This is a genomic window from Nakamurella aerolata, assembly GCF_013002705.1.
Taxonomy (GTDB): domain Bacteria; phylum Actinomycetota; class Actinomycetes; order Mycobacteriales; family Nakamurellaceae; genus Nakamurella; species Nakamurella aerolata.
The window spans coordinates 57,672-115,342 of sequence record NZ_JABEND010000012.1 but is presented as its reverse complement, the minus strand read 5'-3'; the positions used below and the strand labels follow the sequence as shown (position 1 = coordinate 115,342).

46 protein-coding genes, 1 pseudogene and 1 riboswitch (2 of these 48 cut by a window edge) are annotated in these 57,671 nt (G+C 68.7%); of the genes and pseudogenes, 33 read left to right on the top strand and 14 right to left on the bottom strand.

The window, feature by feature from the left end:
* The 6 genes from HKD39_RS17065 to HKD39_RS17040 form a co-directional block, all read left to right on the top strand.
* Nucleotides 1-79 carry the end of a hypothetical protein gene (locus HKD39_RS17065; protein WP_171201076.1) on the top strand. It extends 635 nt beyond the left edge of the window, so only the last 79 of its 714 coding nucleotides appear in the window; its start codon lies off the left edge, out of view; its stop codon occupies nucleotides 77-79.
* Nucleotides 80-90: 11 nt separating this feature from the next.
* The gene (gene ychF, locus HKD39_RS17060) at nucleotides 91-1,170 is read left to right on the top strand and encodes a redox-regulated ATPase YchF (protein ID WP_171201075.1); all 1,080 of its coding nucleotides are present in this window, start codon (nucleotides 91-93) and stop codon (nucleotides 1,168-1,170) included.
* 33 nt (nucleotides 1,171-1,203) lie between these two features.
* Nucleotides 1,204-1,485 (top strand): type II toxin-antitoxin system RelE/ParE family toxin, encoded by a 282-nt coding sequence (locus HKD39_RS17055; RefSeq protein ID WP_171201074.1) that lies wholly within the window; start codon nucleotides 1,204-1,206, stop codon nucleotides 1,483-1,485.
* Nucleotides 1,472-1,774: a HigA family addiction module antitoxin gene (locus tag HKD39_RS17050; protein WP_171201073.1), complete on the top strand. Its 303-nt coding sequence runs from the start codon at nucleotides 1,472-1,474 to the stop codon at nucleotides 1,772-1,774. The genes HKD39_RS17055 and HKD39_RS17050 overlap by 14 nt, the downstream gene beginning before the upstream one ends.
* Nucleotides 1,771-2,343 (top strand): P-loop NTPase family protein, encoded by a 573-nt coding sequence (locus tag HKD39_RS17045; protein WP_171201072.1) that lies wholly within the window; start codon nucleotides 1,771-1,773, stop codon nucleotides 2,341-2,343. The genes HKD39_RS17050 and HKD39_RS17045 overlap by 4 nt, the downstream gene beginning before the upstream one ends.
* Nucleotides 2,344-2,498: 155 nt before the next feature.
* On the top strand, nucleotides 2,499-2,894 hold the full coding sequence (locus tag HKD39_RS17040) for a Rid family hydrolase (protein WP_171201071.1): 396 nt from the start codon (nucleotides 2,499-2,501) through the stop codon (nucleotides 2,892-2,894).
* Between the two features lie 17 nt (nucleotides 2,895-2,911).
* Here HKD39_RS17040 and HKD39_RS17035 read toward each other — a convergent pair whose 3' ends face one another.
* The 7 genes and pseudogenes from HKD39_RS17035 to HKD39_RS17010 form a co-directional block, all read right to left on the bottom strand.
* On the bottom strand, nucleotides 2,912-3,331 hold the full coding sequence (locus tag HKD39_RS17035; protein WP_171201070.1) for a PIN domain-containing protein: 420 nt from the start codon (nucleotides 3,329-3,331) through the stop codon (nucleotides 2,912-2,914).
* Complete coding sequence (locus HKD39_RS17030; RefSeq protein ID WP_171201069.1) at nucleotides 3,328-3,561, bottom strand: FitA-like ribbon-helix-helix domain-containing protein; 234 nt, start codon at nucleotides 3,559-3,561, stop codon at nucleotides 3,328-3,330. Before HKD39_RS17030 ends, HKD39_RS17035 begins: the two co-directional genes overlap by 4 nt.
* Nucleotides 3,562-3,622: 61 nt before the next feature.
* Nucleotides 3,623-3,805: pseudogene (locus HKD39_RS20685) on the bottom strand (hypothetical protein); the annotation flags it as partial.
* A 58-nt stretch (nucleotides 3,806-3,863) separates the two neighbouring features.
* Nucleotides 3,864-4,628, bottom strand: coding sequence for an HTH domain-containing protein (locus HKD39_RS17025; protein ID WP_425488469.1), 765 nt, complete (start codon nucleotides 4,626-4,628; stop codon nucleotides 3,864-3,866).
* A gap of 150 nt (nucleotides 4,629-4,778) precedes the next feature.
* Nucleotides 4,779-5,672, bottom strand: coding sequence for a hypothetical protein (locus HKD39_RS17020; protein ID WP_171201068.1), 894 nt, complete (start codon nucleotides 5,670-5,672; stop codon nucleotides 4,779-4,781).
* 81 nt (nucleotides 5,673-5,753) lie between these two features.
* On the bottom strand, nucleotides 5,754-6,875 hold the full coding sequence (locus HKD39_RS17015) for a helix-turn-helix domain-containing protein (RefSeq protein WP_171201067.1): 1,122 nt from the start codon (nucleotides 6,873-6,875) through the stop codon (nucleotides 5,754-5,756).
* Nucleotides 6,865-7,566, bottom strand: a complete 702-nt coding sequence (locus tag HKD39_RS17010) for a hypothetical protein (protein WP_171201066.1) — start codon at nucleotides 7,564-7,566, stop codon at nucleotides 6,865-6,867. The genes HKD39_RS17015 and HKD39_RS17010 overlap by 11 nt, the downstream gene beginning before the upstream one ends.
* Nucleotides 7,567-7,895: 329 nt before the next feature.
* Between HKD39_RS17010 and HKD39_RS20835 the strand changes: the two genes are divergently transcribed.
* Both HKD39_RS20835 and HKD39_RS17000 read left to right on the top strand, forming a co-directional pair.
* Entirely contained in the window at nucleotides 7,896-8,150 is a 255-nt protein-coding gene (locus HKD39_RS20835) for a type II toxin-antitoxin system Phd/YefM family antitoxin (protein WP_171201065.1), read from the top strand.
* Nucleotides 8,147-8,536, top strand: a complete 390-nt coding sequence (locus HKD39_RS17000) for a type II toxin-antitoxin system VapC family toxin (protein WP_171201064.1) — start codon at nucleotides 8,147-8,149, stop codon at nucleotides 8,534-8,536. The genes HKD39_RS20835 and HKD39_RS17000 overlap by 4 nt, the downstream gene beginning before the upstream one ends.
* A 44-nt stretch (nucleotides 8,537-8,580) precedes the next feature.
* On the opposite strand, the gene HKD39_RS16995 is transcribed toward HKD39_RS17000, so the two are convergent.
* Entirely contained in the window at nucleotides 8,581-8,961 is a 381-nt protein-coding gene (locus HKD39_RS16995) for a MerR family transcriptional regulator (RefSeq protein WP_343074760.1), read from the bottom strand.
* A gap of 26 nt (nucleotides 8,962-8,987) precedes the next feature.
* Between HKD39_RS16995 and HKD39_RS16990 the strand changes: the two genes are divergently transcribed.
* A complete protein-coding gene (locus HKD39_RS16990; protein ID WP_171201062.1) occupies nucleotides 8,988-9,818 on the top strand; it encodes an aminotransferase class IV family protein in 831 nt (276 codons plus the stop codon).
* Between the two features lie 15 nt (nucleotides 9,819-9,833).
* Nucleotides 9,834-10,097, top strand: coding sequence for a hypothetical protein (locus HKD39_RS16985; RefSeq protein ID WP_171201061.1), 264 nt, complete (start codon nucleotides 9,834-9,836; stop codon nucleotides 10,095-10,097).
* Between the two features lie 6 nt (nucleotides 10,098-10,103).
* On the opposite strand, the gene HKD39_RS16980 is transcribed toward HKD39_RS16985, so the two are convergent.
* Entirely contained in the window at nucleotides 10,104-10,505 is a 402-nt protein-coding gene (locus HKD39_RS16980) for a VOC family protein (RefSeq protein WP_171201060.1), read from the bottom strand.
* A 153-nt stretch (nucleotides 10,506-10,658) separates the two neighbouring features.
* On the opposite strand from HKD39_RS16980, the gene HKD39_RS16975 reads away from it, so the two are divergent.
* The 4 genes from HKD39_RS16975 to HKD39_RS16960 all read left to right on the top strand — a co-directional run bounded on the left by HKD39_RS16975 (nucleotide 10,659) and on the right by HKD39_RS16960 (nucleotide 14,753).
* Nucleotides 10,659-11,207 (top strand): GNAT family N-acetyltransferase, encoded by a 549-nt coding sequence (locus tag HKD39_RS16975; RefSeq protein ID WP_171201059.1) that lies wholly within the window; start codon nucleotides 10,659-10,661, stop codon nucleotides 11,205-11,207.
* Between the two features lie 537 nt (nucleotides 11,208-11,744).
* Nucleotides 11,745-12,617 carry a WD40 repeat domain-containing protein gene (locus HKD39_RS16970; RefSeq protein WP_212754690.1) on the top strand — a complete coding sequence of 291 codons (873 nt, stop codon included), beginning with the start codon at nucleotides 11,745-11,747 and terminating at the stop codon, nucleotides 12,615-12,617.
* Between the two features lie 238 nt (nucleotides 12,618-12,855).
* Nucleotides 12,856-13,950 carry an LLM class flavin-dependent oxidoreductase gene (locus HKD39_RS16965; protein ID WP_171201057.1) on the top strand — a complete coding sequence of 365 codons (1,095 nt, stop codon included), beginning with the start codon at nucleotides 12,856-12,858 and terminating at the stop codon, nucleotides 13,948-13,950.
* The gene (locus tag HKD39_RS16960) at nucleotides 13,947-14,753 is read left to right on the top strand and encodes an SDR family oxidoreductase (RefSeq protein ID WP_171201056.1); all 807 of its coding nucleotides are present in this window, start codon (nucleotides 13,947-13,949) and stop codon (nucleotides 14,751-14,753) included. Before HKD39_RS16965 ends, HKD39_RS16960 begins: the two co-directional genes overlap by 4 nt.
* Before the next feature lie 13 nt (nucleotides 14,754-14,766).
* Here the strand turns inward: HKD39_RS16960 and HKD39_RS16955 are convergent, their stop codons facing one another.
* Together HKD39_RS16955 and HKD39_RS16950 are read right to left on the bottom strand one after the other, a co-directional pair.
* The gene (locus HKD39_RS16955; protein WP_212754689.1) at nucleotides 14,767-15,639 is read right to left on the bottom strand and encodes an NAD-dependent epimerase/dehydratase family protein; all 873 of its coding nucleotides are present in this window, start codon (nucleotides 15,637-15,639) and stop codon (nucleotides 14,767-14,769) included.
* Nucleotides 15,640-15,760: 121 nt separating this feature from the next.
* Complete coding sequence (locus HKD39_RS16950; RefSeq protein ID WP_171201055.1) at nucleotides 15,761-16,726, bottom strand: DUF389 domain-containing protein; 966 nt, start codon at nucleotides 16,724-16,726, stop codon at nucleotides 15,761-15,763.
* 85 nt (nucleotides 16,727-16,811) lie between these two features.
* Between HKD39_RS16950 and HKD39_RS16945 the strand changes: the two genes are divergently transcribed.
* Together HKD39_RS16945 and HKD39_RS16940 are read left to right on the top strand one after the other, a co-directional pair.
* Entirely contained in the window at nucleotides 16,812-18,167 is a 1,356-nt protein-coding gene (locus HKD39_RS16945; protein ID WP_171201054.1) for a glycosyltransferase 87 family protein, read from the top strand.
* Nucleotides 18,164-19,441 (top strand): glycosyltransferase 87 family protein, encoded by a 1,278-nt coding sequence (locus HKD39_RS16940; RefSeq protein ID WP_171201053.1) that lies wholly within the window; start codon nucleotides 18,164-18,166, stop codon nucleotides 19,439-19,441. Before HKD39_RS16945 ends, HKD39_RS16940 begins: the two co-directional genes overlap by 4 nt.
* Nucleotides 19,442-19,464: 23 nt before the next feature.
* A riboswitch (TPP riboswitch) is annotated at nucleotides 19,465-19,573 on the top strand.
* Nucleotides 19,574-19,827: 254 nt separating this feature from the next.
* On the opposite strand, the gene HKD39_RS19010 is transcribed toward HKD39_RS16940, so the two are convergent.
* Entirely contained in the window at nucleotides 19,828-20,049 is a 222-nt protein-coding gene (locus HKD39_RS19010; protein WP_212754688.1) for a hypothetical protein, read from the bottom strand.
* On the opposite strand from HKD39_RS19010, the gene HKD39_RS16935 reads away from it, so the two are divergent.
* From HKD39_RS16935 to HKD39_RS16890, 10 genes are all read left to right on the top strand, one after another.
* Nucleotides 20,027-20,959, top strand: coding sequence for a thiamine ABC transporter substrate-binding protein (locus HKD39_RS16935; RefSeq protein WP_212754687.1), 933 nt, complete (start codon nucleotides 20,027-20,029; stop codon nucleotides 20,957-20,959). The genes HKD39_RS19010 and HKD39_RS16935 overlap by 23 nt on opposite strands.
* Nucleotides 20,960-20,969: 10 nt before the next feature.
* Nucleotides 20,970-22,682 carry an ABC transporter permease gene (locus tag HKD39_RS16930; RefSeq protein ID WP_171201052.1) on the top strand — a complete coding sequence of 571 codons (1,713 nt, stop codon included), beginning with the start codon at nucleotides 20,970-20,972 and terminating at the stop codon, nucleotides 22,680-22,682.
* Between the two features lie 77 nt (nucleotides 22,683-22,759).
* Nucleotides 22,760-23,800, top strand: coding sequence for an ABC transporter ATP-binding protein (locus tag HKD39_RS16925; protein WP_212754686.1), 1,041 nt, complete (start codon nucleotides 22,760-22,762; stop codon nucleotides 23,798-23,800).
* 253 nt (nucleotides 23,801-24,053) lie between these two features.
* Nucleotides 24,054-24,971, top strand: a complete 918-nt coding sequence (locus tag HKD39_RS19805; protein ID WP_343074759.1) for a (deoxy)nucleoside triphosphate pyrophosphohydrolase — start codon at nucleotides 24,054-24,056, stop codon at nucleotides 24,969-24,971.
* 248 nt (nucleotides 24,972-25,219) lie between these two features.
* Entirely contained in the window at nucleotides 25,220-26,278 is a 1,059-nt protein-coding gene (locus tag HKD39_RS16915) for a transporter substrate-binding domain-containing protein (protein WP_171201050.1), read from the top strand.
* 194 nt (nucleotides 26,279-26,472) lie between these two features.
* Nucleotides 26,473-27,261, top strand: coding sequence for an ABC transporter permease subunit (locus HKD39_RS16910; RefSeq protein WP_171201085.1), 789 nt, complete (start codon nucleotides 26,473-26,475; stop codon nucleotides 27,259-27,261).
* Complete coding sequence (locus HKD39_RS16905) at nucleotides 27,261-28,154, top strand: ATP-binding cassette domain-containing protein (protein ID WP_171201049.1); 894 nt, start codon at nucleotides 27,261-27,263, stop codon at nucleotides 28,152-28,154. The genes HKD39_RS16910 and HKD39_RS16905 overlap by 1 nt, the downstream gene beginning before the upstream one ends.
* A gap of 189 nt (nucleotides 28,155-28,343) precedes the next feature.
* Nucleotides 28,344-30,272, top strand: coding sequence for a translational GTPase TypA (gene typA / locus HKD39_RS16900; protein ID WP_171201048.1), 1,929 nt, complete (start codon nucleotides 28,344-28,346; stop codon nucleotides 30,270-30,272).
* 102 nt (nucleotides 30,273-30,374) lie between these two features.
* Nucleotides 30,375-32,639, top strand: a complete 2,265-nt coding sequence (locus HKD39_RS16895) for an ABC transporter substrate-binding protein (protein WP_171201047.1) — start codon at nucleotides 30,375-30,377, stop codon at nucleotides 32,637-32,639.
* Nucleotides 32,621-34,471 carry an ABC transporter substrate-binding protein gene (locus HKD39_RS16890; RefSeq protein WP_171201046.1) on the top strand — a complete coding sequence of 617 codons (1,851 nt, stop codon included), beginning with the start codon at nucleotides 32,621-32,623 and terminating at the stop codon, nucleotides 34,469-34,471. Before HKD39_RS16895 ends, HKD39_RS16890 begins: the two co-directional genes overlap by 19 nt.
* Before the next feature lie 87 nt (nucleotides 34,472-34,558).
* Here HKD39_RS16890 and HKD39_RS16885 read toward each other — a convergent pair whose 3' ends face one another.
* Both HKD39_RS16885 and HKD39_RS16880 read right to left on the bottom strand, forming a co-directional pair.
* Entirely contained in the window at nucleotides 34,559-35,782 is a 1,224-nt protein-coding gene (locus HKD39_RS16885; RefSeq protein ID WP_171201045.1) for a M28 family peptidase, read from the bottom strand.
* A gap of 38 nt (nucleotides 35,783-35,820) precedes the next feature.
* Nucleotides 35,821-37,074 (bottom strand): ATP-grasp domain-containing protein, encoded by a 1,254-nt coding sequence (locus HKD39_RS16880; protein ID WP_171201044.1) that lies wholly within the window; start codon nucleotides 37,072-37,074, stop codon nucleotides 35,821-35,823.
* 317 nt (nucleotides 37,075-37,391) lie between these two features.
* On the opposite strand from HKD39_RS16880, the gene HKD39_RS16875 reads away from it, so the two are divergent.
* The 7 genes in view from HKD39_RS16875 to HKD39_RS16845 are tightly spaced (each overlapping or abutting the next) and all read left to right on the top strand, a layout consistent with a single transcriptional unit that may run on beyond the window.
* Nucleotides 37,392-41,141, top strand: a complete 3,750-nt coding sequence (locus HKD39_RS16875) for an AMP-binding protein (RefSeq protein WP_171201043.1) — start codon at nucleotides 37,392-37,394, stop codon at nucleotides 41,139-41,141.
* Nucleotides 41,138-42,721, top strand: coding sequence for a thioesterase domain-containing protein (locus HKD39_RS16870; protein WP_171201042.1), 1,584 nt, complete (start codon nucleotides 41,138-41,140; stop codon nucleotides 42,719-42,721). Before HKD39_RS16875 ends, HKD39_RS16870 begins: the two co-directional genes overlap by 4 nt.
* Nucleotides 42,714-45,074 (top strand): lantibiotic dehydratase, encoded by a 2,361-nt coding sequence (locus HKD39_RS16865; RefSeq protein WP_171201041.1) that lies wholly within the window; start codon nucleotides 42,714-42,716, stop codon nucleotides 45,072-45,074. The genes HKD39_RS16870 and HKD39_RS16865 overlap by 8 nt, the downstream gene beginning before the upstream one ends.
* Nucleotides 45,071-49,024 carry a non-ribosomal peptide synthetase gene (locus HKD39_RS16860; protein ID WP_171201040.1) on the top strand — a complete coding sequence of 1,318 codons (3,954 nt, stop codon included), beginning with the start codon at nucleotides 45,071-45,073 and terminating at the stop codon, nucleotides 49,022-49,024. The genes HKD39_RS16865 and HKD39_RS16860 overlap by 4 nt, the downstream gene beginning before the upstream one ends.
* The gene (locus HKD39_RS16855) at nucleotides 49,021-55,416 is read left to right on the top strand and encodes a type I polyketide synthase (protein WP_171201039.1); all 6,396 of its coding nucleotides are present in this window, start codon (nucleotides 49,021-49,023) and stop codon (nucleotides 55,414-55,416) included. The genes HKD39_RS16860 and HKD39_RS16855 overlap by 4 nt, the downstream gene beginning before the upstream one ends.
* Nucleotides 55,413-57,152, top strand: a complete 1,740-nt coding sequence (locus HKD39_RS16850; protein WP_171201038.1) for a condensation domain-containing protein — start codon at nucleotides 55,413-55,415, stop codon at nucleotides 57,150-57,152. The genes HKD39_RS16855 and HKD39_RS16850 overlap by 4 nt, the downstream gene beginning before the upstream one ends.
* On the top strand, nucleotides 57,149-57,671 hold the beginning of the coding sequence (locus HKD39_RS16845; RefSeq protein ID WP_171201037.1) for a non-ribosomal peptide synthetase/MFS transporter. It continues 5,423 nt past the right edge of the window; the window shows 523 of its 5,946 coding nt (coding positions 1-523); its start codon is at nucleotides 57,149-57,151; its stop codon lies off the right edge, out of view. Before HKD39_RS16850 ends, HKD39_RS16845 begins: the two co-directional genes overlap by 4 nt.

Below are 57,671 nucleotides of genomic sequence, written 5' to 3'. Positions count from 1 at the left end.
CGGCGGTGCCAATGCCGGCGACACCAGCGCCGGCGGCGGCGAGCCGAGCGCGAACGGCGAGCGTCCGCCGGGCACCTAGACTTTGCCCTCGTGAGTCTCACCCTGGGAATCGTCGGCCTGCCCAACGTCGGCAAGTCCACCTTGTTCAATGCGCTGACCCGTGCCGAGGTGCTGGCGGCCAACTATCCGTTCGCCACCATCGAGCCGAACGTCGGTGTGGTGCCCCTGCCCGACCCGCGGCTGGACACGTTGGCCGAGATGTTCCATTCGGCCAAGGTGGTGCCGGCCACGGTGTCGTTCGTCGACATCGCGGGCATCGTCAAGGGCGCCAGCGAGGGCCAGGGCCTCGGCAACAAATTCCTGGCGAACATCCGCGAGGCGGACGCGATCTGCCAGGTGGTGCGGGTGTTCTCCGACGACGACGTGGTGCACGTCGACGGGCGGGTCGATCCGATGGCCGACATCGAGACCATCAACACCGAACTGATCCTGGCCGACCTGCAGACCCTGGAGAAGGCCGTCCCGCGGCTGGAGAAAGAGGCCCGCAACAACAAGGAAAGGGCCGCGGTACTGGAGGCGGCCAAGGCCGCCGATGCCGCCCTGAGCGACGGCAAAACCCTGTACTCCCAGCGGGATTCCATCGAGTTGCCGCTGCTGCGCGAGCTCACCCTGATGACGACAAAGCCGTTCCTCTACGTGTTCAACGCCGACGAGGGTGTGCTCACCGACGACGCCCGCCGCGCCGAGCTGGCCGCCGCGGTGACGCCGGCCGACGCCGTCTTCCTCGACGCCAAGGTGGAATCGGAACTGCTGGAGCTGGACGAGGAGTCGGCGCTGGAGCTGCTGGAGTCGGTCGGCCAACCCGAGCCCGGCCTGCATGCGTTGGCACGCGCGGGTTTTCACACTCTCGGCCTGCAGACCTACCTGACCGCAGGGGAGAAGGAAGCCCGCGCCTGGACCATCAGGCAGGGCGCCACCGCACCGCAGGCTGCCGGGGTGATCCACACCGACTTCGAGCGCGGCTTCATCAAGGCCGAGATCGTCAGCTACGACGACCTGACGGCCGCCGGCTCGATGGCCGCAGCCAAGGCCGCGGGCAAGGTCCGCATGGAGGGCAAGGACTACGTCATGCGCGACGGCGACGTGGTGGAGTTCCGGTTTAACGTCTAGCGTTATTGACGGATGTCGTTATAGACTGACTCCATGATCAGATCGTTCGGCGACAAGGCGACCGAACGGCTGTGGCGTCGCGAGCGCGTGCGGTCGTTAGATCCGAGAGTCCATCGGGTAGCGCTGCGCAAACTGCGTCAGGTGGGATCAGCGGAGTCCATCGATGACCTCCGCATCCCACCCGGCAACCGGCTCGAAGCACTGAAAGGCGACCGTGCCGGTCAGCACAGCATCAGGATCAACGACCAGTGGCGGATCTGTTTCAGATGGACGGACGCCGGACCGGAGGAGGTGGAGATCGTTGACTACCACTGAGAAGATCGAGCCGATCCACCCGGGTGAGGTCCTCATGGAGGACTTCATCGAGGGCTTCGGCATCACGCAGAACAAGCTCGCCGTGTCGATCGGGGTGCCGCCGCGTCGCATCAACGAGATCGTGCACGGCAAGCGAGGCATCACAGCGGACACGGCGCTGCGTCTGGCGAAGTACTTCGGGACCTCGGCGGAGTTCTGGATCAACCTGCAGAGCCACTACGAGCTTGACCGCGCGGAGGACGTCGCGGGCGAGCAGATCACAGCGATCAGGCCTTTTCAATCGGCATGAGTGGCGCGGACTCGACGCTCGTCGGTTCCGAGGGCTCACGGCTGATCATCATCCGTGGCAACTCCGGTAGCGGGAAGTCGAGCCTGGCCAAAGCCATCAGGGCCGCTCGGCCACGGGGCATCGCGATCGTCGGACACGACGTGCTGCGTCGCGAGATCCTCCACGTCCGCGATCATCCAGAAGCCCTGAGCGTCCCCTACATGGATCTGTCCGCGCGATTCGCGCTGGAGCACGGTCTTCACGTGGTCATCGAGGGCATCCTGCACGCAGAGATCTACGGTGAGGTGCTCGCGCGTCTGCAGTCCGATCATCGCGGTGTGACTCGCTCCTACTGCTACGAACTCGCATTGGATGAGACGTTGAGGCGGCATCGCACCAAGCCTCTGGCCGAGGAGGTATCGGTCGACACAGTGGCCTCTTGGTATCGCCATGCTGACCGCGTGCGTGGACTCGACGAGGTCGTCTTTGACGAGGCAGTCAGTGCCCGTGGCGCGCTGGAGCGGGTTTTCGCGGACGTCGGGTGGAGTGCGCCCGATGTCTCGGACGCTGCATCGTCCGGTGCCTTGTGATCGTCATCGGTGCCGGATCTCCGTGGAGTTCAGATTCAACGTCTAACTGTCGCTACATCCTCGTCCGTACCAGCTGGATGAACCTCAGTAGAGCTACGAGGTGCGGCGCGAGCGGCGCACGACGTCGACGTTAGAGTTCATCTCATGGCGAGTCCGTGCAGTTGATTCGTAGCGAGAGGCTCTCCGACGTTGCTGAGTATGCGTATGCCGCAACTGCACCGAAAGACGCCCGGTTGATCTTTCTGGCTGGCGCATGTCCACTGACGGAGCGCGGGGAAACCGTCGCCGTCGGTGACTATGCAGGTCAGGCTGCTGCCTGCGTGAAGACCATGACGGAAGCACTGGCCGCAGCGGGCGCCTCGATTGCGGATGTGATCAGCACTCGGGTGCTCGTCGCATCCACTTCCCAGGCGGATCTGGTGACCGCATGGCAGGTCGTGCGCGACGCGTTCGGAACCCACGACGTACCGAGCACGCTCATGGGCGTGACGGTTCTTGGGTACGACAACCAGCTGGTAGAGATCGAGGCCGTCGCCGCGATCGTGGACTGACGACAACGTCGCGAACTTCACCCCGTCCACGGGTCGATCAGCGCGATGCCCGTGTGCACGAAGTCCTTCGTGTTGCGCGTCGCGCAGGTCGCGTCGTGGGCTCGGCAGATCGCCGCGATCTGTGCGTCGCCCGTCGCGATCGGAAGGCCCTCGCTCTCCCGCGCCGCAAGGATGTCGGCATACCGAGACGCAGCCGCTGCATCGAAGGCGATGATCGCCCGGGTGTCACGGTAGGGCCCGATCACGGTCTCCACGGCGGCCGTCAGGCCGACCTTGCGCTTGCCCTCGGGCAACCTTCGGAGCCCCGCCAGCAGTTCGGCGAGGGTGACCGAAGTGATGGCGACGTCATCGGTCAGTGATTCCATCCAGGCGACGACCCGTGCGTCGGGTTGCGGTTCTAGCACCTCGGACACGACGTTGGTGTCGAGGATGATCACGAGAAGTCAGCCGCCCGAGCGGTGTCGGCACGGTCCGGCACCGGCAGTTCCTCGACACCACCCGCCGCCTGCCCCGCCTCAAGGAGTGCGAGGCCGATGTTTGGGCGCGTCGCGGCCTTGGTCAGAATGTCCCGGACTTCGGCTTCCATGGACCGACCATGCTGCGTCGCCTGCGCGGCAAGCCTTGCCTTGACGGACTCGTCGAGCCCGCGAACGACGATTGACGACATGCCGACCACCTCCCGAATGATTGCATCAATGCTAGCAGGCGGGAACTTCAAGGCCTGGGACGAGCGGCTGGCCTGACAGAGTCGTCAGCAGGCCGGCTGGCTTCGCGTTCACGTGGGCCAGGATGGGGAGCGCCCCGGCAGCGGTCATCTGCTCCATGATCTGCGCGTAGGGCTCGCCGGGCGCGCCGTTGTCGCAGCCCGGGTTGGGTCCGCGCCGCCCGATGGCCGCGTTGATCGTCCCGACCCGACAACAGGAACCCCGAAATGTGACATACCCGGTCAAGGCACACCGCCACTGACCGTCACCGCTCCCCGCTCGCGAGACGCTGCAGGAACTGCTGCGCGCGCCGACGCTCGACATTAGGGTCTGTCGTCTGAATAAACTCTGTCGCGTTGAAACCATCGCCCCGTCGTCGGTTCTGCGGGGGTTCGAGGCCCTCTATCAGAAGGGCTTCCATGGTTGCAACAAGCATGTCAACAGCAAAGTTTCCTGTCGGAACGCGGCCCAAACTTCCGTTGTCGGCGACCTCCCGAACTCCGAACCAGGAGAATCGATCCCAGCGACCCGTCAAGCGGTCGCGGGTATGATCCCATAAGCGGGGCCCGAGCCGAGGCTCAGTGATGCGGCCCACGTAAAGCACCCTGTCCCCTGAATACAGGATGTAGACACCCACCTGGTCGGCGAAATCGATCGGCTGTGCCGCCTTCAGCTGTGCACCAAGAAGCACCTGGCCCCGCTGCTCCCAGTCGACCTCTTCTCGTCGCCAGAACATGCCAAAAGCGTTGAGAAAACCCGTGTCTTCAGTGACCCCTTCGGTAGGAGCAGAAGACTCTTCCTCGGCAGAAGAAGGCTCATCCACACTTGCGGGACTCGCTGGCTTCGCGGACGACGAAGCCAGTGCGTAGACACCTCTGTCCACACGAACGAGATCTGTCTGCATAGACATCGAGATGGTGGCGGCGACCGTGGCAGCAGGGGTCGCCCCTCCATGCTGCCGCAGGCCGTCTTCGAGGATGCGCTGCGCGATGTCGGAGTAGTGCAGTGGCTCTTCTGCGTCTGACAACACCTTCAGGATGGCACGTCGCCAGGGCATGTCCTTCATGTGCACGACCCTAAGGCACTACGTCCGGAGCGACCGGAGAACAACGTCGAAGCGGTTCGCTGGTCGGTTCTACCTCGAGATCTAAATTCCACCACGTCGCCAGGGTTGCGAACGTCAGGTTCGGACCGTCGCCCTCGTCTCCCGGCCGTTTCCCGAGGCGTCGGTCCACGTGACCACGCAATCGACCGCGTCCGGCGAGCCCGCAGCGAGCAACAGAGGAAACCGCGCTTCCTGGCCGGGCGGGATGGTTCCGAGCGGACCTGCCTCTCGACGCACGCGGAACACTGCGTTCTCTGGCAGGTCCACGAACTCGAAGTCGACGTCGGCGGCTGGCCCGCGGGAGGTGTTGTGGAGCACGAGTGACCAGTTCCGCCTGGTGTTGACGCGGCCCTTGCTGTCGGTCTTCACGCTCTCGCGCACCTCGGCGCGCGGCCAGACGCCTTCGGAAGGGTCCGGCGCGTCCGGCGGCGCGTCCTTCGAGGACTCGACCGATTGCTGGAACTGTGCCGTCGCTCGGCTGAGGAAATTGTTGAGTTGACCGATGCGTGCCCCGTCGTTGCCGTACTCAAGGACGAGAGCGGACTTGCGCAGTTCGCCGAGGTAGGCGTTGAGCCGCTGGCGTGCGTCGAGTGCTTCTCCGCTCAGGGGCGGGCGCGGAGCCGAGTTCACGAGGACCGCCACCGACTTCCCCGCCGCGACGAGGACCTTGATCTCCTCTGCCGTGCCCGACTCGGCCTCGCCAGTCGGCGTCCCGAGGCGATCCTGGAAGAGTGCCACCGCGAGGTCAGCCTCCTCGACGATCTGATGGTTGAGGATCTCCTGTGGCCGCTCCCCGAACTCGGCGACGGCATGCTCGGTCCAGGACACGGGCAGAACCGTAAGGCCGACATGGCGGCCAAGGTTGAGGTTCCACTGGCTGATCGTCTTGCGGATGACGGCCATGTCATCGAGCGGCACGTCACCCGGAGCCGATATGAGCAGGTGGACAGCGAGCGTGGGATAGGCCATCGCTGAGAATCCCTTCTTCGTCGGTGTGGAGCGGCGCGGTCTGCGACGTCGGTTGGTCGCGCGCCGGCGGGAATGAGGTCGTCAGCCGCCGGCGACGAGGCGCAGCACCGGGCGCTCGTCGGTCTCCCCCAGCAGGTCACGGACCTGGGCCGGGCTGATCTTCAGCGATTGGGCGAGCACGGGCACGGGCGCGCCGTGATCATTTGCGAGGTCAGCGGCCTTCCGCAGCAGCGTCGGCACCTCGCCCGGATAGGCGCTCGTTGGGTCAGCCTTGGAGTCGTAGACGGCCGACAGGCGCTGATAGGCCCGACGCGCCGAGGACTCGGTGGTGCGCCCACGCTCGACCATCCGTCTGACCAACGAGGTCGGCGAGACGCCCCACGTTCTCCCGAGGCGGTCAAGGGCCGCGAGGTCAAGCCGCTGCGGCAGGGCCGCGTCCATGGACGCCGCCGGGGTCAGGAACGCCGCGGCGAACTCGTCGGCCTCCTTCTCGATGATGGCGCTGTGCTCACCGGAGTCGGAGTGGAGCAGCAGGTGCCCGATCTCGTGCGCGATCGAGAACCGGTGCCTGAACACGTTCTCCGTCCGGCGCGGCGTCGTGATGATGATCGGTCGGTCGACGATGACGACGGAGAAGGCGTCGACGGAGTCGATCTCGGCGAGTGGGCGCACGGCGACCACGGTGCCGCGGGACTCGGCCGTGGCAACCAGGTGCTTGATCGGCCCGTCGGGCAGGTCCCAATGGCGTCGCAGGAGCGCCGCCGCCTCAGCGGGCGAGCTTCCTAAACGGACCTCCGGGAGGTCGGCCTCGGGGAGCCTGACGTGCCGCTCGAGCGCGAACGTCAGTTCCCACACTAGCGTCGCCGTTGCCAGCGCCTTCTGGCGATCGCTCACGCGGGCCGACCGCAGGCTGCGGAAGTGGGCGTTGACGGTGTCGATCCGCGCCAGGGGCCGGCCGACGCCGAAGAAGCCGGGTCGGACGTCCAGGGCCTTCGCCAAGCGATCGAGGACTTCGGCGCGGGGCGAGTTGACTCCCGCCTCGTACTGCCCGATCGCCGCTGCGGACACGCCGACCTCTGCGGCCAGGTCGGTCTTGGTCACCGAGCGACGGGCGCGGGCCTGGGTGAGCCTGGCCGGCTCGAAGCGGCCCTGCGCCGGCCCGGAACCCGAGAGGTCGAGCAGGCTCGGGGTGTCATCGCGCATCCGGATCCGTGCCCTCCTGCTCGCGTGGCTCGATGACAGGCTCGACGGGCGTGCCGCGGTCGAAGGACTCGACGTCCGAGGCGACCGCGTCGACATTCGCTTCCGGCTCCCAGATTGGCTCGTGCCCGTGCAGCTTGACCTTGCCGGTTTCGTCGAGCTCAGCGACGGCCCACTCGATCGACTGCAACTGGCGCGGCGAAGAATGGACCATGGCGAGCACGACGGGCATCGATCCGCCCACGGCGCGCACCAGGCGGTCGATCTTGGCCTCCTCCGTGTCCTCGGCCGCTTCATCGTGATCGGGCCCGTCCCCGAATCCAGGCTCGAACAGCATCGGGTCAGGCGGCTGGGCAGAGAAACCGTTCTTCCTCGTCGGGCTCGACGCGAAGTCGGTGATCGCGTCGGGAGTGCCCGGAACCCTCCACACGTAGAGAAGGCAGTCATTGACGACGGGGAGCTCGTAGCCGGCAGGTGAGAGCTTGTGCGACTGATAGCCGCGATCGGCCAGCGCCTCCATTACGTCGTCGAGCAGATCGCGCCACTGGCTTCCGAAGCCCATGGAGTACCGCGACCCCGATGCCAGATGAGCTTCCGCCGCGCGGTCGTGGCGGGACCGGGCGACCTCAACGAGCAGGTCGCGAACACCGTGAGCGTGGGAGCCGAGAGCCTCGGCAGGCGAGAGTGGAACCATCGTGGACCCTCCTGAATCGGCGTCCGGAGCCGCGGATTCGGCCAGGACAACAACTTCAGCATGCAACACGAAACGCGCATGAACGCTTCAGAAGACCGCTACGGCGCGTCCCGAGCATGAGTTCGCGGTCTCAGGCGCCACCAAGCCGGCGCTGACGGCCCCGATTGCGGACCGCTACGAACACTCAGACGTTAAAGCGCGAATCTCCATTCGGTGGAGTTCCGATTCAACGTGTAACTCCGATGCGTTAGACGCCCAGGCTTTCGCCGCGGAAACCGGAGCGACGCAATTCGGCCAACCTGAAGTGCTACAGGTGCTACCTTGGCGTCATGGTAACTGTCGTGACTCATCGCGACCTCCGCAACCGCAGCGGCGAGGTCCTGCACGCCGTAGAGGCCGGCGAGACGTACACCGTGACAAGCCGCGGTAAGCCGGTCGCGCGGCTGGTGCCCATCACGGAAGCCACCCCTGATCTCCCGCTGCATCGACCAGCGGCGAGGCATGGCGGGTTCTCACAGCTGGTCAGGCACTCAATCGCCACTCCCGCCGCCGAGACTCTCGACGACCTTCGGGGTGATCGTTGAGTCGGTTCTACCTTGACACCTCTGCAGCGGCAAAACTGCTGGTAGAGGAAGTCGAGAGCGTCCCACTCGCTACGTGGGCAGACGGGGTCGACGTGACCCTGGTTGCCACCCACCTGCTCGAGACCGAACTGCGCCGGTTCGCGAACCGACATGGCCTGCCCCAAGGCTCCGTTTCGACGATCCTCACTGGGGTCGACCTTCACGATCTCCCCCCGAGCGTCTACCGCGAGGCAGGGCTACTTCCAGGCTCAACGCTGCGATCACTCGACGCTCTGCATCTGGCCGCTTCGATCCGCCTCGACATCGAGGCGCTCGTCACCTACGACCTCCGCCTTGCCGACGCGGCCGCCGACCTGGGACTTCGGGTCCATGCGCCAAGGCCCTGAGTCACCACGGGCTGACGTCCACTCCCCAGACTGCCGGACGTCGGCTAGCTGCGGGACGCATTGATGAGTCCTTGGAGCGCGTCTCGGGTGCTGCTCAGCTTTGCGATGCGAACGTCATACGTCGCGAGATGATCCACCAGCAGCGGCACCGCGCACGGCTCAAGACGATCGTCATCGTGAATGCAGTCGAGCAGCTCGTGAATCAGCTCGACCGGCAGTCCCGCCGCGATCAATCGGCGGATCGAACGAACCGTCTCGATGGTCGATGGGTGGAAGAGTCGTTGGCCCGTCGCTGATCGAGCTGCGTCGATCAGGCCACGGTTTTCGTAGTGCCGCAGCATCCGAGGCGTCGTCGACGTGACCGCAGCGAGTTCACCGATCCGGAGCGGTCGCTGCGCCAGGGTGTCGAGACTTGCCTGTGTCACTAGCGTCAACTCCTACCGTCCTCGCCATGACAGGTTCGATCACTCAATTCAATGGTAGGTCGGCGGAGCTAGCGGACGTGGCTCCGTTGGCGTTCGCCGGATACGCCCACTTCACGGCGATGCAGGTGCGGGACGGCCGGGTGCGCGGCCTTGACCTGCACCTTGCGCGGCTGCGGGAAGCCAGCGACGTGCTCTTCGGGAAGCACCTCGACGACGACGTGATCCTCAACGTCATGCGGCGCGGGCTGGCATCGGCCCCGCCCGATGCATCGCTGACGTGCTTCGTCACGTCACGTCCCGGAGAGTTCGCCCCGGCCGGCGCGACCACCGCGCTCGACGTGCTGATCAGGGTCACCGACCCGGCCGAGCCACCCGCGGGTCCGCTCGCCCTGGACGCTGTCGAACACCAACGCCATCTGCCGAGGGTCAAGCACGTCGGTGAGGTCTCCAAGACCCTTCTGCTGCGGCAGGCGAACGATCGGGGGTTCGACGACGCCGCCTTCATCGATGGTGCCGGACGACTCGGCGAAGCGACGATCTGGAACCTCGCGTTCTGGGACGGGCAATCCGTGATCTGGCCCCGCGCAGACGTCCTGCCCGGCGTGACCATGCAGATTCTCACCCGCCGGCTGCAGCGGCTCGGCATCCCGCAGCAGATCCGCGAGGTACGCCTCGACGAGCTTGGCACCCACCGCTCCGCGGTGGTGATGAACTCGTGGCGCCCCGGCATTCCGATCGCGCGCATCGGCGATCGGCCGCTCGGCCAAGATCCCGAGTTCGCTCGGCTCCTGCACGCCGCGTACCGCGACGAACCGGAATCTACAGTTGAGGAGATGGTTTCGAGCCGCTGCCGATGACAGAGAGGTGACGTGATGGCTGCCGATGATGAGCTGGTGCTCAGCTTCATTCCGCCGCTCGTCGCCGTCCTGCTGGACGCCGAGCGGTCGAAGGGCAGTCCGCTCACCGAGGACGAGGTGCTGTTCCTGCGCGACGATTCCACCTGCATCGCCGTCGAGAGATCGGTGGCCGAGGCGGTCGCGGAGCAGCGCGGCTACCCCGACATCGACCCCGACCGGTGCTGGGAGCAATGGCAAGACATCCGCGAACAACTCGCGGGTGACGCTGACAAAACGTGAGGTGCGCTAAGCCGCCGGCGAGCCGAAGAGGATGAGGTTGCCGTCCGGATCGCGGATGACAAACTCGTTGGCACCCCACGGTTTTGCCCGCAGTCTCTCGTGGAAGTCGGCGCCGGCGGCCCGGTACTCGCCGAAGAGCGCCTCGACGCCGGCGGTCGCAATGCTGGCGGACAGCAACTGCTCTCGCTCACGTACGTCCGGCGCGAACGGTGACTCGTCGACGTGCCGCAGGTTGAGGCTGGCGTCGTCGCGGCGGACCTCGCCGTAGAACGGTGGTTCGCCGTAGCTGAAGACGATGTCGAACCCGAGAACGGTGCGGTAGAACGCCAACGCCCGCGCGAAGTCGGTGACGAACACGTGCGCGTTCGCTTGCCGGAGCCGCGGCGCCGACGTATCGGTGGAAGGCATCGGTTCGGTGGATGGCACGGGTTCGATGGGAGGCATGGGTGGATTCTCCTGCTTGCCGGTGGTCCAGAACCACATCGGCCCCAAACCACGCTCAGGGCAAACCTCGGGGTAAATAGAGTGTCGCAACCCGCCGGGTCGTGAAACCGTGGGTCGGTGACCGTACCCACCCCGACGCTGCAGACCGAACGATTGCTGCTGCGCCCCTTCACCGATGCCGACGGCGACGATCTGTTCGCGCTGCAGAGCGACGCGCAAGTACTGCGGTACTGGGACTCCCCGCCGTGGACCGACCGCAGCTCGGTCGCAGGTTTCATGGCAGGCTGCCGACGCCTCGCCGAGAGCGGCAGCGGTGCGCGGGTGGCGATCGAGCGTGGGTCTGATCAAGCATTCATTGGCTGGTGCACGTTCAACAGCTGGAGTCCGGACTTTCGCAGCGCGTCGTTGGGCTACTGCCTCACCCGCGAATCCTGGGGCCGTGGCTATGCGACGGAGGCGGCACATGCCTTGCTGCGCTGGGCTTTCGACACCTTCGACCTGAACAGGGTGCAGGCCGAGGCTGACACCCGCAACGGCGCCAGCGCGCGGGTGCTGGAAAAACTCGGCTTTGTCCGCGAGGGCACGCTGCGCGAAGACTGCATCGTCAACGGCGACGTCTCCGACTCCTGGGTCTACGGGCTGCTCCGCCGCGACTGGGCCGGCTGACCAGGCCCGCCGCAATGCCGACGGAATCTGCGGAGTTCTGCCCATGGCGGGCCGCGGGCTGAGATGCTGGCCTGATCGACCTGCCGGCCTCGATCGGCCGCCCGCACCCACACCCTATGGACGCCTGATGGATCGACATCGCGGTATCAAGGGGAACGTTGACCACACCCCAGACGTGGCAGGCCCCCATGCGATGAACCACGACCTCAGCCGCCGCGGATTGCTGGCCGCTGCCGCCATGAGTCCGTTGGCCGCGCTGGTGACGGGTTGTACCAGCGCCGGGGCTCCTGCGTCCGCGCCCGGGTCGGCGTCCGCACCGTCGGCGGCGGCGGGCCCGCCGCAGGCCCCGTCGGGCCGGTGTCTACGGCGCAGGCGCCGACCGGGTTGATGGCCGGCACGGCCGCGCCGTCCGGTGCGCTCGTCACTCCGGAGCGGTGCGTCACACTCGAGAGCCACACTTTTCAGCGGTTGCAACGGTTCTGCGCGGCCACCCCGCCGCTGGCGGGTGACGTGCAGCCGGTTGACTTCTTTGGGCCCATGGTGATCACCGACAGAACGATCATCACCATGTACATCGACGCGGTCGCAGAGTTCGACCGCCGCAGCGGCACGCTGCTGAAGCTGTTGGCAGCGCAGCGTTCCGACAGCCCGATGTTCGCCGCCCAAGGCGCCCTGGCGGTAACGCCGCGCTGCGACAGCGCATTGGTGGTGCACCGTAACGGCTGTCAGGTTGGCGAGCTTGTCGGTCATCGAATGCCTGCCGACGTACGACCGGCGGAATCCTTCGGCGGCATGCACTTTGTCGAGGACGCGACCCTTATCAGCCTGGGTGCCGATGGAACCTTGCGACGATGGGACGTCGCTGGCAGCAGGCTGCTGGGCACGAGGGAAGTGTCCGGCGGAGCGATCGGCACGCGCCTGCTGGTGCAACCCGGTACCGGAGAACTGTTGCTGTCACGACGCGATGGCGTTGTCGCGTTACGCACCGACTCGCTTGAGCCGAAACAGGAATGGGGGCCGTTCACGCCGACCACAAGCGGTTGGGTTCCGGTCAGTGCCGACACTTGTGCCGGCATTGTCGGTCGCGCCGATGATGCCGACCGGCAGGGACTGCTGCTCCGGAAAGCCGGCGGTTCAACAGACGAGTTCATCGACACCCACGACGCACCTCGCTCGCTGGCGGTGTCGGCCCAGGGTGCGCTCGCGTTCGTCGTCGGCCGGACGCTGTATCACCGACTTCCGTCGGGCCAGCTGCGCACGCTGGAACTTGCCGAATGGCTGTACCAGGTGGAGCAATCGGCGTTCTCGTCGGACGGAAAGCTGTTGTTTGCTCAAGATGCCCGGCGCGGGGTGCGGATGATCGATGTCGCCACCGGCGAAAACCGCGGGACACTGCGGGGTCCGCAGTAGCACTGCGATTGCAGCGGTGGCGCGGCCGAGTGGTTCGCCGCGCCCACCCGTCCACTTCGACCTGAGCTGCTTCCAGTGCGCGAAATCCAGGTGTTTCTTGCGCTTTGCCGTGACTGGAGGCAGCTCAGGTACAACCCTCGCCCGGCAGAGCGGGGGCGCCCGTCGGGTCGCGTGGTGAGCGCTCGTGCCGGACACTCGTCGGGTGGCGGCGCCCGGCCGCACTAACCGAAGGAGCGCCATGACGAATCCGCCGACCGAGCCGTCCGCCCGGGCCGAGCCCGGCAACACGGCGTCCGACACACCGCGAGTGGAGTTCGGGCTGGACAGCTTCGGTGATCTGCCGCTCGGGCCGGACGGCAAGCTGCTCAGCTACGCGGCAGCCATCCGGCAGGTGGTCACCGAGGCGATCGCCGCCGACCAGCGCGGGGTCGACGTCATCGCGTTGGGGGAGCACCATCGCGACGACTTCGCGATCTCCAGCCCAGAGACGGTGCTGGCGGGGATCGCCACCCGCACCGAGCGCATCAAGCTGGCGTCCGGAGTGACGGTGCTGTCCTCCGACGATCCGGTGCGGGTGTTCGAGCGGTTCGCCACCGTCGATGCGCTGTCCAACGGCCGGGCGCAGGTGATCCTCGGCCGCGGGTCGTTCACCGAGTCGTTCCCGCTGTTCGGGTACGACCTTGCCGACTACGACGAGCTTTTCGAAGAGAAGGTGCAGCTGTTCGCGGAGCTGATCAAGGAGGAACCGGTCACCTGGGAAGGCCGCACCAGGGCATCGCTCAGCAACGCGGATGTGTTCCCCAAGACCGAGTCCGGCCGCATCGATACGCTGGTCGGCGTCGGTGGATCGCCGGAGTCGGTGGTGCGGGCCGCGCACTACGGGTTTGCGTTGATGCTGGCGATCATCGGTGGTCCACCGCAGCGGTTCGCACCGTACGTCGATCTGTACCGCCGCGCCGCCAAGGAGTTCGGCACCGACCCGCGGGAGATCGGCATCCACTCGCCCGGACACATCGCCGAGACCGATGCCGAGGCGGTCGACACCTACTGGCCGGCGTTCAAGGTGCATCGAGATCGGATTGGTCGCGATCGTGGCTGGCCGCCGATCACCCGTGAGGAGTTCGACGGCGAGATCACCCGCGGCTCGCTGTACGTCGGCTCGCCGGAGACGGTCGCCCGCAAGATCGCCGCGACGGTGCGGACACTCGGCGTCGACCGGTTCGATCTGGTCTACGGCTTCGGTCCGCTACCGGCCGATGCCCGGCTCAGCTGCGTCGAACTCTTCGGCGAGCGGGTGATCCCGCAGGCGCGAGAGCTGCTGGCGAGCGAGTGAGCGGCAACGACACCGCGCGCCCTGCCGTCGTCGTCACCGGCGCCGGGCAGGGCGTGGGCCGGGCCATCGCCGAACGACTGCTCACCGGGGGCACCGGCGTTGTCGTGCTGGAGCGATCGGAGTCGGCTGCCGAGTGGGTCGCATCAGCTGGTGCGCGGTTGGTCGTCGGTAACGCGGGCGACGAAACCGTTGCCGCGCAAGCAGTCTCGGAGGCTCGCTCGATCGGGCGGCTGGACGGGTGGGTGAACAACGCCGCGGTCTTCGCCGACCGCTGGCTGCATCTGCACGCTGCGGAGGTGGCTGAGCTGGTGCACGCCAACCCACGTCCGGCGCTCATCGGAACTGCGGCCGCCGTTGCCGAGTTCCGCCGTGCCGGCAGCCCAGGAGCTGTGGTGAATGTGTCGTCGCACCAGGCGTCGCGGCCGGTGCGCGGCGCGCTCGCCTACGCCGTCGCCAAGGCCGCCGTGGAAGGACTCACCAGGGCGGCGGCCGTTGACTACGGGCCGGACGGCATCAGGGTCAATGCCGTTGCCCTTGGCAGCATCGTCACCGATCGCTATGTCGAACTGCTTGCCGCGCAACCGGAGTGGCAGCGGGTGCAGCTGCAACACCAGATGGCTCAGCTGCATCCGCTGGGTCGGCCGGGAACAACGGACGAGGTCGCCGACGTTGTCGCCTTCCTGTTGTCCGACGCGGCGGCTTTCGTCAGCGGCGCCGTTGTACCGGTGGACGGCGGTCGGGCGGCCCGCGGCGCTGACCCGGAAGCCCGTGACTCAGAAGCCCGTGGCTCAGAAGCCAAGTGAGCCCGCCCAGGGCTCAGTCGAAGGCCGGGCGCCCGGCGTCCGGTAGCGCGAACGGACCGCCGACTCGCTCGCCCTCGGCGGCATCGCCGGGGCGGTCGGGCACCGCACCGGCGAAGGCGGCGGCGTCGTCCTGAGGTGAATAACCGAGCTCGTGCCCTGGCTGCAGATCCCACCAGCCGTCGCTGTTGGCCGAGATCCCGTACAGCACGTGGTATCCCGGGCGGTCGGTGGTGACGGCGGCCAGCACCATCCGCACGGTGTCGGCGGGGGAGAGCCAGGTGGCCAGCGCGCGGGTGCTGGCCGGCTCCGGCAAGAACGAGCCGATCCGCATCGCCACCGAGTTGATGCCGTGCCGGTCGGCGTACAGGCTCAGCAGCCCCTCGGCCGCCACCTTCGCGACGCCATAGAAGGTATCGGGCCGGCCCCGCACGTCCACCGGCAGCGAGTCGGTGCGCTCCGTCATCCCGACGGCGTGGTTGCTGCTGGCATAGGCCATCCGCGGAACGCCGTGCCGCACCATGGCATCGAGCAGCCGGGCGGTGGTGTGCACATGCGATTCCAGCGAGTCCGGCAGCGACGCCTCGCCGGGATTGCCGGCCAGGTGCACCACCGCCTCAACGCCGTCGACCGCCCGGTCCACCGTCTCCGGGTCGAGCGCGCTGCCGGTGATCCAGCCCAGCGCGAAGGTGCTGGCGTCCGCAGGTTCGCGCAGGTCCAGCCCGCGCACCAGATGTCCCTGCTCGGCCAGTCCGGCGGACACCACGGTCCCGATGTTCCCGGCGGCGCCGGTGACGAGGATGCGCATGCCGCCGACGGTACCGGCGCTCAGAACGCCCAGAATGCTCAGTTCCCTGGACGGCGACCCGCCCGCGCGATCGGTACGCACCGCCAGCACAACCGTTTCGGTACGGCACAACCGTTTCAGCGCGCTGGACGGGTTGTGACGTACTGAAACAGTTGTGTTCGTGTTCCGGACCGGCGCAAAAGGCCGGCGAAAGGGCGGCCGCCTACTCCACTTCGGGATCGGCGTGCAGATGCCGGCCAGGCGTCCCGCCGAACCGAGCCAGGTACACCCGTTGCAGGGCCAGCACCACCACTCCTGCGGTCACCATGCCGAGCACGTTGATGCCAAGCTGGGCCAGCGATCCGGTGATCTCCCGGCCGGACCACACCGCCAGCGCCAGCGCCAGGTTGCCGGCGGCCGGCACCGTCGTCACCGAGATGAACACTCCGACCATGGCCTGGGCCTTCTCCGTCGACAGCGCCATCACCCCGGCCGCCCCGGCGAGAATCGCGACCAGCAGCGACCAGATGTCCGGGTGCCAGACGAAGCCTGTGAAGGGCCGCGGCCTGGTCACCGCCTCGAAGGTCACCAGCCCGAAGATCCGGCCGATCAGCGCCAGCACCGTCACGATTGCGATCGCGCAGCCGAAGCCGAACAGCAGCAGCCGCACCGCGTCCCAGGTGAGCCGCCAGCGCAGAAACACCAGGCCGACGCACACCGCGGCCACCGTGGCGAATTCCGGTCCAACCACCATGGCGCCGACCACCAGGATCGCCGAGTCGGTGATCACCGCTATCGCGGCCAGGGTCACCGCGATGGTCAGGAACAGGTGGAACGACCAGGTCGACTTCGACGCGGCGACGGCCCGCTCCACCACCACGTCCCAGACCACCGCGTCGTCCGGGTCGCCGTGGGCGGCCTTGTCCACCTCGGCGGCGGCGTCGAACGGGTTGGCGCCCACCGGGCTGACGATGATGCCGCCGCGCTTGCCGACGCCGAGGTCGGCCAGGGTGCTCAACACCGAGTTGGCGGCTTCCCTGGCCACATCAAGCTCGATCAGGTCGCCCGGGGGCCGCACCGAGACGCCGCGCAGCACCGCGAGGTTGGTCAGCCGTGGATCGTTCTCCAATGCCTTGAGCACCGCCCCGCTCAGGTCGGGCGGCACGGTCAACCGCAGGTGCACGAGCATGAAGCGACGTTATCTGGGCCACCCTGGCGCCGCTCGCAGGCTTAACCTGGCGCCGCGGAACGGCTCGACACAATAGTCTGTAAGCGTGACGACCGACAGGCCAGCCGCTACCCAGCCGTGGTATGGCTCCCGCGCCCGGCTGACCGGCCTGTTCGTCGCGGCCTGTGTGTTCTCGCTGCTGGTCGCGAACCTCGCCTCGACCTGGCTGAATCAGTACGACCTGAACATCTACGACTCTGCGGTGCGCTCGTGGACCTCCGGCAACGGCCTCTACGAGTACAGCCAGTGGGATCCGACCATGGGCAGCATCGGATTCACCTACCCACCGCTCGCTGCGGTGCTGATGGCCCCGATGGCGTCGGTCGGCTTCACCACGGTGCAGGTGGTGACGCTCACCGCCATCGTGGTGGCCGGCGCCGCGATGCTCGCGGTGATTCTGGTGCGGGTGCTGCCCAGCCAGTTCAGCCCCGGCCGGGCGTTGCTGAGCGGGGCCCGCGTCCTCACCCGCAAAGAGACCCTGGCGGCGATCCTGGTGCTGACGCCGATCGCCTTCACCACCGAACCCTGGCGGGAGAACCTGTCGTTCGGGCAGATCAACATCTTCCTCGGGCTGCTGGTGGCCGCCGATCTGCTGTGGATCTCCAAGAAATACCCGCGTTATGCCGGCATCGGCGTCGGGCTGGCCACCGCGCTGAAGATCACTCCTGGCATCTTCCTGATCCAGTTGTTGGTCACCCGGCAGTGGCGCGCCGCCCGTAACGGCATCGGCACTGCCGTCATCGGCACCGTGATCGGTGGCCTCGCCATGCCGCGCGACACCTGGAGCTACTTCACCGAACGGCTGTGGGACACCAGCAAGGTCGGCAGCCCCGCGTACGTCCAGAACCAGTCGCTCAACGGCGTTGCGGTGCGGTTCTTCGACATCAACACCGACTCCAAAACGTTGTGGTTGCTCGGCTCGATCATGGTGCTGGTGGTCGGCATGGTCGCGGTCGCCCGGTTGCACAAGGTCAACCCGGTCGCGGCGATGACCGTCACCGGTCTGGTCGGCGTGTTGATCGCGCCGGTCTCGTGGATGCACCACAACGTGTGGGTGGTTCCGGCGCTGCTGCTGCTGATCGTCGGCTGGTGGCAGCTGCGCGGCAGCCACGGCGAGCAACGCCGGCACCGGATCGCGCTGGCGGTGCTGAGCGTTGTCGGGCTGTTGAGCTGGGGAATGCACCCTGCCACCTATCTGCATCGCACGGTGGTCTGGTACGACGCGTCCACCGTCGAGCTGGTGCTGTCGGCCGTCCCGATGCTGTGGTGCCTGGTGCTGGTGCTGTTCGCCGATTGGTGCTTCCGCTCCCCAGGGTCGGCGCCGGCCGCCGCCGGCGATCGGGTTGCCGGGTCCCGGTCGGCGCTGCGCTCCGAGAAGAAGTCTGAACGAGACGAGTGGTGACCGGACGGACCGACGCTCCGGCTCGCTCGCTGCCCCGCTGGTCCCGTTGGCTCACCACGCCGTTGGTGTGGCTGCTGCTGATGGTTTCGCTGATGGGCCACGTGCTGGTGATGGCCGCCGGCACCGACGGGCTGGCGATGATCGACCTGCGGGTCTATTTGTCGTCCGCCGATCATCTGGGTGACGGAACGCTCTACACTTTCCTGACGCCGCAGGGACTGCCGTTCACCTATCCGCCGTTCCCGACGTTGCTGTTCTGGCCGCTGGCGCAGTTGCCATGGCCGGTCGCGGCGGCCGGCTGGCAGTTGCTGTGTCTGCTGGCGCTGGCAACGTCGGTGTACCTGACGTTGCGCCTGCTGAGTCTGGCCGGGCCGGACGGGCGCTGGCCGCGCGCGCTGACCCGCGGGGTGACCGTCACCGTGACGGCGGTGACGCTGTGGTCCGAGCCGGTGCGTACCACCTTCAACTACGGCCAGGTCAACCTGCTGCTGATGGCATTGCTGTTGGCCGGGGCGGTGACGGCGCGGCAGTGGCTGGCCGGCGTCACCGTCGGGCTGGCCGCCGGCATCAAGCTGGTACCGTCGATCACCGGGCTGTACTACCTGATCCGGCGGCAGTGGACGGCGGTGACCGCCGCTGTGGTCAGCTTCGCCGTCACCGTCGGCATCTGCCTGCTCGCGATGCCGGGCCCGACGTGGGACTTCTTCACCTCGTTGATGTTCGACGCCTCCCGCACCGGTGAGATCCAGGCGATGCGCAACCAATCGCTGCGCGGGGTGGCGGCCCGCACGGTCGGCTCGGCGGCGACAGCGGTGTGGCTGCTCGCAGCGGTGCTGGTGCTGGTGCTGACGGTGCTGGTCTGTCAGCGGGTGACCCGGCGCGGCGACCGGCTGGCCGCGTTCCTGGCGGTGCAGCTGTGCGGGTTGCTGGTGTCGCCGATCTCCTGGAACCACCACTGGGTGTGGGTGCTGCCGTTGCTGTTGTGGTGCCTGCTCGGCGCCGACCGGCGGGAGCGGTCGGTGCGGGTGCTCGCCTGGTGCTGGACGCTGGCCATCTTCACCTTCGCGGTGCCGATCGCCGCCGCCCGCGAGAAGGACGCCGGTGCCACCGGCCGGAGCTGGCAATGGTGGGAGTTGGGGCTGTCGTTGGCGTATCCGGTGCTTGGCATCGTGACGCTGCTGGTGCTGTGGCGGCTGGGTCGGCGGACCGAAGGCGTCCGATCGGGTCAGGTCGGTCGCCGGCCCGAGGGACGCGGCGCTCCCGTCGAGCAGTAGCTCCCGGTCAACCATTAGAGTGAGCGGCTGACACGGGAGTCCGGTGCGCCGGGCTGAGAGCGGGACACGGAGTCCCGGACCGTCGAACCTGATCCGGATCATGCCGGCGCAGGGACGTCCTCTCGCAGTTTGCAGCCCGTGCCTTCGTCCCACAGGAGGGCACAGTCAATGAACACTCACCATCGTCAGATTCGTCCCCGCGCGAAGGCCGTGCGTCGGCGCGTGGGATGGCCGGCGGCGGCCCTCGCGGTGACAGCGGTGCTGCTGGCCGGGTGCGGCAGCTCCGACGGCTCCGGCAGCTCAGCCGGGTCCGGCAGCTCAGCCGGGTCCGGCGCCGGAACCACCGGCGCCCCCGTCACCTCGAACGGTGCCGGCACGGCCGGCGATCAGGCCGGCACGAGCGCGGCGGCCGGCGCCGATGCGTCCGCGGCGTCCACCGTGGGTGGCAGCAGTTCCGCTGCAGCCGGAAGTGGCGGCGGCGCAACGGCTTCGGCCGGTCCGGCGTCCGCTGTGTCGTCCGTGTCGTCGCCGGCGCCCGAGTCGGTGGCGCCGGTGGCGCCGGGTTCGGCCGGCGAGGTGACGCTGGTGACCCACGATTCGTTCAACATGAACAAGAAGCTCATCGCCGACTTCGAGAAGCAGTCGGGCGTCAAGCTCACGGTGCTGGCCCAGGGCGACGCCGGGGCGATGACCAACAAGCTGGTGCTCACCAAGGACAATCCGCTCGGTGACGTGGTTTTCGGCATCGACAACACCTTCGCCTCGCGCGCGCTGGACGCAGACGTGTTGCAGCCCTATGCCTCTGCGGCAGCGGCGAACGGGGCCGACAAATACGCCATCGACGATTCGAACCGGCTCACCGCTGTCGACTACGGCGATGTGTGCGTCAACGTCGACCACACCTGGTTCACCAACAAGAAGCTCGCCGAGCCGAAGAGCTACGACGATCTCACCAAGCCCGAGTACAAGGACTTGTTGGTGGTGCAGTCGCCGGCCACCAGCTCGCCCGGTCTCGCGTTCCTGCTCGGCACCATGAGCGCCAAGGGCTCCGACGGCTGGCAAGACTACTGGCGCCAGCTGAAAGCCAACGGGGTCAAGGTGGATGCCGGCTGGGAAGACGCCTACACGGTCGACTTCACCGGTGGCTCCGAGACCGGCACCCGTCCGCTGGTGGTGTCGTACGCCTCCTCGCCGCCGTCGACGGTGAAGGACGGCAAGGCCACCACCGGCGCGCTGCTGAACACCTGCTTCCGGCAGGTCGAGTACACCGGGGTGCTGGCCGGTGCGAAGAACCCTGACGGTGCCAAGAAGGTGGTGGACTTCTTGCTGTCCAAGGAGTTCCAGCAGGCGCTGCCGGAGCAGATGTACGTCTACCCGGTCACCGCCGGAGTGCAGCTGCCGGCCGAATGGGCGAAGTTCGCACCGGTCGCCGACAAGCCGGCCACCGTCGACCCGCAGCAGATCGCCGAGAACCGGCAGGCCTGGATCGGTGAGTGGTCCGATCTGATGGGGCAGTGAGCTCGGCGGCATGACGGTCGCCAGCAGCGTGAGCGCGGCCGGCCCGCGCGAGCGGCCCGGCGACGGCTGGCGGTGGCTGCGCCGGGTCGGACTGGTGCTGCTGGCCGCGATTCCCACCGCGGCGTTGCTGGTGTTCTTCTGCTACCCGGTGCTGACCCTGCTGGGCCGCGGACTGTTCGTCGACGGACGACTCGACCTGTCGGCGTTCGGTGACGTGTTCGCGCGGCCGCGGATGCGTTCGCTTGTCGCCTTCACCATCTGGCAGGCGGCGGCCTCAGCGGTGCTCTGTCTGCTGCTGGGCATCCCCGGCGCATACCTGCTGTACCGCAAGCGTTTTCCTGGCCGTGCGGTGTTGCGGGCGGTGCTCACCATGCCGCTGGTGCTGCCCACCGTGGTGGTCGCGCTGGCGTTCAAGATCCTGCTCACCCCCGGCGGCCCGCTGGGCAGTTGGGGGTTGGACGAGACCGTCGCCGCGATCCTGGCGGCGCACGTGTTCCTGAACTACGGCATGGTGGTGCGCACCGTCGGCAGCAGCTGGGCGGTGCTGGACGACCGGCCGCTGGCGGCCGCGCGCTCGCTGGGGGCAACCCCGTTGCGGGCCTTCCTGACGGTCACCCTGCCTGCCCTCGGCCCCGCCATCACCGGAGCGTTCACCATGGTATTCCTGTTCTGCGCCACCAGTTTCGGCATCGTGCTGATCCTCGGTGCCGGACGGCTCAACACCTTGGAGACCGAGATCTACCGGCAGACACAGGAGTTCCTCGACCTGCGCACCGCGGCGGTGCTGTCGATCGCGCAGCTGGTGCTGGTGACGCTGCTGTTGGTGGTAGTGGCGGCGCTGCGCCGGCGCACCGACACCACCCAGCGACTGGACAGTGGGGTGCGGCGTCCCACCCGGTTCGGCCTCGGCGATGCCGTCGCGGCCGTCGTCACCACGCTGGTGGCGCTGGCTTTTCTCGGCGTCCTCGGCACGCTGGTGCTGCGCTCGTTGCGGGAGCCCGGCGGCGGCTTCGGTCTAGCCAACTACGCTGCGCTCGGCACGGTGGGCCAGGACAACCTGATGCTGGTGCCGGCTACAACGGCACTGGCAAACTCGTTGCGGGCAGCGGCATTGGCGGCGGTGCTTGCGGTGATCGTCGGGGTGGCGTTGTCGGTGGTGCTGGCGCGGCGGCCCCGCAGCCGAGCGGCGCGGCGGCTGCTCGGCGCCGTTGACGGATTCATGATGCTGCCGCTCGGTGTCTCTGCGGTGACGGTCGGTTTCGGGTTCCTGATCGCGTTGGACTCCCCGCCGCTCGACCTGCGCTCGTCGCCGCTGCTGGTGCCGATCGCGCAGGCGCTGGTGGCGCTGCCGCTGGTGGTTCGGATGGTGTTGCCGGTGCTGCGCGGCATCGACGATCGGCTGCGGCAGGCGGCGGCGTCGGCTGGTGCGCCACCGCTGCGGGTGTGGTGGACGGTCGATCTTCCCATCGCCCGAAGGGCTTTCGGCGGTGCCGCTGCTTTCGCCTTCGCGGTCGCGCTGGGCGAGTTCGGTGCCACCAGCTTTCTGGCCACTCCGCAGCGGCCCACCCTGCCGGTGCTGATCGCCAGGCTGATCGGCCGCCCCGGCGAACTGAACACCGGCATGGCACTGGCGGCGGCGGTGCTGCTCGCCCTGCTGTGTGCGCTGGTGCTGCTGGTGGTCGAGGCGGTCAGCGGGGCCAATGCCAGGATCGGTGGTTTCTGATGCGCCGCAAAGATTCTCCCGGTGTACCCTCGCCCGGAGCCGGCCGTGATCGCCCGGCAGGTTTGGCGATCGACGAGGTGACCGTCCGGTACCCGCGCGCCAAACGCGGCGACGCCCCGGTGACGGCCGTCGACCGGGTCAGCGCGCAGGTGCCGTGGGGGACCGTGCTGGCCCTGCTGGGCCCCTCCGGCTGCGGAAAGTCGACGCTGCTGCGTGCGGTGGCCGGGTTGGAACCTCTTGCCGCCGGCCACATCTACTGGACCGAACCGGCCGCCGCGTCGGCCGGCGCTACCGGCACGGCCGGTGGTGGCACCGTCGAGCTGTCCCGGCTGCCGGTGCACAAGCGCGGCATCGGCCTGATGTTCCAGGACGGCATGCTGTTTCCGCACCGCACCGTGGCCGGCAACATCGGCTACGGGCTGGCCCGTTCCGGCCGCGACCGCGCCGGGATCAGGCGCCGGGTCGACGAACTGCTTGATGTTGTCGGCCTGCCGGGGATGGCCGACCGGCGCATCGGTTCGTTGTCGGGTGGTCAGCAGCAGCGGGTGGCGCTGGCGAGGGCGTTGGCGCCGTCACCGCGGCTGCTGTTGCTGGACGAGCCGCTGGCCGCGCTGGACGCGGCGCTGCGCTCGCGACTGTTGGTCGATCTGCGCGAGATCCTGCAGCGCGAGCGGGCCACCGCGCTGTTCGTCACCCACGACCAGGGTGAGGCCTTCGCCATCGCCGACTCGGTTGCGGTGATGTGCTCGGGGCACATTGTGCAAACCGGTGCGCCGCAAGCGATCTGGACCCATCCCGCCGACGAGTGGGTGGCCCGCTTCATCGGCTACACCAGCGTGCTGCCGGCCGGGCACGGTGTTGCCGGGCTGCCCGACGGGCCCGTCGCGCTGCGCCCGGCGGCGCTATCGGCCGACCCGGCCGGCACCGTCACCGGGACAGTGCTGAGCGCACGGCCCAGCCCGGACGCCGTCCGCGCGACGGTGGAGCTCGCCGGATCCTCCGGCCCGGTCACGGCGCAGGCGCTGTCCAGAGACCTGCCGCCGCGCGGCACCCATCTCACTCTGCGGGTGGATTCCAGCGGCGTTGCCGCGCTGCCGCCCGCCACTGGCGAAGGGTAGCCGGCCCCCGGCTGTGGCAACTGGCCCTGCCCGACTGCCGATTCATCAGACGCTGCGCCAGCGGCCGATTTCTGGACGCAGCGGGCGTAAATCGGGCACTGCTGCAGCAGGTGATGAATTGGCCTGCGAAGAGCGACCTGCGACGAGCGATCGGCGAAGAGTGGGCCGGCGGAGGCCGCCGCGCCTGTCCAGCGGTGCCCGCACGGCCGGCGCGGTGGTGCTGGGCCAGACACGGCTTTGGCAAGCTGGCTGGGTGTTGATCATCCGGACCGCCGAGGTCATCGATGCGCCGCTGGCCGCGGTGCAGTCCGCGTTGCGCAGCGGCGCCACCTGGCGGCGGGCGATCAGGGCAGCCGGGGGCCGATTGCTGGGCGCCCCCGCCACCGAACTGGCCGACGGTGACCTGCTGCGCTGGCAGGGCTGGTGGCCGGGGTCGCTGCGGCGGCCCGGCACCGGGGGAGAAGGCGCCGGCAAGGCGTTCCGGGTGTCGCTGCAGCCGACCGATTCCGACCAAGGCCTGCCCACGTTGAGCTCGATCGGCGGGCGGCCGGTGGAAATCAGCGTGCACGCCACCGCAACCGGGTCCGGCGTGCTCACCAGGGTGGATGTGCTGTCGCCGTCGCTGCCGGCGGCGGCAACGGCGGTGCTGCGTCGACGGGTCATCCGCGCCGGTTCGCTGCTGCTCGGCGTGGTGACGCTGGTGGCGAGGGAGCCGTCTGTGGTGGTCGCCGGTGCCCTGTTCGACGGGGACGGGCGGCTGCTGGTGGCCCGCAGAGGCGCCGACGATCCCCGGCACCCGGGCGCCTGGGAGCTGCCCGGCGGCAAGGTGCACACCGGCGAGGACGAGCGGACGGCGCTGGCGCGGGAATGGCGGGAAGAGCTCGGGGTGGACGTCGCCGTGCGGCGCCGACTCGGCGACGAGATCGTCCTGAGCCCGGCGCCGGCAGCGCCACCAACGACGCCGGTGCCGGCGGGCGGCCCGGGCGCCACGGTGCTGCGCTGCTATCAGCTTGCTCTGGGCGCCGGCCAGCGACCCGAGCCGCTGGAGCACGCGGAGCTGCGCTGGGTGGCGGCGACCGAGCTCGACACGCTGGAGTGGCTGCCGGCCGACCGGGAGCTGCTGCCCGACTTGCGCGCCGCCGCCCAGCGCGGCGCCGAACACTCGCGCTGACCTGTACCGATAGTCGGGCACCGGACGACGCCGGCGGTCCAGCTCCCGTCGCACACGAGCACTGCCCGGCGCCGCTTCGTTATCGACATGTCATCCGACGCCGCGGCTGGGCATGCGACGATGCCCCATCGGCAGCGACGCGTTTCGGCGTCGCCGGCCGCGCTTCAACCCGGCGACAACGGACACCCCGAACCGCCGCGGACGATGCAGCAGCGGGTCAACCGACCCGCCGACCTTGAGGAGTCGACGTGACCGACAGCACCACCAACATTCGCCTGCGAGGCCGCACCATGCGGGCCGGGCTGCTCGCCGCCGGCGCCGCACTGCTGCTGGGCGTCAGCGCCTGCGGATCGGACTCCGGGACGGGTTCTGCCGGCACCGACACCGCCCCTGCCGAAACCACCACCGGCGGTGGCGCCGGCGCTTCCGGCACCAACGCCGGCGGCGCCGCGGGTGCCAGCGCGGCGGGTTCCGGCGGGGCGGCTGCCGGGGCGAGCGCAGCCGGCGGCAGTGCCGCGGCCGCGTCCGGCGGGGCGAGCGCCGCGGGTTCCGGCGGCGCAGCGGCGGGCGGGACGGTCGACCAGGCCACCGTCGATGCCGCCAAGCAGGCCCTCATCGCACCGGACAAGCTGACCGTCTGCACCACGCTGCCGTTCGAGCCCTTCGAATCCGACGTCAACGGCGAGGTGGTCGGATTCGATATCGATCTGATGGACATGGTGTCGAAGAAGCTCGGCGTGCAGACCGCCGTCATCGATACCCCGTTCGAGGGCATCAAGTCGGGCGAGGCCACCGCCTCCGGCAAGTGCGACATCGCCGCCGCCGGCATGACCATCACCCCGGAGCGGCAGAAGGCGATGTTGTTCTCCGAGCCGTACTTCGACGCCAACTTCTCGCTGGTGGTCCCGTCGGACAGCACCGCGAAAACCCTCGCTGACCTCAAGGGCAAGAAGCTCGGCGGCCAGGCCAGCACCACCGGCCTCGACTACCTGAACGCCCACAAGGACGAGTTCGGTTATGAGGTTGTCGAGTACACCGGTTTCGACCTGCAGAGCCAGGCCATTCTCACCGGCCAGGTCGACGGTGTCGTCAACGACGTCCCGGTGCTGGCAAAGCTGGTGAAGGACAACGGGTCCACCGTCAAAGCGGTGGAGGAGATCAAATCCGGCGACCAGTACGGTTTCGGAATGAAGCTCGGCAACGAGGCGCTCGCCAAGACCGTGAACGCCACCTTGGCGACGTCCAAGAGCGACGGCAGCTACGACGCCAGCTACGCCAAGTGGATCGGCGCCGCACCGCCGAAGTGAGCCGGCTCGGCGTCCGGCCGCTGTGATGGCCGGACGCCGGTGCCGCGGCCGTTCCGCCGTCGGCGCCATGTCATCGCCGTCGACACTCGCGTCAGTTGAGCGCCGGACCAGCGCCGGACCAGAGCCAGACGAGCGTCAGGCAATGCCAGACAAGCGTGAGTAAAACCGTTGCCGCCCACCGGATCGGAGCAGCCATGCCGATGACCCGCCGCCAGCGGGCCCGCGCCTTCCGCGGCGTGCAGTACCTGATCGGCCTCGTCGTCGTGGTGATTCTTGCGCTGATCATCGACTGGCCGACGCTGGTCAGGTCGTGGTTCAACATCGACGTCGCCAGGCAGATGTTCCCGCGGGTGATCACCACCGGGCTGCTGAACACCTTGCAGTACACCGCGTTGGGATTCGTTTTCGGATTCACGCTGGCCATCGTGCTGGCGCTGATGCGGCTCAGCTCCATCAGGGTGTACCGGGCGGTGGCCATGGTGTACATCGAGTTGTTCCGCGGGCTCCCGGCGCTGGCCGTGCTCATCATCATCGCGTTCGGCATACCCCGCGCCTTCCCCGGCTTTCGGCTGGACACCTGGCAGATGGTCGCCATCGGCCTCGGGTTGACCGCTGCGGCGTACATGGCGGAGACGCTGCGGGCCGGCATCCAGGCCGTACCGAAGGGTCAGGTCGAGGCGGCGCGGACGCTCGGCATGTCGCCGATGCGCACCATGGTGACGATCGTGCTGCCGCAGGCATTCCGCATCGTCATCCCGCCGCTCACCAACGAGATCATCCTGCTGGTCAAGGATTCGTCACTGGTGTACACCATCGGGGTCACCATCGAGCAGTACGAACTGACAAAGCTGGGGCAGAGCAACATCAATCAGCTGGCCAGCGTGACCCCGCTGACCGTGGTCGCGCTGCTCTACCTGTGCATCACGCTGCCGCTGTCCTGGCTGGTGCGGCGGCTGGAACGACGACATGCGAGGGCGCGCTGATGGCAACAGCTCACACCGGGTCCGAGCCGGCCCCGACCGGCGACGCGGCCATCTCGATCAACGGCCTGAAGAAGAACTTCGGCGCGCTCGAGGTACTCAAGGGCATCGACCTCGACGTCGCCGCCGGCGAGGTGGTGTGCATCATCGGGCCGTCGGGATCGGGCAAGTCGACGCTGCTGCGCTGCGTGAACCTACTGGAGCAGCCCACCGCCGGCACCATTGTCGTCAACGGCGCCGACGTCACCGACCCTGACTGCGAGATCGACGTGGTGCGGCGGCATATCGGCATGGTGTTCCAGCAATTCAACCTGTTCTCGCACCTGAACGTGCTCGACAACCTCACCGTTGCCCAGCGGAAGGTGTTGCGCCGCAGCAAGTCCGAGGCCGAGCAGGTTGCCAGGAAGAACCTGGAACGAGTGGGCCTTGCCGGCCGGGAGGCATCGTTCCCGGCTCAACTGTCCGGCGGGCAACAGCAAAGGGTGGCGATCGCCAGGTCACTGTCCATGTCGCCGTCGCTGATGCTGTTCGACGAGCCGACCTCGGCACTCGACCCCGAGCTGGTCGGCGACGTGCTCGCGGTGATGCGGTCGCTGGCCGACGAGGGCATGACGATGATGGTGGTGACGCACGAGATGGCGTTCGCCCGTGACGTCGCCGACCGGGTGGTGTTCATGGACGACGGGTTCATCGTCGAGCAGGGCGGCCCGCACCAGGTGATCGGCGACCCGCAGCACGAGCGCACCAAGACCTTCCTTTCCAGGGTGCTCAACCCGACCCAGGTGGACCAGGCCGGCGAGTTCACCGCGCCGGCAACCGCCACCGATCAAGGCAGCAGCGGCCCGGCGATCGTGCAGGACAAGCCGGTCGTCGACCCGCGCGATCCCACCAGGTGACCGGTCCGTCGGCGCCTGGCGCCGGCCCGTCCCTGCAGTCGGCCGGAATCGGCGCGAATAGGTAGGTCGCTCGATCCCCGGTAAGTTCGCAGGTGCCCGCGCCGCACCCTCACCGCCCGGCACGGCGCCGTCCGAGGCTCGCTCGGGCAGCGGACCACTAAGCAGAACCAAGCAGGAGCGTCACCGACTGTGCCCGAAACACCTGACACCGCCACCGCCGCCGGCGACCCGGCAGCTGCCGCCGGCGCCACCGCCGAGCGCTCCGACCTACGCAATGTCGCGATCGTCGCGCACGTCGACCACGGCAAGACCACCCTGGTGGACGCCATGCTGTGGCAATCGGGGGCGTTCCGGGAGGGCGCGGACGTTGCCGACAGGGTGCTCGACTCCGGCGATCTGGAGCGGGAGAAGGGCATCACCATCCTGGCGAAGAACACCGCCGTCAAGCGCCGGCACAGCCACCCGGACGGCAGCGTCAGCGATCTCACCATCAACATCGTCGACACGCCTGGGCACGCCGACTTCGGCGGCGAGGTGGAGCGGGCACTGATGATGGTGGACGGCGTTGTGCTGCTGGTCGACGCCTCCGAGGGGCCACTGCCGCAGACCAGGTTCGTGCTGCGCAAGACCCTGCAGGCCAAGCTCCCCGTTGTGCTGGCCATCAACAAGACCGACCGCCCCGACGCCCGCATCGACGAGGTGATCGACGAGGTCTACGCGCTGTTTCTCGATCTGGACGCCGACGACGACCAGATCGAGTTCCCGATCGTCTACTGCTCCGGCAGGGCCGGCAAGGCCAGCCTGACCAAGCCGGCGAACGGCAGCGCCCCCGATTCGGAGAACCTCGACCCGCTGTTCGACGTGCTACTGGACACCATCCCGGCGCCCACCTACCACCCCGGCGCCCCGCTGCAGGCGCAGGTCACCAACATCGACGCCTCGCCGTTCCTCGGCCGCATCGGCATGTGCCGGGTGGTGGAGGGCACCATCACCAAGGGCCAACAGGTCGCCTGGATCAAGGCCGACGGCACCAGTGCCCGCACCAAAATCTCCGAGCTGCTGATGACCGACGCGCTGGAGCGGGTGCCGGTGGAGCAGGCCAGCGCCGGCGACCTGATCGCCGTCGCCGGCATCGCCGACATCACCATCGGCGAAACCCTCGCCGACCCTGACGATCCCAAGCAGTTGCCGCCGATTTCCGTTGAGGCACCTGCCATCTCGATGACGGTCGGCATCAACACCTCGCCGCTGGCCGGCCGCGACGGCGGCACCAAGCTGACCGCACGGCAGGTCAAGCAGCGGCTGGACGCCGAACTGGTCGGCAACGTCTCGATGCGGGTGCTCAGCACCGATCGTCCTGACACCTGGGAGGTACAGGGCCGCGGCGAGCTGGCGCTGGCCATTCTGGTGGAGACCATGCGCCGGGAGGGCTTCGAGCTCACCATCGGCAAGCCACAGGTGGTCACCCAGACCATCGACGGGCAGCTGCAGGAACCGTTCGAGCGGCTCACCGTCGACATTCCCGAGGAGTACCTCGGCGCCCTCACTCAGCTGATGGCGGTGCGCAAGGGCCGGATGGAAAACATGACCAACCACGGCACCGGCTGGATCCGGTTGGAGTTCCACGTGCCCTCGCGCGGGCTGATCGGCTTCCGCACCGCGTTCCTCACCGAAACCCGCGGCACCGGGATCGCCTCTGCCCTGTTCGACGGCTACGGGCCGTGGGCCGGCGAGATGCGTTCCCGCCCAACGGGTTCACTGGTCGCCGACCGGGCGGGCAAGGCGACGCCGTACTCGATGTTCTCGCTGCAGGAGCGAGGCACGCTGTTCGTGCCGCCGACCACCGAGGTGTACGAGGGCATGATCGTCGGCGAAAACTCCCGCGCCGACGACATGGACGTCAACATCACCAAGGAGAAGAAGCTCACCAACATGCGCTCGGCCACCGGCGACGAGCTGGTGCACCTGATCCCGCCGCGAGCGCTGAGTCTCGAGCAGTCCCTTGAGTTCTGCGCCGACGACGAGTGTGTCGAAGTCACGCCCACGTCGGCCCGGATCCGTAAGATCATCTTGAACGCGTCCGAGCGGGCCAGGGCACGCTCACGCGCCAAGAAATAGACCCAAGAAGCAGCTACCGAGAGCACACCGCCAGCGCCGGCGCCGACGCGGCGCTCACGCAGGGCGGCGAGCACCGCGCCGGTGGGCAGCGGGAGAGGCGAGATGGGCAGCACAGCAGCACGCCGGGCCAACCGGCAGTTGGTGACCGCGCTGACCGGGGCAGCGCTGGCGTTGGCCGGCTGCACCAGCACCATTGACGGTGCCGCCCAACCGAATCCGACCGCGCTGGGAACGCCCACCGGCACCGGGCCGCATGGGCCCGGCGCCGAGACATCGGGAGCCGGCGCTGCCGGTGCAGGGACGGCAGGGTCCTCCACCGCACCGAACTCTGAGCCGGAATCCGCCGCGGGCAGCAGCTCCCCGGCAACCGGCGAGTCGCGCGCCAGCAGCGGTGCCGGCTCCGGGCCGGGCACCGGTGCAGCTGCCGGTGCCGCCTCCGGCGCCGCCGATTCCGAGTCAGCAGCATCCACCACTGCGCGGACCGCCGGTGCCGCCGCCGACCCCGGCACGTTGCCGGTGTTCGCTGCGGCGGCACCGAAGGTGCCCGCGGCCGCGCCGACTCAGGGCTGCGGCACTCCGCGGAGCCCACAGCAGCTTTCGGCGCCGGCGGCTGCCGCCGGCGCGGTGACGATCGGTATCAACGACACGCCGCGCTCACTGAACGGATCGGTCGGTTCGACGTACTCGATCCCGACCCTGCAACTGCAGCACCTGATCACCCCGCTCGGCGCCTTCTACGACGACCGGCGGCAGCTGATCGACAACACCGGCTTCGTCAGCTGCACCGTCACCCGGCAAAACCCTTACACCGTGCGCTATACCGTTGCCGACGCGGCGACCTGGAGCGACGGCACCGCGGTCACGGCTGCCGATCTGCTGCTGGACTGGGCGGCGCGGACCAACGCTTTGGACAGCGGCACCCTGCAGTACGACGACAATGGCACGATCAAGTCCCAGAACACCCCGGTGTTCGACTCCGACGGCATGACGACCGGGTACGCCAGCAAAGTTCCTACCCTGTCGAAGGATTCGAAGTCGCTGACGGTTGAGTACGCCAAGCCCCATGCCAACATCGCGGAGTCGTTCTCGCGGCCATCGGTACCGGCGCACGTCGTCGCCAAACGGGCCTTCGGTGAGAAGTCGGCGGCCAAGGCGACTGCCGCGTTGGTCTCCACGGTGCAGGCGCTCGGTAAGAACCCCAAGGACGCTGCCGCGCTGGGGCGGCTGGCCAAGGTAGCGAATGTATGGAACGCCGCGTTCACCATCACCCCGGGAAAGCTGCCTCCGGCCGACCTTCGGGTCACCGCTGGTCCCTACCAGCTCACCAAGATGGACGCGAAACAGCTTGAGCTGACCGCGAACCCGAAGTACACCTGGGGGCCGCGTCCGTCGGTGCGGAAGGTGCTGCTGCGGATCGTCCAGTCCGGCAACGGACCGGCGACGGCAAAGGCGGTGAGCAACGGCGAGCTGTCGTTCGGCCAGACCGTACTCGGTCAGGACAGCGATGTTGCCGCCATGCTCGGCGGGGTGAAAGCCCGCGCCTACCCTGCGGACAGCTTCCGGCAGCTCTACCTGGTGCAGGACCAGGGGCCGTTCGCCGCGAAGACCTACGGTGGCGGTGCTGCCGGGGCGAAGAAGGCGGCCTTGGTCCGCAGGGCTTTCCTGGCGGCGGTGCCACGGGAACGCCTCGCCGCCATGCAAGCACCGGCCAAGGGCGCCGGTATCGAGGGCGACCTCGGCAACGGGCTTATCGATTCCTACGTGATGTCGCCGCTCGCCCCCGGGTACCCGGCAGTGGCCCGCGGTAACGGCTCCGGCAGCTGGCCGTCGAAGGGCGACCCGGCCAGGGCGAAACAGCTGCTGGCGCAGGCCGGGGTGAAGGCACCGGCGGTGCGGCTGATGTTCCTGCCGGGCGACCGCAGGCGCGAGCAACAGCTGCGGTTGATCGCCGAGAACGCCATTGCCGCAGGGTTCACCGTCCGGCTGCTGCCCGAGCAGAACTTCTACAGCAAGGCGGTCGACCGCGCCGGATACGACGCCGGGGTGTCCGGTTGGAGTTTCGCCGGGGGTACGGCGAGCAGCGCGGTTCCGATGTTCCGCTCCGGCGGTGCCTTCAACTGGGGCAACTACTCTTCGTCCGCCGCAGACGCCTTGCTGGACAAGCTGATGGTGGCTGCAAGCTCCGCTCAAGAGCAGAGTCTGGCGACTCAGATCGACAAGCAGCTGGCCGCCGATGCGGTCGGGCTGCCGTTGACGCAGGGCGCCGACCTGGTGCTGGTCAACCCCCGGCAGATCCGCAATGTCAGCGACAACGGCCTGGCTCAGGGCGCAGTGTGGAACTACTGGCAATGGGCCGTCCCGCGCTGAACAGGCGGCGGAAAGCCGGCAGCGCCAGGGCCGCACGGGGTGCGCCGGCGTTGCTCGCCGTGCTCGCTGCGCTGGTGCTGACGGCTTGCACCCCTCCCGGACTGCCGCCGCCGCAGAGCCCGAGCGGATTGAGCTCAGCCAGCGCCGAACCAGCACGCTCCGGCGGAGTCACCATCGGGGTCGACGGCGCGCTCACCGGATTCAATCCCTATCTACTGTCCGACTACTCGCCGGCGGCTGCCGCTGTTGCCGGCGTGGTGCTGCCGTCGGTCTCCCAGGTCGGAAACGACGGAGTGCGCCGGGTTGCTGCCGACCTGGTGGACAGCGCAACCGTGATCGATCAGGATCCGTTCACAGTGCGGTACCGGATCAACCGTAATGCGGCCTGGTCGGACGGAACTCCGGTCACCGCAGAGGATTTCCGGTACCTGGCGCAGCAACTGGGCGATACCGACGCCACGCTGGACAACGCCGCCTACCGCACCATCTCCGCGGTCCGCTCCGGCGACGGCGGCAAGACCGCCGAGGTGGTCTTCACCCAGCCGGTGCACGATTGGCTGCAACTGTTCTCGCCGTTGCTGCCGGCTCATCTGCTCAAGGACAGCCCCGGGGGATTCGCCGGCGCACTGGCCGGCGGCATCCCGGTCTCGGCCGGCCCGTTCCGGCTGGCCGGCGTCGACGAGTCCACCGGCGAGATCACCTTGGAACGCAACGACAAGTATTGGGGACCGCAATCCTCGCTGGCTACCGTGGTTTTCCGTTCAGGCACCGGTGCCGCACTGGTGAATGCCCTGGGGCGCAACGATGTTCAGGCCGTTTATCTGCGTCCTGGCGCGGTGGCGCGGCGGGCGCTGGACCGCTTGGTGACCGCCGGCACGGTCCGCGCCGCCAATACACTGCTGCCGGCCCAGACACAGATCGTCTTCGACACGGCGAACGGGCCCACCGCTGATGCCGGCCTGCGCACCGCCCTCGCCGAATCGCTGAACGGCGACGCCCTCGCAGCGCTGGCCAGCAGGCAGAACCCGGCGGCGCTGCTGGCTGCTCCCGATCCGCTGCGGCTGCCCACCACGGCCGGTGAACGTCCGGCGCCTGCCACCGACGCCGCCCAGCGGCAACTGATCGCGGCCGGTTACCGACTTTCCGGGCTGTACCTGACCGGAGCAGCCGGGCCGCTGCGGCTGTCCCTCGGCTACCCGATCGACGATCTGCGGCTGGCATCGGTGGCCGACGCCGTGCAGCGGCAGCTGGGTGCCGCCGGTGTCGAGGTCGATCTGCTCGCCGACACCCCGGCCGACCTGACCAGACGATTGCAGGCGGGGGAGTTGTCGATGCTGCTGCAGACCGTCCCGCGCGGACAGTCGGACAGCCTTGCCGCGGCTTCCGCCTTCGGCTGCAGCCAAGTTCCCGTTGACGGACCTGCCACCGGTGATGCTCCCGCGCCGGCCACCACCGCAGCCCCGGCACTCACCCCGCCGCCCGCTGGGCTCACCGGCACCGAAGCGCCCGCGCCGGCGACGACCACCGACGTGCCGCCGTCCAGCGGCACCGAAACCACCTCGGCGGCAACCGAAACCAGAGTGCTCGGCGGACTCGGCCGCTTCTGCCCGCAGGCGCTGCAACAGCCGCTGGCCCAGGCGCTGCGTGACGGTCTGACGGGCCCGCTCGACGCGGTGATCGCCCCCGCCGTGCGCAGCCGGCAACCGGTGTACACGATCGGCCGACCCGCGGCGACGCTGGCCGTGCGCACGGAGCTGGCATCAGGGGCGGTGCTCCCCGCCGGCGCGGGCGACTCGCTGCTGTCGACGCTGCCGCGCTGGCCGAGTCCCTGACGCGACCTGCATTGCCCCTGGCGGCCATGGTTGCCGCAGTGCGTCAGCCGTCCAGGGAACGCCAGCGGCGCCGCCGACGGCTCCGGACTATCCGGTCGGGCCTTGGCACGGCGAGTTCGTCGCCGCTGGAGACCGTCCGGTCGATGGTGCTGACGGTGGTGCTGACCGGGCCGACAGCGCCGCCAGACCCCCGACAAACGTCCTGGTCGCCTCGGCCAAGAACGCTGGGCTCAGCGTGTCCGGACGGTCGGAATCCTTGTGGTAGTTCGGGTTTCGGGTCTCACCGCCGTCCGTTGCCATGGCTGCCGGGATCCCGGCGTCGTGGAACGCGGCGTGATCCGAACGCCAAATGAACGGGTTGTCGGCCGGAACCGTCCGCGCGACGACGTTCCCGGCACCCCATCGATCCGAGGCCGCCGCGAACGTCGTCACCAGCGTCTCGGCGCCTTGATAACCCAACAGGTACAAGACATCCTGGCGCTCGCCGTCGACGAGTTCGGGACTGCTGAACCCCACCATCTCGGCGCTCACCGCGCCGAGCACCCGGCGCCCAGTCTCGCCGGTCTGCAACGCTGACAGCAGCGCCAGCGCACCGCGGAACGGCGGGCCCGGTTCTTCGAAGGGCAACACCGCGAGGGTCACCGAGATCGGCAGCCCGGCCTTCGCCAGCACCCGCGCCGTCTCGAGGACGGCCGCGGTGCCCGAGGCGTTGTCGTCCGCGCCCGGTGAGCCGGGAACCGTGTCGTAGTGCCCGACCAGCACATAGGTGGCGGTTCCCGGGCAGCGCTGGCCGCCGATCTCGGTCCACACCACCGGCAGCTCGATACCCTCTGCCTGCACCGGGATGGTGTTGACCTCGACGCCGTAGTTGCGCAGCTGCTGCGCCGAGTAGTCCGCTGCCGCTTGCGCGGCGCGTCCGGAGTCAGTGTTGTCGCGAGGGGACGCGGCGAGCCGCTCGACGTGCGCCATCAGCCGCCGCTCGTCGACGGCGTCGACCCGGGCGCCGATGTCGGTTGAGTCGGGCAACGACGATGCTGCCGCCGATGACGCTGCCATCGATGAGGCCGCCACCGATGACGCCGCCACCGATGAGGCCGCCACCGATGAGGCCGCCACCGATGACGCTGCCATTGATGACGCCGCCACCGATGAGGCGGCCGCCGACGGCGCCGCCGGGACCGGTGGGGACGCTGTGGATCCGTCCGGCCCCACGGTGCTGGCTTCACCAGCCGGGCCGGGCGGCGCGCCGTCCGGTGAGTTGGAATTGGCCGCGCCGGAGCAGGCACCCAGCACGGTGAGGCAGATCGACACCACCGCGCACCCGGTGATTCTGCGCCGGCGCCGATCCGTCACTGCAGGCCAACCGCTGAGGCGAAGGGATCACGTTGTGCCCGAACGGATATTGCGATGTTGGCAATGGCTTCCCTGGCCAGCGTCACCGCTTGCACCGGATCGTCGGCCCTGGTGCGGACATAGCCGAGCAGATCGCGGTTGGAGGCGAGAGTCCTGATCGGCTGTCCCTGGTGCACCTCGAATCTGGACTCGACCACCCCCGGCGCGCTCGCGGCGGCCGAGGTCCCCGCAACCGCGGCGACCTCGCCCGTCACCTCAGACGCGATGTACCAGCTCGCGGCGGCAGCCGACTCGGGTTCGCGCGTCGGCTCAAGAGCGTCGTCGATCAGCAGGCCTCGTGCCCCCAACGCCTGCCACACGGTGTACACGATCGGATGCACCCCCGTGGTGTCGGCGATCATGTCCGGAATCCTGGCGCCGCCGGGGCGGATGTGCGTCTCGATGATGCGCGGACCCGCGGCAGTCAGCATCACTTCGGTATGCGTCAGCCCGTACTCCACCCCCAGCGCAGTCAGGCCGGCGCGCACCGCAGCTACCGCCTCCTGGCGGGCGTGCTCGGGAACAGGCGCCGGCGTGCACACTCCGAGTTCGACCCGTCTGTGCGGCTCGAAGAACAACTGGGTAGTACCGACCAGGCCGTGCTGGCCCGGCTCACTGAACATTTCGACGGTGATCAGCGTGCCGGTCAATCGTTCCTCGGCCAATACCCCCGAGGCGAGCTCCGCGGCGTTCACCAGACCCCACGCGGCGGCCAACTCGGCTGGATCCTCCACGATGGAGACTCCGATGCTTGAGTGTCCGGCCGTCGGCTTGACCACGATGGGGCCGCCGACGTCGGCCATGAACTTCTGCAGTTCGGCCAGCGACTTCACCGTGCGGTTGCGGACGTCCGGCAGCCCAGCAGCGGTGAACCGTTCGCGCATCACGGATTTGTCGTTCACCGCGATGGCGGTGTCCCTACTGTTCCACGGGATCTGCAGATCCTTGGCGATCTCGGCCGCGAACAGACTTTCCGCGTCGGAGAAGGCACAGACACCGCTGATCGGTCGCCAGTGGTCGAGATATCGAGCAGCGTCGATCCACTCGTCGACGGTGCCCCCGCCGGGAAGGTGAACGATCCGATCGAACTCTGTCGGGTCGGTGGTGAGAATGGGACCGGCTAGCTGGCTGATGGTGTCCAGTCGGGCCGCCGGTCGCAACCAGCTCACCGACGCATGGAAATCACCGACCACCAGCAGATGTCTGGACATGTCCCGCCCTCCGTCCAGCGAACACAGGGCTGCCACCCCGCCCGACGTCGAGCACCGTAACAGTCGGGTGTCGGCCGTCATGGAACCGGGCATTCAACCCGATTGCCACCTCTGGGGATCGCCTCAGATGGTTTGACGTTTCATGATCATGGTTGCGGTGCGGGGACGGTGGCGTCGTCATGGGTAGTTCACCGCTGGCCGGTTCGCGCGGACTCAACGATTTCCGACCCGAACTCCGGGAACTTCGGTTACCTTGTCAACCACTGAAGACGTCTTCCGGGGTGGCTGGGATCAGTGATCACTCCGATGCACGTGCCGTGGGGAAGGTCGGATTGATCAAGGAACATCAGCCGTCGGCGCTGGTCCGCGCCGATGCCTGGGCGAATACGCCGATATGGCAGCGGTTCTGCGCGCTCGTGGACAGCGACCCGCACCGGCCCGCACTGGTGGACGGAGCCCGCACCTGGACTCGGGCCGAGCTGATGAGCGCTGCTTCCCGGCTCTCCTCACGCATCCGGCAGGCGGCGTTGACTCATCCGGCATCGATTCATCCGGCATCGATTCATCCGGCGTCGGTTCATCCGGTGTCGAATCGTTCAGCATCGGTCCCTACTGGTGGTGGGCGTCGGTTCGGCCTGATAGCAAAGTCGCCCGCCGCCAACGTGATCGGAGCTCTCGGTGCTGCGGCAAGCGGTCACAGCTACGTGCCGATCGACCCGTCGTGGCCGGAGGAACGCAGTCGCGCGGTGCTGTCGGCGGCGGGTGTCGACACGGTGTTCACAGACATGGCGTTCACAGGCAGGGCGTTCACCGACGCCGAGTTCGCCGACGCCAGGTCGGCCCTTTCGCTCGCCCCGTGGCCGGTTGACTCCATCGGCTCGTTGCTGTCGGATTCCGCAGGGCTGTCCGAAGATGCGGCGCTGGCGGGGGCCGCAGCGCCGTCGCAGGATGCCGCGCTGGCGAAGGACGCTGTGCTGGCGGGGGATGCTGTGCGGCCGGAGGATGCTGTGCCGCCGGACGGGACGGACGGCGAGTCGCCGGAGTTGTACGTGCTGTTCACGTCCGGCTCAACGGGTCATCCCAAAGCCGTTCCGCAGTACCAAGAAGCAGTGATCACTTGTGCGGATAACCAGAGAAGGTCGCTCGGGCTGTCGCCGGCCGACCGGCTGAGCATGCTTGCCCCGTTCGGCTACGACATGGCTGCGGTCGATCTCTACAGCGCATTGCTCGGCGGCGCCACCATCGTGCCGTTCGATCTCCAGCGTCGGGGTCTTGCCGAGCTTCCTGGCTTCTTGGTGCGGCAGCGGGTCACGGTGCTGCACGCTGCGCCGACGGTGCTCGGTGCCATCGCCGGTGTCTGGGCACGGCACGGCGGCACCCGCGAGCACAGCATCCGAATCGTGTTGTCCGGCGGCGAGCCGCTGCTCTCGTCGCTGGTCCATCGGTTGCGCGGGGTCTTTTCGGAGTCGATCACGATCGTGAACGGATACGGATCGACCGAGGCGAGTTTTTCCTGTCACCGCCGCATCGAGCCGGGCGAACCGGTTGCCGACGGCCTGGTTCCGATCGGCCGCCCGCTTACCGGTTTCGAGGTATCGCTCGTGCCCGCGCCGGACATCTCGCAGGGCAGTGAAGGCCTAGCGGGCGAGCCGGCGGTGGGGGAGCTGGTGGTGCGTAGTCGTTGTGTCACAACGGGTTATCTACCCGAGGCGGGAGTGCAGCGGTCGAACCTGCCTCCGGAACGGGAGCGGTTCGTTGATCACCCCGACGGGACCAGGAGCTTCCGCACGGGCGATCTCGGAAGGCGCGGCGGTGACGGAGAACTGATCTGTCTTGGCAGGCTGGACCGACAGCTGAAACGCCGGGGAGTACGCATCGACCCGATCGAGATCGAACGGCGGCTGCGAGCGCATCCCGCGGTCGACCGGGCCGCCGTGATCCTGCAACCGGCCGGAGCGTCCGGGCAGCAGGCGGCTGCCGCTACCAACGGCGATGAACTCGTGGCCGTTGTCGCGCTGACAGCGTTGGGTATGCACGCCACTGAGAGCCGTGGAGTCACTCAAGGCGTCGCTGCCGCCGGCGACAGTGCCGGCCAACGCATCGAATCCGAGTTGGTTGGTCAGCTGGCTCGAGAGTTGCCGAGGGCGTTGCTTCCCGATCGGGTGGTGGTCTGGGATCGGTTACCCCTGACGGCATCCGGGAAGATCGACGTGCCCGCCGTCGAACGTCGGATGGCCGAGACGACTGCGCCCACAACCGGTCCGCCACCGAAAGATGATCCGCCACCGCCGGACGATGCGGCGCTGCCGGACAAGCCCGGGCCGTCGGCTGATCCAACCCGGTCGGGGCAGCCCGCAGCACCAGGCCGATCGGTGGATCCGGCCGGTCGACTGTCGCAATCGTTGGCGACCCAGCTCGGACGAGCGGACATCGCCGGCGATGTCCCGTTCTTCGAACTCGGCGCCCATTCGTTGCTGCTGGCGGCCGTGCACGCCGACGTCGGCGCCGAGCTCGGCCTGGAGTTTGTCGATTTCTTCCGGTACCCGACCGTCGACGAGCTGGCCGGCGTTGTGCTTGCCCGCGAACAGCTTTCACCCGACGGGGCAGGGATCCCCGTGCCCAACACTCGGGCGCAGCCGCAACCGACGGAACTGAGGGAACTGCGGGAACCGACGGAACAGCGGGAACTCAGGGAACCGTCACCGGTAGCACCCGCCGCAGACCCGGCCGACTCCCCATGGTGGCACTGGGTGCCGGAACAGACGGTCGCGATCGTCGGGATGGACGGCCGCTTTCCCGGTGCCGCTGACGTTGACCAGCTCTGGCGCCTGCTGGTGCGTGGGCAGGACCCGATCACCGATCTGCACACCGGCGATCTTCTCGCCGCAGGCACCCCGCAGCGGCTCATGGACAACCCCGAGCTGGTGCGCGCCATCGGCCGGCTGCCGGTGGAGAGCCAAGACCTGGTGACTCGGATGATGCACGAAGCCGGCCAGTGGGGCGATCCGCAGCACGCGCTGTACTTCGACGCGGTCACGTCCGCGGTGCGCACCAGCGGGCTGGTTGCGGGATTGCCACCGGCCACCGGCGTCTATCTGGCCGCCGGTCCCAACCGACACCATCTGACCCAGGTGCTGCCCGCGCTGCTGGCCGACGGAGCCAGCTGGGAAGAGTTGCTGCCCAGCGGGATCGGTGCCGATCATCTTGCCGCTCAGCTGGCCTACCGGCTCGGGCTGGCCGGCCCCACCGTCGCCTACGGCGCCGGCTGCGCGGCCGGTCTCGTCGCGATCTGCGCCGCGGTCACCGATCTTCTCGACTTCCGCTGCGACCTGGCTATGGCCGGCGGGGTGCATCTCACCACTCCGCGGCACGTCCGGTCGGCGGACCGGACGCTGTCGGCGGATGGCCGCTGCCGGGCGCTGTCGGACGACAGCGACGGCTCCGGAATGTCCAGTGGGGCAGCGGTTGTGCTGCTCAAGCGCTACCAGGATGCGCTGTTGGACGGTGACCGGATCGCGGCACTGGTGGTGGGCGGCGCGGTCAACAACGACGGGCGGGCGCGGGTGGGTTACACCGGCCCTGGAGTCCACGGCCGGCATGCCGTCATCGCCGAGGCGACAGCCAGTGCCGGAGTTCCCGCCAGTGCTGTCGATCATGTCGAACTGCACGCCACCGGCACGCCGTGGGGCGATGCGATCGAGTTGGCGGCAGTGCGCTCCGCGCTCGAGGTCGACCGCCGGGACAGTTCCGCACCTCTCACCGTCGGGGCGCTGAAGTCGAACATCGGGAATCTTGACGTCGCGGGCGGTCCGGCGGCTGTCATCAAGGCAGCGCTGCAGTTGCGGCACCGCACCCTGATCGGAAATCTGCACTATCGCCGGCCGCACCCCGAACTGCCCCTCGCTGACGGCCGGCTCAGCCCGGTCACGCGGACCCACGACTGGGCCGCGCCCAGCGACCGGCCGGAATGGGCAAGGCTGGTCGGTGTCAACTCTTTCGGTGCCGGGGGCAGCAACGCGCATCTGCTGTTGGCTGCGGCTCCGCCGGTTGACCGGGAGTCGCTGTGACGACGGCAACCGTGCACCGGCGCTGGTTCCTGCGCACGACGCAAACGTCCAGCACGGCACCGATCACCTTGCTCTGCCTGCCTTACGCCGGTCGGGGCGCCAGCGCGTTCCGTACCTGGAACGCTGGGCTCGCCGATGTCGCCAACGTCGTTGGGGTGCAGCTGCCGGGCAGGGAGAGCCGGTTCGGCGAGTCCGCCGACCTCGATCCCGATGCACTGGCCGACGCGATCGCCAGCAGTATCACCGGTCCTTACCTCATCTATGGGCACTCGCTCGGCGGCCGGCTCGGCTACGAGGTGGTTGCCCGGCTGGCCGACCGCGGAGCAGCGCTGCCGGGGCGGTTGCTTGTCGGTGGGAGCGTGCCGGTCGATCTGCCGAACGAAGGCGCGTTGGCGGGGGTGTCGAGGGAACCGGACGCCGTCATCGTCGAGCGTCTCGGCCGACTCGGCGGCCTACCGCCCGAGGTGCTGGCCGCATCGGAACTGCTCGACCTGCTGATGCCCGCCATCCGAGGCGATTTCAGCTGGATCGACAACTATCGGTGGTCACCGCGCGGGGTGCTGCCGGTGCCGATCACCGCCGTCTGCGGCACCACCGACGCAGTGAGCTCCGCCGCCGTCGGTGCCGGATGGTCCAGGCACAGTGCTCCGGATTTTCGGCTCAGTTCCCTGGTCGGCGGCCACTTCTTCCTGCACAGCGCGGAGCCCGAACTGTGGCAGTTGCTCAGGAGCGAGATCGACGGCACCGCCGCCGAGCCGACGGTGCCGTCCGGGCAGGACGTCGACCTGTGGTTCGTGCCGCTGCCCGCCGTACCGGACCCAGCGGCCGCGTCGTCGGAACCGGGACCGACGCTCGGGGCGCGCGCGGTGCAGACCGCTGATGCAGAGCGCATCGCGACGGCCGCCACCGGCTGGCTCGGTCCCGGTGAACTGGCTCGAGCGTCCCGGCTGCGATTCGATCGGGATCGACGCAGGTACCTCACCAGATGTCTTGCCGTGCACCGGGTTCTGCAGAATTACGGCATCGAGCTCAAGGGCAAGGATCTGCCGACGGACGAGCGTGGCAAGCCGATGCTGCCTGGTACCGACCTGACCATCAATTGGAGCCACTCGGAGGGTGTGGTGCTGGTGGGAATCGCGCACGCGCGCTCGTTCCCGGGTGGTCTCGGGGTCGATGTGGAGCGGGTGCGCACGCTGGCCGGACTGCCCGGCATGCAGGGGATCGCCCTGCACCCCGACGAGCCGCGGACGCCGACGACGGCGATACCGCTACCGGCGGCCGACGCTGACTACCGAGCCAGCTATCAGCTGTTGGCCCTGTGGACCGCGAAAGAGGCGCTGCTGAAGGCCACCGGCGACGGGCTGCAGGTTGAGCCGGCGACGGTCAGCTTCGCGCCGCTGCGATGGCCGGACCGCTGGCCGGTGGTGGACGCCGGTCCCCGCGCCGATCTGAATGCTTACACCGTGCTGCCGTTGCGGTTGCCGGGCAGCGTCGGCGCCGTGTGCAGCCGTGAACCGATCGGGCGAATCAGCTTGCGCGAGTTCGCTGCTGCCGACTGGAGAGGGTTGCTCGGTGACTGATCCCTTGCTGTTGGTGCGGCCAGACATCGGGGTGTGGCAGACCGTGTTGGTGCGCAGTGCCGGTTTTCCCACCGACGTCCTCTCCGGGCTGTCGAACCCGCAATTGGCGTCTTGGGTTGACGCGCAGCAGACTGCCGCAGCTGCACCGGATTCCGCGACCGACAGCCCTGACCAGGTGGCCGAGGCGATCGACCAGAGCTTCTTCGCCCAGGGCCAGGCGCTGGCGCGGGCCGGGGCGGGCGGTCTGTTGGCAGAAGCGCTGACCTGGCAGAACCGTCCGGCGCTGTCGACGCTCGCCCGGGTCAGCAGTGCAGGGCCGCGAAATCGCAAGCGCCGCAAGGCTATCCGCACGTTGGCGCGATACTGGCAGCGGTACTGTGCCAAGAGCGAGACGATCGGATTCTTCGGGCCGATCGCGTGGACGGAGCTTTCCGACGAGGTCAGCGGCATCCAGGTGAAGCCGGGTGAAGGCCTGGTGCGCAGCCGGTGGGTGTGCTGGGAGGACTGGGCGATCGGCCAGCTGACGGCGACGTTCAACGCCGACCCGGTCTTCGCCGCTGAGCTACCGCTGTACCTACCGTCGTATGTCAGCATCCGCGGTGACGCTGCCGCCGCAACCGCCGTCGTTGCCGGCGGCAATCCGGTCCAACTGACTGAGCTGGAGACCGGGCTGCTGCGATCCTGTACTGGCCGCACAGTCGCCGGGGTGGCGGACGAATTGGTCGCGGCCGGCAAGGCCAGGACGGCCGACGATGTCGCGGTCACCGTCGACGCCATGGTGAGTCGCGGCCTGCTGATCCGCGGATTCCAGGTGTCGTCACGGCCGACCGCCATGCAGGAGCTGCGTGGCCAGGTCGACCGGATCGGCGACGACGCTGTGCGCGCCGCCGCCCTGCGGACACTCGACCTGCTGGACACCGACCTGCGCGCCGTCGCGGCAGCGGCCGGTGACGCGACCGCACTCGGCCGGGCTCTCGACACCCTTGAGCATCATTTTGTCGAGCAGACCTCGGCAGCACCCAGCCATCACCACGGGCAGACCTATGCCGGGCGTTCGCTCTGCTACGAAGATGCGACCCGCGAGGTGAACCTCCAGATCGGCATGGATGTGGTGCGCTCGATCGCCGACCCGCTGCGGCTGGTGATGATGGCGGCGAGCTGGTTCTGCGCCGCACTGGCCGAGGCCTACGGCCGCATCTGCGATGAGCTGTTCGATGATCTCGAGGCCGACGCCGGCGGTCGGCCGGTGCTCATGTCCGACCTGCTGTTCATGGTGACAGGGGTGCTGTTCGGCGGCGGGGAGCGGCCGATCGATGGTGTGCAGGCCGAACTGGTCAGCCGGTGGGAACAGCTCATCGGCTCCGAGCGCGCTTCGGGACCGCTGCGCGCAGCCGACCTGCTGGACCGGGGAAAGCGGCTGTTCCCGGTGACGCGGTCGCCGTGGCCGGCGGCCACCTTTCACTGCCCGGATCTCCAGTTCGTCACCAGTGACCCGGAACGGGCGGCGGATTGCCTTGTGGTGCTTGGCGAATTGCACGCCGGTTGGGCCACGTTCGACTCCTTTGCGCTGCTTGCCGGGGCGGACAACCTCGAGCAGTTGCGCGCCGCCGCCGCCCGAGACCTCGGTACGCATCGGGTCAGGCTGCTGCCACCGCCGGGCTGGCCGCGGACCACCGGGCGGCTGGCGGAGTGGTTGATCAATCCGACCGATCGATTGTTCGCCTTCACCGCTGATCATGTGGTGGCGCCGTCGTCAGCCGAGTCGCCACCACTGCTGCGCAGCGTCGACCTTGTGGTCCGGCGCACCGAGCACGGGCTGCTGGCGACCGAGCTGACGCCGGACGGCGAGGGTCGTTCCTGGCCGGTTCTGGAGCTGCTCGCCGATCTGTTGGCGATCTACAGCGTCGACGCCTTCAAGTTCACCTCCACGAGGGCGCATCAGCCGCGGGTGACCATCGACAACCTCGTTGTCACCAGAGAGCAGTGGCGAAGCGATTGCGCGGCAACAGGTGTGGTGGACACCGCAGACTGTGCCGAGCAGTATCTGGCGCTGCGCGCCTGGCGCCGTGCCAACGGGTTCCCCGAGCGGGTTTTCGTCAAGCTCAGCACCGAGGTGAAGCCGGTCTATCTCGACTTCAGCAGCCCGGTGCTGGTCAGCTCGGCGGCGGCGATGATCCGTTCAGCAGCGCTGGAGCACGGCGCGCAGACCGCGCTGACCGTCAGCGAGATGCTGCCGGACCTTGACGCGAACTGGCTGCCGGACGCCGACGGGCGTCGCTACGTGAGCGAGGTTCGGCTGCAATGTCGCTATCTGCCCGACGGTGGTCCGACGGCGGAACGAGCGATGCCATGACAACGACGCAACACCTGGGTTCGGGTACCGGCCGTGCGTACGGCCCGCTGGACCCTGCGCCGTACCGCGATGTGCTCACACCGATCCTGGCCGTGGCAGAACGGCGGCCCACCGCGGTCGCCGTGCGGGACACCGACTCTGCGCTGAGCTACCAGGATCTGGTTCAGCGGGCCGCCCGATTGGCCGGAGCGCTGCAGCGGGTCGGCGTCGTACCGGGGGAACATGTGGTGGTGGCCACCGGGCGCACCGTCGACATGGTCGTCGCGGCGGTCGCGGTGATGGCCAGTGGCGGCGTTTACACACCGGTTGACGTATCGGCGACGCAGCGCGCCGCCGAGATCGCCGCCGACGCGCAGGCGCGCGTGATGCTCACCGACCGACCGGCGCTGGCTGCCGACCTTGGGCTGCAACCGGTGCCGATCGAGCTCGGCGTCGATCCGGCCGGATCACCGTCGTGGCAAACGCCGCACCGACGTGCCTACCTGCTGTACACCTCGGGATCAACCGGGACGCCGAAAGGCGTTCTGGTCCGGCAGTATTCATTGGCGAACTACCTGTGGGCGCTCGGGCGGCTGATGCCCGCCGGTGCCACCGACCGCGGACTGCTCTTCTGCTCGCCCACCTTCGACGTGTCGATGAGCGACATCTTTCTGCCGCTGGTCCACGGTGGCACCGTTGTGGTCCCTGATGCGGCGACCAGGGCGGATCCCCAGCGGCTTCAAGACTTCTGCGCCGAGCAGGCAGTCACCACCATGTTCCTGCCGGTGTCGATGCTGCCGCTGCTGGACCCGGTGCGACTACCAACGCTGGCGGTGCTGCAGACCGGCGCAGAAGCCCCTGGCCCCGAGCAGGTCGCCCGCTGGACGATCGACAGTCGGCCGGACCGCGGATTCGTCAACCTCTACGGTCCCACCGAATGCACCATTGCCGTCGCGGCCAGCTGGCCCAGCGGTCATTGGGAGCAGCCGCTGCCGATCAGCCCGGTGCTTCCCAACGCTGTGGTCGAGGTGACGGCCGAGGGCGGTGAGGTGCTGGAAACCGGTGCGGTGGGCGAGTTGTGGGTCGGCGGCGCCGGATTGTCCGACGGCTACTGGCGACGCCCAGAACTCACTGCTGAACGATTTGTCGATACCCCCCGTGGTCCGCGCTACCGCACGGGCGATCTGGGTCGGTGGAACGCCGACGGGTCACTGTCGTACCTCGGTCGTGCGGACCGCCAACGCAAGGTGCGTGGACAGCGCATCGAGCTGGGCGAGGTCGAGGCTGTGCTCACCCGGCATCCGGGCGTCAGCGTGGCGATAGCTGACACTGTCGAGGGACCCGGTGGCGCGCAACTGGTTGCGTTCTTCTCCGGCACTGCCGACGCCGCGCAGCTGCAGCACTGGGCGGCCGACCGCCTGACGGCCGCGATGACGCCGACCCAGTGGCGCCGGGTCGACACGTTCCCGATGACGGTGTCCAACAAGGTCGACAGAACGGCGCTGCTGCGGTTCGGTCTCGACCCGTCCAAGGCCGGCGGCAGCAACTCGGCGGATCCGGTGGCCGGCGCGGTCGCCCACGCCGAGGCGCCGGGAGGTGCCGGCGACGCCGGTGTGGTCGATCCGTTCGCGGGTGCCACCGATCCGCTCGCGGATGCCGTCGCCGAGTGCTGGGCGTCGGTGCTCGGCGTGGCGAAGCCGACCAAGGACGACGACTTCTGGGCCAGTGGAGGGCATTCCGTTGCCGCCATGCAGCTGGTCGGCGCGGTGCATGAAAGAGTCGGCAGGCGGGTCCCGGTCGAGGCGGTGCTGCGGGCGGGAACCCTTGGTGCGCTGGTGGATGCGGTCCGCGCCACGGCACCCGCCCCCGCGGCCGAGATCGACGCCGGACTGCCGACACCGGAGGCAGCGCAGACCAACTCCAACGGCTCGGACAACGCCGCCACGCCCGACAGTGCTGCCACTTCCGACAGTGCTGCCACGGTCGACGGAGCCCGAACGACCGACACAGCCCGAACGACCGACAGAGCCGTCACCCGGCTCACCAAGGGACAACGGCGTTTGTGGCTGGCGGACCTGCTCAATGCCGGAGATGGATCGGCGAACATTCAGCGCAAGCGGCGGCTGTCCGCGGCACCGGGCCAGACCGGCCCTGACATGGCCGCGATGGCAGTGGCCGTGCAACAACTGCAGCGGCGCCACGAGGTCCTGCGCTGGCGGATCTCCGCCGCCGGTGCCGAGCCGACGGCCGTGGTGGTCGCCGACCCCGTGGTGCAGCTGCGCGAGGTGACGGGACCGGAGCACGTGACCCCGGCCGACAGCGGATTCGATCTGCAGGACGGGCCGCTGTGGCGCGCCGAGTGGTACCGCGACGGCGCGGCAGATGTGGTGCTGGTGCTGTGTTTTCACCATCTGATCTTCGACGGCTGGTCCATCGAGCCGCTTTTCGCCGACCTGGCCGCCTGTTACCGATGGGCGGTCGGGCAACAGCCGGAGCCGGCGCCGCCCGCTCTACAGTTCGCCGCCGCCACCGACCAACTCGCCACCCTCGACGAGCAGCACCGCGATGCCGACTTGCAGTGGTGGGCGCGCCAGCTGCGCGGCGTGCCGACCGCACCGGTGGTGCCGTCGACGCTGCCCCGTCCGCCCGTCGCCGGAACTGCGGGCGCGGAGCGCACTCTCGAGCTTGACCCGCTGCTGGGTGACCAACTCGGCGCGGCGGCAGCCGGATGGAACACCACGACGGGAGTGCTGGTACTGGCAGCCTGGAGCCAGGCCGTGCTGGCCACCAGCGGCGCGGCTGACGGGGTGCTTGGCTGTGTGCTGTCCGGCCGCAGACTGGCCGAGCATCGCGACATCGTCGGGATGTTCGTCGACATCGTGCCGCTGCGCGTGCGCCAGCATCCCGCGCTGACCTTCCGGCAGCTTGTTCGCTGGACGCACCGCGCCGCAGTCGAGGCACAGACCCATCCGGCGGCCGATCTCGCCGAGATCGCCGGCGCGGTGGGAGCCCAGCGCGACCCCGGCCACGCGACGTTGGTTCAGGTGGTCTACAACGCCTACAACTTCGCCGAGCCGTTGATGGATCTACCCGGTGTGCTCGACCAACCTCTCGAGCCGGAATCCGCCGGTTCGCCGTTCGACCTGACCTGCTACTTCGAGAACGATCCGGCCGGACGGCCGCGGTTGCGCCTGCAGTACAACGTTGACCTTTTCACCGCATCCGACATCGATGCGCTTGCCGGCGCGACCGCCGCCGTCCTGCGCAGTGGACTGGCTGAGCCCGATCGTGCTCTCGAACTCGACGGGCTCACCGACCAAGCGGGATTCCCCGAGGTCTGGCGTACACCCGGCCGGCCGGTCGCCATCAGTGCCCGTGCGGCAACCGCAGCCACCGAGCGGACCGTCCCCACCGCCTCTGGTCGATCGTCGCCTGGTCAATCAGCCGCTCGACCAAGCGACGATGCCGCAGCCACCGCAAGGCAGGCGACGGCGCCGACCGGCCTGGCTCAATCAGCCGCCGCAGTACCGGATCTGAGTTGGCCGACGGACGAGTACGCCCGTTCCGTTCGGCTGGTGGCCTCCGTGTGGGCGAAGGTGTTGCCGGAGCCGGCGGCGCCCCAGATCGGTTGGGACGACAACTTTTTCGATCTCGGCGGAACGTCGCTGTTGCTGGCGGAGCTGGCCGACGAGCTCACCAGGCGATCAGGGGTGACGGTGCGAGCGGTCGACATCTTCACCTTTCCCACGGTTCGCGGCCTTGCCGAATTCCTGTTACGCCGGGCCGACGGAGGCGGGCAGAGCCCCTATCGAACCGCGGGCAGCGTCCCCGTTCCGGTACGCGGAGCCGACCCAGGCGCCCGAGGCACTTCACGCAGGGCCGCGGCCCTGCGGCGGCAGCACAGCCGCGCCGCCCTGCAGCAGGACGGCGGGCGCAACAGTGAGGAACACCAAGAAAGAAGGCAGCAATGACCGACGTCGTCGACGACCTCAGTGGCTACGCCCCTGTCAGCCTTCGAACCGTGTCGCCCGATCCCGAATCCGACGGCACCGTGGGACAGCCGGCCGCCGACCAGGTACCGACCGAACTGACGGCGGAGGTCGAACCGATCGCCATTGTCGGAATGGGGCTCCGCACCGCCGGTGCCGACAGTGTCCAGGCGCTCTGGCGCAGTCTGCGCGACGGGGTCGACGCCAGCACCCGATTCTCGATGGAGGCGCAACGCGAGCTCGGCGCCGAACCGGACATGTACGAGCATCCCGACTTCATCCCGGTGGCATACGTTGTCGACGACGTCGATGCCATTGACGCGCCGCTGTTCTCGATGAGTCCGCGCGAGGCGGCGCTGGCCGACCCGCAACAGCGCATGATGCTTGAGGTCGCCTTCACCGCCCTGCAGGACGCCGGCATCGACCCGGCGCGGTTCGGCGGCGAAATCGGCGTGTATGCCGGAGCCGGCTCGCCCGGCTACCTGACAACGAATCTGATGGCGAACCAGAAGGTGTGGTCCGGCGCCGGCCGCCTGGGTATCGCAGTGTCCAACAATGCCGATTACACCGCGACATCGCTGTCGTACCGCCTCAACCTGACCGGTCCGAGCCTCACCGTCGCGACCGCGTGCTCCACCTCGCTGGTCGCGGTGCACACCGCCTGCGAAGCGCTGCGCAACCAAGAATGTGACGCGGCCATCGCCGGTGGCGCATCGATCGAGTTGCCGCACGGCGGAGGGTATGTGGCGCACGGCGGATTCACCTCGGCCGTCGGCCAGGTGCGCGCGTTCGACGCCGACGCGAACGGCACCGTATGGGGATCGGGCTGCGGAGCCGTTGTGCTGAAACGATTGTCCGATGCGGTTGCCGCCGGAGACCAGATCCATGCGGTGATCCGCGGTAACGCCATCAACAACGACGGCGCGACAAAGGTCGGCTTCTCGGCGCCCAGCGTGCAGGGCCAGTGCGCCGTGATCGAACAGGCCTACCAGCTCGCGGGCATCTCACCGTTGACGGTCGGGTACCAGGAGGCGCACGGCACCGGAACGGCGATGGGTGACCCGATCGAGGTGGAGGCTCTGACCAAGGCGTTCGGCAACCTCACCAACACCCCGCCGGGCCCGGGATCGCCGCTGCAGCAACCCGATCGGACGCCGGTCGCCGGCGCCGGCGTCGGCGGGGCACCCAGCCAGTGGTGCGCCATCGGCTCGCTGAAAACCAACATCGGCCACTGCTCGCAGGCGGCCGGAGTGTTGTCGCTGATCAAGGCGGCGCTGGTGGTGAAGACCGGCATCGTGCCGCCCTCGCTGCACTTCGATGAGCCCAACCCTGCCATCGACTTCGAGCGCACCCCGTTCTTCGTAGCGAGCACCCTCGGCGCTTACCCGCTCGAGCAGGGGCCCCGCCGGGCCGGTGTGTCGTCGTTCGGTATCGGCGGCACCAACGCGCACGTCATCGTTGAAGAGCCGCCGGCCGCGCCCGCGTCGGTGACCGCCATCCAGTCGGTGCCGCAGGCCCAGTCCCAGTCTGCTCCGGCAGTGCAGTGGCCGCAGCTGCTGCGGGTCTCGGCCAGGACCGCACCGGCGCTGGACGCCTCGACCCGGCAGCTCGCAGAGTTCTTGTCCGACAACGACAATCGCGAGATCCCGATCAGTGACATTGCGGCAACGCTGGCCAACGGCCGACGCCGATTCGGCCACCGGCGAGCGGCGGTGATTCCACCGGGCTCATCCAATGCACAGGCCGCTGGAGTGCTCGCCGACTCGAGCGCAGCCGGCGTGGTGCCGAGCCAACCCCGCCCGGTGATGTTCCTGCTCTCCGGCCAAGGCTCTCAGTACCCGGGCATGGGTCGCGAACTGGCGGCAGCCGACCAAGCCTTCGACAGCGACATGCGGGAACTGGCGGCCCTGTTCGACAGCCAGCGCGAGCACAGTCTGGCGGAGCTGATCTTTGCCGATCCTTCCGATCAGCAGGCCGCGGAGACGTTGCGCCAGACGGAGTACACCCAGCCCGCGCTGTTCTGTCTCGAGGTTGCGCTGGCCAGGTATTGGCGCCGCCGTGGCGTTGAGCCGCACGGCCTGCTCGGGCACTCCATCGGCGAGTTCGCCGCAGCCGAGATCGCCGGCGTGATGTCAACAGCGGACGCGGCCACGATGGTCGGCCTGCGCGGCCGCCTGATGCAGGGCATGCCCGGCGGTGCCATGGCTGCCGTGTCCCTGCGGCCGGATGACCTGCGCGAGCAACTGCCCACGGGGCTGGAAGTCGCCACCGTCAACGGTCCGTCGGCCTGCGTCGTCGGCGGCCCGAAAGCTCAACTCGAAGCATGGCTGGATCAACTGGGCAAGCGTGCGCACGGCAAGCTGCTGCGTACCTCGCACGCGTTCCATACCCAGGCAATGGAGCCGGTCGTCGAGCCGTTCGCCCAAGCGCTGCAACAGATTCAGCTGCTTGCTCCGCGGATCCCGATCATCTCGACGGTGACCGGAGCGCTGCTGACCGAGCAGCAGGCGACCGATCCGCGGTACTGGGCCGAGCAGGTGCGTCGACCGGTGCGGTATTCCGATGCAGTGGCCACCGTTGTCGCTACCGGCGAGGTGCGGTTCCTCGAGATCGGCCCCGGCCGTCAGCTCGCTGGGCTGGCCCGCATGCAGACGCGGTCGGGCCCGGTGCCGTTGCCGTCGCTGCCCAGCCCCGGGGACGGCAGTAGCGACGTCGCCGAGATCACCACAGCGGCCGCAGCGCTGTGGTGCGACGGCTGGGATGTCACCGTGCCCGGCGATGTCGCCGGCTATCGCACGGTCGCGCTGCCGACCTACCCCTACGAACGCACCGTGCACTGGGTGCATCCGGATCCGGCACCGGCACCGTCGAAGGATATGGCCACGGCGGACATGCCGGTCGAAGTGCCGTCCGACTCGATGTCGGGGACGCTCCACAACCCGAGCGGCGCAGCCGATTCGGTGCCCGGCGTTCCGGCGACGCAGCAGCCGACAGCAACCGCAGGCTCACCGTCGGTCGCCGCGCCGACCTCGGTATCCGGAGCGAGTACGCCGGCCAGCCCCGTGGTCAGCGAACCGGAACGGCAACACGTGCCGGCGCCGACACCGGAGCCGGCCACCGCACCGCAGCAGGCCGGCATCGAGGGGCCGTTCCCGTCGCCGTCGGACTGGTTCGCGGTGGCCGGCTGGCAGCAGCTGCCGCCGCAGACCGAGCTGGCAACTCCGGAGCGGGTGGTGCTGATCGGGCAAGGCGCGCGTGTGCGAGAGCTGTTGGAACAGTTGCGGTCTGCGGGGTCATCGGTCACCGCGGTCGACGTTCCCAGCGTGGCCGAGCATCCGTACCCGGACGAGTTGGTCGAGCTGATCACCGATCGTGCCGCGCGCTCGGCCGATGTGCACGTAGTGCACGCCGCCACGCTCGACGACGTACCCGCCGGCGACGACCCCGCGGCCGTCATGGCGGCACAGCGCAGGGGCTTCTTCGACGTACTGACCCTGCTGCAGCTCATCACCGCGGCCGGTGAACCGCCGACGTTCCGGCTCGACCTGCTGGCCCCGGCAGCGCTGCCCGCCCCAGGAACCCAGGCCGGCCATATCGAGCATGCGACGCTCGCCGCCTTCGCCAAGATCGTCGATCTGGAGATCGGGTCAATACACACCAGATACATCGACGTTGACCCCGACTCGAGTGCGGCAAGCATCGCGGCGGAGCTGGCAGCACCCGATGCGGTCAGCGCCGCCTCCGGCCGCCATGCCCGACCGACCGCACCCGCCGAGGTGGCGATCCGGGGCGGTCGCCGCTGGACGAAACGGTTCTCACAGGTTGCCGCCTCCCGCGGGCAGGACACCCGCCTGCGGCGCGGTGGCCGCTACCTGATCACCGGCGGCACCGGAGGAATCGGCCTCTCGCTGGCTCTTGACCTGGGTTGCAGGCTGGGCGCTTCGGTCGCGCTGCTCGCGCGCTCGCCGCTGCCGCCACGATCGACCTGGGCTACCGAAACAGACACCAAGCTGCGCCGCCTCATCGCCGTCGTCGAGGCGGTGGAGGCCGCAGGTGGCACCGTCACGGTTCGGCAGGCCGATGTCACCGACCCGGATTCGGTCGCTGCCGCTCTGCGCGACGTGCACCGCGGGTGGGGTGGTATCGACGGCATCGTTCACGCGGCTGGGGTACCAGGCGGCGGGATGATCGAGGTGAAGGACTTCGAGGCTGCCGAGGATGTCCTGAAACCGAAGCTCGCCGGCACCGTCGCCCTGAAAAACGCTGTGCGCCGGACCTTCGCGGCTGATTCACCGACCAGGGCGCCGTTTGTCGTGCTGTGCTCGTCGATCACCGCGGTGTCCGGTGACGTGGGGCAGATCGACTACTGCGCCGGCAATCTGTTCCTCGATGCCCAGGCCCAGGCCGACGACTGGCCGGGGCCGGTGGTCTCGGTCAACTGGGGCGGATGGTCGGGAGTGGGCATGGCGGTGGAGACCGCGACCGGCGGCCCCGGCCGGCGCACCACCCGCGTCGACCATCCGGTGCTGCGTACCGCGTCGGTGAAACCGCACGGCGCCGGCAGCATCGGAGTTGTCAGCGGTCAGGTCTCCGTCGACACCTGCTGGATGCTGGCCGAGCACCAGGTCGGTTCCGACCCGGTGATTCCCGGCACCGGCCTGCTCGAGCTGCTGCGCGCCGGATTCGCCGAGACCGTCGCCGGGCCGCCCGGCGCCGTCGTACAGCTTGCCGACGTGGCGTTCGTCGAACCGTTCCGGGTTCCGCAGGATCGCACCGCTACCGTCCAGGTGGAGCTCGACAACACCGGCGCCGCCGCCGATCTGCGGGTCTACTCCGAGATCGACGGCGAGCGCACCCTGCACGCACAGGGCCGCGCCAGCTGGCTGACGGCTGAACATCCGGAACCGATGGACATCGACACGCTCATCGGATCGTCGGAGGAGCTGCCGTCCACCGACGATGGCATCGGGCGACCCGGCGGGCGGACCAGCGTGGTCACCTTCGGTCCGAGATGGGCAAGTCTGCAGCGGCGCTGGCAGCATGGCGACACCGAGGTGGCCGAGCTTCGGGCGCCGGCGGCATGCGAGAAAGACAACTGGGTGCTGCATCCCGCACTGCTGGACGTGGCGACCGCGTTCGGCCAGCGCGGGACCGGCAGCTACCTGCCACTTGGCTACGGAGAAGTGACGGTGTGGGGTCCCATCGGACCCGACGGGTTCAGCGTGCTGACCTACCACGGCGAACCGGACGAGGTCGTCACCACCGACGTGACGGTGGTCGGTCCGGACGGCACCGTTGCCGTTTCCATCAAAGACTTCACGCTGCGCCGCATCGATCCGGCAGCGGTGGGGGCCGAGGTTGTCGCCGTGCCGGACCCCGAAACCGGGCCGGGCAGCGGCGCCGACGCGTCGCCGGACGGCGGCCCCGCCGTCGCCGGTTCCGGTGCGAGGGCGAAGGGCAAGGCCGCCGACCGGCTGTTCTCGGAGGCGCTCTCGATGCTCGACGTCGATCGCAGCCCCGGCCGGATCGCACCGCAACAGGGCATGCAGGTGTTCGAATGGCTGCTGTCCAGGGAATGGGGACCGCAGGTGGTGATCAACCCATGGTCGGTGCGGGAAATGATGATCCGGGTGCACGGGTCGGTACCGGACGACGGCATCCCGGGCACACCCCCGACAGTGCCCGCTGATCCGGCGGTCGGCACCCCGGCGGTCCAGGCGCCGCCGGCCGCCGACAGCCACAACCCAGTCGGAGCGGCGCAACAGGCGGAGGCAGTCGCCCCGGTTGCGGCCACCGCCGCGGTCGGTCCGCAATCCCCGGCGAACGGTGGCGAACAACCGCCGGAAGCAGGAGTTGCTGCCACGACCACCACGGCCGCTGCGCCAAACGCTGACCCGTCGGCACCATCCGAAACCGTTGCGGGGTCCGAATCCGCTGCGGCGCCCGCGACTGCGACGGATTCCGAAACCGCTACGGATTCCGACGATCTGGTCGCGTCGGTGGCGACGATCTGGGCAGAGGTGCTGGGGATCGACGAGGTGGCGGCAAACGACAACTTCTTCGACCTGGGCGGCAACTCGTTGGTGGCGGTGCAGTTGATCGGCCAGATCCGCAAGCGTCTTGGGGTGCGGCTGCCGATGCGGGCCCTGTTCGACACGCCGTCGGTGGCGGACATGGCCGAGCTGGTCAGAGCCGGTCAGGCCGGTGCGCAGCCCACGCCGGACGCGCAGCCGACGCCGGGCGCACAACCCGGCAACCACGGCGACGCCGGCTCGGCGGCCAACTCCGCGGAAACCGTCGCCCCACAGCCGAATACGGCTATCCCTCGCCTTGACCGTGCCAACCTGGCCGCAACTGAATCGAGTCGACGGTGAACAATCCGGATATCACCTCACCCGAAGCGTATGTGCCCCAGCAGGTCTGGTTGACGGTCAACACCGGCCTGCCCGACTTCGCCACCCCGGCGTCACCGGCCCAGGAGCGGATCTGGCTGGCAAGCCAACTGGCCCCGGGCGCGCAGTATCGGATCAACGATCAGCTCTGGTTCTACGAATCTGCCGACGCCGACGCGCTGATCGACGCACTGCAGACGGTGCTGACGCGCCATGAGAGCCTGCGCACCGCCTTCACGGTCGACGACGGCGTGCTGCTGCAGCGTGTCTCTGGCCGCGTCGAGGTACCGATTTCCTATTGGGACTACGCCGATCTGCCGTTCGAGAGCATCCGACCGCTGCTCGGCAGGGTGCACGCCTGGGTTGCTGAGCAAGAGATCCCGATGCACAGCGCTCCGCTGCTGCAGGCGGCGGTGATTGCCGGTCAGGACGGAGCCGGGCTGAGCTGGTCGGTGCATCACACCGTGATGGATGCGGCTTCGGTGCTGACTCTGCGCGGAGAACTCACCGAGCTGGTGTCGGCCGCGCGGGCCGGACGTGAGCCCGAGTTACCCGAATTGCCCATCCAATATGCCGACTACTCCGAGTGGTACCGGCAGCAGTTGCAGGCGGAGCTGCCGGAACTAGATGCGTTCTGGAGCCGTCAGCTCGCCGATCTTCCTGCAACGCACCGTATTCCGCTGGACCGCCCCCGCCCGGACGAACGTACCTTCGCCGGGGACGAGGTGGTGGTACGGCCCGATCCCGCGCTCCGGGCCGGTGTTGCCGATCTGGCAAGGCAGTTCCGCGCCACCGAGTTCATGGTGTGGTGCTCGGCGCTGGCCGCGGTGGTAGCCAGGTGGTCGGACAGTGACGACTTTGCCATCGGGGTACCGGTAAGTGGCCGGGACCGTGCTGACCTGGAACCTGTGGTCGGCATGTTCGTCAACATGATCGTGTTGCGGGTCGATGCCAGCGGCGACCCGACGTTCGGTGAACTGCTGACCCGGCTGCGCGCGGTGACGCTGGATTCCCTTGAGCATCAACGGATGCCGTTTCAGCGGCTAGTGCATCAGTTCGCCGGCGACCGCAGCTCAGCGGCTCCGCCGCTGTACCAGATCGGCTTCAACTTCATTCCGATGACGTTGCCGACGTCGGCCGGAGCCGCGGAGGACGACCTGCTGTGCGAGGTGGGTGACACCGCGGTCCGGTTGGAATACAACACCGCGCTGTTCACCGAGCAGACCGTACGGCAGGTCGCGACAGCGCTGCTTGACCTTGTCGGTGTTGTCGTCGGCGATCCGGACCGCAGGCTCAGCAGCCTGCCGGCACCGGTCCGCCCGGTGCCAGGGATCCCGGTCGAAGCGGAGCAAGAGTCGGTACCGGCAGGCAAGTCCGCCGACAAGATCGCACACCAACCGGGGCCGCCGCAGGACGATCTGGAGCAGCTGGTCGCCAGGATCTGGATGGATGTGCTTGAGGTCGACACCGTCGACCGCAGCGACGACTTCTTCCTGCTCGGCGGTCACTCGCTGCTCGCGCTCAGGGTCATTGCCCGGCTGCGGGAAGCCGCCGACGTCGATCTGCCGATCGCGGAGTTCTTCGACGACACCACGGTGGCCGGCATCGCCGCTGCGCTCGGCCGGGCCATGCTCGCCGAGCTCTCCGCCTTGTCCGACACCGAGGCGGCCGCGCTCGCCGGGGAGCTGGCCGCCGAAGAACGGGGAGCCACTCCATGAGCATCGACCAGGCCGCCGCCGGCCTCAGCGACGCGCAGCGGGAACTGTTGCGGCGCAAGCTGGCCAAGGCCGGCCAGGCCGCGGCCGGAAGCCGACCGGCACCCCGCCGGATTCCCCGGCGCACCGCTCCGGCTCAGCTCTCGTTCGCTCAGGAGCGGGTGTGGTTCATGGAGCAACTGGCCCCAGGAACCGCCGCCTACCATTCGGCCCAGGTGCTCACCTTCCCGGCCGAAGACCTCGACGCTGCCGCGTTGCGCCGGGCGTTGCGCTGGCTGGTGGCTCGGCACGACGCGCTGCGGATGAGCTTCCCGCCCACCGCCGACGGCAAGCCGGCCGCGGTGATCGCCGATGCGCGGGATGCACGCTTCGACGACCTGATGGCGCAGAGCGTGGCTACCTGTGAGGACGCGGCGCTGGCCCGAGCCGACGAAGTGGCGGCCCGCCCGTTCGATCTGGGGTCCGCTCCGCTGCTGCACGCTGAGCTGATCACCGTGCCGGGCGCCGCGAAGGCGTACCTGG

Coding starts and splice junctions, on each gene's coding strand:
- HKD39_RS17055 (WP_171201074.1), top strand. CDS start 1,204: ATGATCAGATCGTTCGGCGACAAGGCGACCGAACGGCTGTGGCGTCGC.
- HKD39_RS17045 (WP_171201072.1), top strand. CDS start 1,771: ATGAGTGGCGCGGACTCGACGCTCGTCGGTTCCGAGGGCTCACGGCTG.
- HKD39_RS17030 (WP_171201069.1), bottom strand. CDS start 3,561: ATGTCGTCAATCGTCGTTCGCGGGCTCGACGAGTCCGTCAAGGCAAGG.
- HKD39_RS17020 (WP_171201068.1), bottom strand. CDS start 5,672: ATGGCCTATCCCACGCTCGCTGTCCACCTGCTCATATCGGCTCCGGGT.
- HKD39_RS17015 (WP_171201067.1), bottom strand. CDS start 6,875: ATGCGCGATGACACCCCGAGCCTGCTCGACCTCTCGGGTTCCGGGCCG.
- HKD39_RS17010 (WP_171201066.1), bottom strand. CDS start 7,566: ATGGTTCCACTCTCGCCTGCCGAGGCTCTCGGCTCCCACGCTCACGGT.
- HKD39_RS20835 (WP_171201065.1), top strand. CDS start 7,896: ATGGTAACTGTCGTGACTCATCGCGACCTCCGCAACCGCAGCGGCGAG.
- HKD39_RS16990 (WP_171201062.1), top strand. CDS start 8,988: ATGACAGGTTCGATCACTCAATTCAATGGTAGGTCGGCGGAGCTAGCG.
- HKD39_RS16985 (WP_171201061.1), top strand. CDS start 9,834: ATGGCTGCCGATGATGAGCTGGTGCTCAGCTTCATTCCGCCGCTCGTC.
- HKD39_RS16980 (WP_171201060.1), bottom strand. CDS start 10,505: ATGCCTTCCACCGATACGTCGGCGCCGCGGCTCCGGCAAGCGAACGCG.
- HKD39_RS16970 (WP_212754690.1), top strand. CDS start 11,745: ATGGTGATCACCGACAGAACGATCATCACCATGTACATCGACGCGGTC.
- HKD39_RS16965 (WP_171201057.1), top strand. CDS start 12,856: ATGACGAATCCGCCGACCGAGCCGTCCGCCCGGGCCGAGCCCGGCAAC.
- HKD39_RS16950 (WP_171201055.1), bottom strand. CDS start 16,726: ATGCTCGTGCACCTGCGGTTGACCGTGCCGCCCGACCTGAGCGGGGCG.
- HKD39_RS19010 (WP_212754688.1), bottom strand. CDS start 20,049: ATGTTGAACGAATCGTGGGTCACCAGCGTCACCTCGCCGGCCGAACCC.
- HKD39_RS16930 (WP_171201052.1), top strand. CDS start 20,970: ATGACGGTCGCCAGCAGCGTGAGCGCGGCCGGCCCGCGCGAGCGGCCC.
- HKD39_RS16910 (WP_171201085.1), top strand. CDS start 26,473: ATGCCGATGACCCGCCGCCAGCGGGCCCGCGCCTTCCGCGGCGTGCAG.
- HKD39_RS16905 (WP_171201049.1), top strand. CDS start 27,261: ATGGCAACAGCTCACACCGGGTCCGAGCCGGCCCCGACCGGCGACGCG.
- HKD39_RS16895 (WP_171201047.1), top strand. CDS start 30,375: ATGGGCAGCACAGCAGCACGCCGGGCCAACCGGCAGTTGGTGACCGCG.
- HKD39_RS16890 (WP_171201046.1), top strand. CDS start 32,621: ATGGGCCGTCCCGCGCTGAACAGGCGGCGGAAAGCCGGCAGCGCCAGG.
- HKD39_RS16880 (WP_171201044.1), bottom strand. CDS start 37,074: ATGTCCAGACATCTGCTGGTGGTCGGTGATTTCCATGCGTCGGTGAGC.
- HKD39_RS16860 (WP_171201040.1), top strand. CDS start 45,071: ATGACAACGACGCAACACCTGGGTTCGGGTACCGGCCGTGCGTACGGC.
- HKD39_RS16855 (WP_171201039.1), top strand. CDS start 49,021: ATGACCGACGTCGTCGACGACCTCAGTGGCTACGCCCCTGTCAGCCTT.